Genomic DNA, 57,671 nt, shown 5'->3' with positions numbered 1-57,671 from the left:
ATTTACAGGGCATTAAAATATCTCTTTTATAAAATACATTTAGTATAGACTATATATCTTTGAAACAAGAACTGTCATATCATCTTTTACTCTATTGCCACTTAATTTTTTTGCTTCTGAGAGCAACCCTTCAGCTAAATCCTTGGGATTGTTGCAATTGTTTTTACCTAAATAATCAACTACCCAATCCACCCTCCCTACATTTTCATCATTGTAATCTAATACCCCATCACTAAGCATAACCATAATATCTCCATTTTTTAATTCCATTTGCTGTATATCTATATCTGCTTTATCTAAAACACCGATAGGAAGAGATTTTGATTTTATAATTTCTAAACTTTCACCTGATTTTAGAAAAGTTGCAACTGCCCCCACTTTTAAGAAATCAATTTCCCCAGTGTATAAGTCTATGCTGCTTAAATCTATAGTTGAAAATTTTTCTTCTTCGGAAAATCTCAATGTCATTATTGAATTCACAGTGTTTATAGCCGTAATTTTACTAAAACCTGCTGATGTAAACTTTTCTATTAATTCAACCGCAGCCTCGCTCTCTCTACCCGCTTGGGGTCCCGATCCCATGCCATCACTAATAACTGACATATAACTTCCATCAGGAAGCTTACCAAAGCTATAGCTATCTCCATTGGACTTTTCACCATCTTTACACTGCCTAGCCACATTAGATACCACATGAAACTTAGGTGTTTCTTCAATAGTTACCTTACATATATTGGTCTTCGGATTTATATTACACCCTTCATCACTAACACACATGCACTTGCCTGTGACCCCATTTATAATCGGCAATAAATCCTTTACACACATTTGCCTTCCACTGCAAGCGTTAAGTGACAATTTAATACTCAATCGTCCGAGCTTATCATTCAAACACATAAGATCATTGTGCTTAACTCTATTTTTATCTAAGGCTCTACATATAAGTTTTTCCATAGAAGTATCTATTTGAATTTCAGAATTAAAATCTTCAACAATTTCTCCTACAGAACCCGCCATATTACTAATCTGATTTGCTAAAAGCTCTCTGCCTTCACTAAGCCTCGTTCTCCACATTTCATTTATAATGTGCTTATTAACAATATCTTCTGTATTTTTAAGTATGGCGGTTCTCTTTATACATTTTCTTTCAATTTCTTCCGGTACGCTATTATTCTTCCTCTCAAAATTTTGAATTAATTCTTCAAATGCTGCATATGTATAATGTAATTCCCTTTTCCAACACATAGACTTCATATTACAATTACTACACACCCTGTCCGCAAGATTTTCAACCAACGCGCTGCTTTTACCTTTCATCGCCAATTTTTCATTATCCACTAAGTTATTTAATATATCTGACATATTAGAAAGTACATCTGAAAAATTATTTAGCCTTCCTACAAATGTATCTTTAATTTTATTTATATACCCCTGTTCTACATTTTGCTTTTTTTTATCGGAATTAAATTCTGTGGATAATTCGCTATAAACTTTTTGTGGTATTAGCAAAAATATTACAGCAGCTACAAAAGCTTCAAATATCATAAAATCAGATCCCGTAATACAATATATTTTTATTATTGAAAAAGCCACTAAATAAGATGTTGCACTTAATATCTTTCCAGTTTCTTTAAAAACACCCGTTATTAAGCCACAAACACCATACATTCCTATAAACACAATCATATTTTCAGAAGACATTCCTACAATAATACCCATGGCAATTCCTGATGCAGCACCAGCTCCACTTCCGTTAATGTAAGCTATTATTATAACAAATGCCAGGCCTAAAATATTCGTAATTGATATGGCAAATATACTTAGTCCCCAAGTACCTGCTATAATTAAAGAGCTTATAATTGACATACTTATTATTTCTTCATTCGAAAATATATGTTTTGTTTTAATCTCCTTAAAGCATAAAAGACTATAGTCCAGAATAAAATATAATGGGAAGATACATAAAACTAGAAAAAATGAATTTAAAAAAGCCATTAACCCACTTACCCGGGTTATGAAGAAATTATAGGTAAACAACTCAAATATAATAATAGCAAACATGCTAGCTAAAACTTTAGTTTTTGATTTTATTTTGTTGAAAACATGACTCAAAAAAGCAATTGTAACTATTACTAGTAAATATGATGGTATATTCTTTGCACTACCATTTAAAGTAATATAACCTAAAAATGTACCACTGGCTGTAATTATTGAAATTCTATGATTATTTACAAATATTGTAGCTATTAAGAAAGCTATACCAAATGGGGCAGTATTATTAAGAAGCAAGACCCTACTTATTAATAAGCTTATAACAAAATAAACAATTCCTGTAATAATTAAATTAGTATTTAATGCATTTTTCTTTTTTACTTCATCTTTTATCTTTCTAAGTCTTTCATATGGAAATATATCAATCCCGTATTGCATATTAAAAATCACCCACCCTTTAATCATTAGGACTCCATTATAGCAACGTCTCTTGGAAATAAATGTCATAAGATGGGGCGCTCATATATTTTTTATGAGACAATAATTTGTATATTTTTTACATTAGATTTTTACAATTCCCTATAATATAAAAAAACCTACCATATTAATATAGTAGGTTTTAAAATATTAAATGAAGCATGTCACTTCATGGCATTGTATATTCGAGAAATTTATACTTATATGTTTTTGCACATTATAGTTTAAGTTTTATAGTTTTCCAGCAAATAAAAAATAACTCACAATATAAATTGTGAGTTATGGTAGCGGAAATAGGACTTGAACCTACGACCCTTCGGGTATGAACCGAATGCTCTAGCCAGCTGAGCTATTCCGCCATAGTTGGTTGCGGGAGTAGGACTTGAACCTACGACCTTCGGGTTATGAGCCCGACGAGCTACCAACTGCTCCATCCCGCGATATTTGGTGCTGAAGACCGGAATCGAACCGGTACGGTGTTTAACCACCGCAGGATTTTAAGTCCTGTGCGTCTGCCAGTTCCGCCACTCCAGCTTACTTACTTGTAGTATACTTGTTATGAAGTTTTATTTTACTTACGTTCTAAATAATCTAAAACTTATTGGTTGCGGGAGTAGGACTTGAACCTACGACCTTTGGGTTATGAGCCCAACGAGCTACCAACTGCTCCATCCCGCGATATTTGGTGCTGAAGACCGGAATCGAACCGGTACGGTGTTTAACCACCGCAGGATTTTAAGTCCTGTGCGTCTGCCAGTTCCGCCACTCCAGCTTACTTACTTGCAGTATACTTGCTTTTAACTTACCTATTATGAAATCTTATTTAACTTACGTATTAAGTAATTTAAAACTTATTGGTTGCGGGAGTAGGACTTGAACCTACGACCTTTGGGTTATGAGCCCAACGAGCTACCAACTGCTCCATCCCGCGATATTGTATTTAAGAATAAATTTGAATTAATACGGCACTTGTTTGCTTTTAGCTAATTATATTTAGAATCTTATTTAACTGAAATAATGAGTGATTTAAACTCATTGGTTGCGGGAGTAGGACTTGAACCTACGACCTTCGGGTTATGAGCCCGACGAGCTACCAACTGCTCCATCCCGCGATATTAATGCTAAAGCCTAAACTTTAATTGATACAATATTTAACTATCATATTATTTTAAGCTCTATGTGTCTATTTATTTTTTCATACCAGCTTACTATTACTGTTAAATAAGTTTCTTAAAATCATTTTAATGTTATACTAATTTGCTACATATGTCAATAGTTTTTTATAAAAAACATATTATGTTTTTAAACTCATCATATGCCAAAGTGGTAGCGGAAATAGGACTTGAACCTACGACCCTTCGGGTATGAACCGAATGCTCTAGCCAGCTGAGCTATTCCGCCATAGTTGGTTGCGGGAGTAGGACTTGAACCTACGACCTTCGGGTTATGAGCCCGACGAGCTACCAACTGCTCCATCCCGCGATATTTGGTGCTGAAGACCGGAATCGAACCGGTACGGTGTTTAACCACCGCAGGATTTTAAGTCCTGTGCGTCTGCCAGTTCCGCCACTCCAGCTTACTTACTTGCAGTATACTTACTTGCAGTATACTTACTTGTAGCTTAGAAAATGCTACCTCTTGGCAACATGTTTTATTATATATGATGTATAAACCGTTGTCAATAACTTTTTTTTGTTAAAATAGGAACTAAATACTTAGTTCCTACAGATTTACTAATAGCTTGAAGTTTTTTTACTATAACCTCTTCCTTTTCCTTCTTGATGTTTTTTAACATCTTGAAATCTTTCTTCACTATCTTTTAGAAATTTAGTCATTATATCTTCAAATCCACTTGCATTTGCTTTGCTTTTTTCCTTTTCCCAATCTATTTCCATAGGTTTAATAGATTTTTTAGGCGCTCCAGCTTGTTTTATTGATAAACTGATTTTCCCATTATCATCTACAGAGATTACTTTAACTTTTACTATATCATTTTCTTTTAGATGATCATTAACATTTTTAACGAATGTATCTGAAACCTCAGATATATGCACTAATCCTGTCTTACCCTCCACTTCTACAAACGCACCAAAATTGGTGATATTTACTACTTTACCTTCTACAATACTTCCAGCCATTAAGGTCATATTAAAAATACTCCTCCTTAAAAATTATGTTTTTATTTTATATATTAATTTAATAATAAGCGTAACAATAATTATAGCATTTAGTTTTTATTATCCATAACAGGAGTTTCACCTTCTTTAACAAGACCTAATATTTCTCTTGCTAATTTTTCTATATATTTGTCAGTTTTAGATAACTCTACTTCATCCTGTAATACTTTTTTTTGTTCTTTTTTCTTTTGTAATTCAACATTATACTTTTGCAGCTCTTTCTTTTGTCTGCTCATAATTGATTGTTGCTGAATTAAAAGATAACATACATACATCATAGCAAAAACTAATACGGCACTTTTAATACTAAATTTTTTTTTCATATCCCATACCCTTTTCCTTTCAATGGAATGAGTATTGTTTACGCTTCATAAACCTATTCTAATTTGTATTCCACATTTCTTCAAGCTATTTCTTTATAATTTATCTTTTTTTTTTATTTTGAGCTTATAAACTAACAAATTTGCTGGGTATAAAATAGCATTCCATACAACCCTAAATACTTTCCCATTGAATATTATTAATTTATATTGTACCCTTATAAATACTCCACTTAATAGTTTCAAATATAAGTATACTCCTAATATTAAACATACATACACATAAAAGTTTATGTACCCTTTATTAGTATACATCAAAAATATAAAAACCACTATAGAAGTTAATGTCCAAAATAACAAATCCTGTATTATAGTCAGCACCTTGTTAGGATTTTCAAATCCCCTTATCAATCTATATATATCAAAAAATACTCCAGTTATTATTCCTGCTAGCAAACTGAAAATTATAAGATTAACTTGGCCTATCAAAGAAATTATCATAATTCTTCTACCTAAACAATCTTGATATTATGCTATCTTTTTTTTCTTTACTTTTGTCGCTAGTATACACAAAAGAATCCACTTGCCCAGTTATTATAACATCCCCATTTTGAACATCTAACTTGTTCATCTTTAATTCTCGTCCTTTTACTATCATTGTTCCAACATCTGTATTCAATAATATTTGGCTTTCATTAAAATTTATAACCTCTACAACTCCGTTAACAGTTAATTTTTTTCTGTTTTCAAGCATTAAACTGCTTTTCTTATCTTCTATTTTTATTTCTTTCTTCACTTCCATAATATCCCCCTTATTAGTTTTGCTCTAAAAAATTGGGAATTAAGAAGCTAATCTTATTCTCAATTCTTAATTAATGACATACAATTGTATTCCTATAAAATATATATGCTTATTAAACTTAATTAAGAATTGTATTTAGCAACATTTATTCTTTGTCTTCTCTTCCTGAAATTATTTCATACATTTCTTTTGCACTCTCTTTTGTCACATGCTCTGCAATATTTATAATTTTAGCTTTTAAAATTTGATTTGCAAATTTAATTTCTATAATATCACTCTCGCCTACTACAGTTCCTGCTTTTGCCACTTTATCATTTATAGAAACTCTGCCACTCTCGCAAGCTTCTTTTGCAATGGTTCTTCTCTTTATAATTCTTGACACTTTTAAATATTTATCTAATCTCATTTATACTTCCCCTTTTTAATGTTCTTTACCCATTCAATAATTCAACCAAAGTTTTTAAAATAAAAAACCTAGATATACATCCAGGTTTTTCACATCATAATAATATTATTTGTTAACTATATCTTTAAATTCTTTACCAGCTTTAAATACTGGAACCGTTGATGCTGCAATTTGAATTTCTTCCTTTGTTCTTGGGTTTCTACCCATTCTAGCTGCTCTTGCTCTTGTTTCAAAAGTTCCGAATCCAACCAATTGGACTTTTTCACCTTTTTCTAATGTTTCTTCAATACTTTCTATAATACCTTTTAGAGCTGCTTCTGCATCTTTTTTTGTTAAATTAGATTTTTCTGATATGCTTGTTATTAATTCTGATTTATTCACTTTTGTTGCCTCCTTGTTATTGAGTACATTACTTAGTAGTGATTATACTATTAAATAGCATATTCTTCACTGATTTTGAAATTCCTTCTTTTAGTCTAATTTTTATTTACAAATAAATTTATCGTCTTTTAGATTCGTTCCATAATTCGTCCATCGCAGTAAGTGTCATGTTCTTTAAATCTAAATCCTTATTCCTTGCACTTTCTTCTATGTACGCAAAGCGATTGATAAATTTATCTATAGTATAATTTACTGCAAATTCAGGGTCTATGTCAAGTAGTCTAGCAACATTTACAGTAGAAAACACCAAATCTCCCACTTCTTCTACTATTTTTACCCTATTATTACCTTTATATACATCTCTCACTTCCTGTAATTCTTCTAGAATCTTTCCCATAGCAAGTTCAACGCAGTCAAAGTCAAAACCTACTTTTGCTGCTTTTTGTTGAACCTTCTCTGCTCTCATTAACCCTGGCAGGTTTTTCGGAACATGCTTTAGCGTATCCGTATAACTCTTAAACCCTTTTTCTTCACTCTTAATATTTTCCCAACTTTCTAAAACTTCGTTACTATTTTTACCTTCTGAAACTTTAAAAATATGAGGATGCCTGTTTATCATCTTATTTGTGATGCCGCAAATAACATCATTTATATTAAAATATCCCTCTTCTTTTCCTATTTGTGCATGAAGTACAACCTGTAGTAATACATCACCTAGTTCCTCAATAATATTATCTTCATCATTGTCTTCTATGGCTTCTATAACCTCATAACATTCCTCAATAAGATATTTTTTCAAAGATTCATGCGTTTGCTGTCTATCCCATGCACATCCATTTTCAGCTCTCAATGTGTCCATAACTTGAATTAAATCGTGAAAATCTTTTGTAGCCTCTAATTCTTTTGGTATATAAATTGAGGTTAGATAGTCTATATCCTTTTGTCTATCTAATTCATATAAGTTAATTTTCCTTATACTTTCTAACCCTTTTATACCTGCAGCTCTAACAAAACAAATCTCCATATCATCTTTGTAATACTCAAGCAAAGCAAGTTTTACGTCCGAAGCTATAGAAACGTTATAAACTTGAGTTATTAAAAGTCCTACCCTTTTATCTAAAACTTGATTTTTTATATCAAAGGCATCTATTATTTTTAGTCCTTCAATAGGATCTAGTTTTAAGCTTTGAATCACTGCATCTATAAAGCTAACCGCGGGAAGAATTTCTATATCTATTTTGTTTTTTTCACAAAGCTTTATTAAAAGTTTAACAGAAGTTTCTGCCACAAGCGGGTGACCTGGAACTCCATATACGATGTCCCCATATATTTCGTGTTTCTTAATAAGATCTTCTGCAATAGCCCTATACACATCATCAAAACTATTATATTTTTCATATCTATCATCATAGGTTTCAAATTTTATACATATCGATTTTAGGTAATCCACAGTAGGGTGCTTTTCTGTTCTTAAATAAATCTTTTTACCACCTTTAAGAATTTCAAGTGTTCCTACAGTTAGTGATTCTACTGACCCAGGACCCAATCCCACTATTTTAATCATTAGCTTCCACTCCTTTATTTTTGCTTTAAAACTTTCTTTTTAATTTCCTCATATTCAAATATTCTAAGCAAAAAAATAAATATTAAATAAACAATAACGCCTATTAATATGGATATTAAACAAGATAATCCACTGCTCCTTGTATAATTATAGACATTAGCGTTACTAAATACAACTGCAACTATCATTATAATAGCAGCAATAGCTGGTTTTACAAAAGAGTCTACACTGTTGATTTTTATATTTAAATTTCTCTTTAGATCGTGCATATTTAATAAACAACTTGTAACATATCCTAAAATGGTTCCTATAACTGCCCCATAGATATTTACAAATGGAAGCGAGACTAATACGTACGTTATAATAACCTTTACGATGCACCCTAATGCCAAATTGTATACAGGCTTCATATAATTGCCTACGCCTTGAAGTATCGCAGTGCTGGTTTGCGTTAAAATTACAAAAGGTATGCATATTGATATATATTGTAGTATTTCATATCCGGCCGCATCTTTCATAAAAACCAAATTCATTATAGGATAAGCCATAAAAAACATCCCTAAAGAAGACGGCAGCGAGATAACATTAGACAATTTCACAGCCATATCTACTCTTTTAATAAGTTCCCCACTTCTTCCTAAATAAAACGCTTCAGCAATTATAGGCACTAGAGATGTGCACAGAGCCATTGAAAGAGCCAAAGGTACATTCATCAATGTAAATACCTTCCCAGTCAGCTGACCATACATTACGGCGGATTGTGTTTGCGAAAATCCAGCTTTTAGAAGTTGCTGCGGTACTAACATAGAATCTATCAGTGCCATAACCGTACCCACTGCAGCACCCAAAGATATTGGTAATGCAGCCTTACTTAAATCAGCTAAAATATGCTTGTGCTTTGTTTTTTTCCTTACTGACTGCCCTTTTTTCATTTTAGTATAAGTTAAAAATAAGTATATACTTCCCATAATTGCACCAACAAGGGTTCCAAGGGCCGCTCCTGCAGCCGCATATTCAATCCCCTTTGGAAACAATAAATATGCAAATAAAACTCCAGCGACAACTCTTCCAAACTGTTCTACTATTTGCGAAACAGCAGTAGGTCTAACATTTTGTAGCCCTTGAAAGAAGCCTTTAAAAGTACACATAACGGAAACAAAAATTGGAGCTATAGCAATTACCAAAAAAGAGTAATATGATTTAGGATCCCATTTAAGCATTGATATAATAGGCCTTGCAAACATTAACATAAGTGTAGTAGCTGCTCCGCCTAATATAATCATTAAAACAAGTGTTTGTCTTAAGACTTGGTGCGCTCCCTCCTGATCATTTTTAGCGGTCATCTCCGCAATAATCTTAGACATAGCAATGGGCACACCTGAAGCTACTGCTACAAACATCATATACAATGGATAAGACATCTGGTAGTATCCCATCCCCTCATCTTTTATAAGTGCTTGTATTGGAATTCTAAAAAACAACCCTAAAAATCTAGCAAATATTCCTGCCATCCCAAGTATAATAGTCCCCTTTATCAATGAATGTTTCTTCATAATAACCTCCTTATATTCCCGTGGTGTATGTAAGAATTACATTCTCTAATTATGAATATTTGATTTAAGGGCTTATTATTACTAATACTTCAAAAAACAAAAGTATATATTACCGCAAATATGTTTCACTTCGCTGAGTAATATATACTTTTAGGTTTATTGTTCCATTTGTTTTCCTAGAAAAGAGGCTGCAGTTTCAGCTAGCTTTAATTCTAAATTTCCAAATTTAGCTTCTAGCTCTGTAGATATTATTATTACTGCTCCAATTGCGTCCCCTTCTGCTATTATAGGCGCAATTACTTGAGCATGGTATTTATTTTCCATTTCATCATCATACAGTGATATAACTTTTTCTGAACCTTCACCTAATACAGCAGCCTTTCTATTTTCCATTACTTTTTCTAATTCATTACTAATTTTTTTATCTACATACTCTTTTTTAGGACAACCACTTACAGATATTATGTTGTCTTTATCGCATATAATTATTATGTTTCCTATATTTTGTTGTAATGAATCAGCATATTCTCTAGAAAATTCACTTAATTCACCTATAGGTGAATATTTCTTTAAAATAACTCCACCTTCTCTATCAGTAAATATTTCTAGTGGGTCTCCTTCTCGTATTCTCAGTGTTCTTCTTATTTCTTTAGGTATAACAACCCTTCCCAAATCATCTATACGTCTTACTATTCCGGTTGCTTTCATTTAAATAATTCCCTCCTTATATAAAGTTTTATATAATATACTAGCTTTATTATTATCTTTCTAAACTTGAATTTTTATGCACATTTGCAAATGTTTAAATAAAAATAAAGAATACCTCCATATTAAAGGTATTCTTTATACATTAAATCGTCTCCTGCGGAGCTGCAATTTTAACGACTCCAGAAGTAGATTTATACTCCCACTTATAGAAGTGGGGGACTTTCCTTCTGAAATGTCATTAAAATGCTATAGATTTTTCGGATATTGCTTTATATTCGCTTCTTTTTTCCATTTTGTCATAGCCTCTGTCCATGCACTTTCTTTTCCCTGTGTTATAAGCGTTTTTTCTACTTCTGCCTTAACAGCTGTAAATTTCTTTACAGGGTATTCTTTTTTTTCTATAGTCTTTATTATATGCCATCCATATTGAGTTTTAACAGGTGCTGAGATTTTACCTTTTGGCAAAGCAATAGCTGCTGCCATAAAGGTTTTATCCATTTGAGCATCATTATACTCTACATCTCCTAAATCTCCACCATTGTCCTTAGTTCCATCTGTACCTTTTTCTTTTGCGACTTTCGCAAAATCTTCACCAGCGTCTAAACGTTTCTTAATGGCTATAGCTTCCGGTTCTGTTGCTACTAAAATATGAGCTGCATGAATTGTATTCGGTTTTTCTGTAAACTGGTTTGGATTAGCATCGTAATATGCTTTTTCCTGTGCCTCAGTAACTTTAACATTTTTTGTAACTTCAGTGAATAGTGCATCTTGAATAATACTTGGCTTTATTCTTGCTTTTAGAGATTCTTCTGTAAGGCTTGTTTGTGCTAAAGCCTCTTTATATTTCGCATCTGTTCCCAAACTTTTCTTAATTTCTGCTAATTGCTTATTTGTTTCTTCATTTAATTTAGCTTCGGTAGGCATTAATTTTAACTCTTCCGCCTTATAATCCACAATTTTTTCAGTAATCATACCTTCTACTACTTGCTGTTTTTGCTTTGTTAATTCTGCCATAGCCTCAGCATTAGTTTTATAATTTGCTCCATACTGCGTTTCAAATTGTTTAATAACACCTACTAATTGTTCGTCAACCTGTCCTTTAGTTATTTTAGCATCGAAAGCCTTCGCAACTACACTTTTAGCAATGCCCTTAGGTGTTTTTTCAATCATATTACAACCATTTAATGATGTAGCTAATATAGTTATTAAAGCCGCGCCAATTATTTTTTTTACGTTTTTCATTATATTTCCCCCATTCTATATGTAATATCGCCGTGTAAAGCTCTGTTACGATACCCATTAATTTTAACACAATTTTACTTTATTTCAACTATACTTTTTATATGATTCACAATCTCTATGAGATTTGCAATCACCTCTTCTTTGTTTAAATTTTTAATCTTGTATGCAAAGGCAGGCTTATTCCCTAATTTAAATACAATACTTCTATTATATTTACTAATCAAGGCTTTAACTAATTTTTGATTTATTCTTTCGCTACTATCAAATTGTAATATTATCTCCTCCTTTACCTCTTTGATTTCTATTATCCCCACCTTGCTTGATATACACCTAAGATAAGCGATATTCATAAGACTTACAACACTTGATGGTATGTCTGAAAACCTATCTTCTATTTCCTCTTGTATATCTACCATATCCTCGTTACAATCAATAGCCGCAATTTTCTTGTAAATTTCAATTTTCTGCGACTCATCTTCAATATAAGTACTAGGAATATACGCATCTATTTTAATTTCAACAGAAGTTTCAATAGGCTCCATTTCTATATCGCCTCTTATTTTTTTCACTGTGTCTTCGAGCATCCTACAGTATAAATCATAGCCTACCGCAGCCATATGACCATGTTGGGCACCGCCCATCATATTTCCAGCACCCCGAATTTCCAGATCTCTCATTGCGATTTTAAAACCTGACCCTAGCTCCGTAAAATCCTTAATTGCTTTAAGTCTTTTTTCAGCAACCTCTGTTAACACCTTATCTTTTTTATAAGCAAGATATGCATAAGCTATTCTATTTGATCGACCAACCCTACCTCTTAATTGGTAAAGCTGAGAAAGTCCCATCTTATCTGCGTCGTAAATTATAATTGTATTTGTATTTTGAATATCTATTCCCGTCTCAATAATAGTTGTACACATCAATATATCATACTTGTTCTCCATAAAATCTATCATAATAGATTCTAATTCTCTTTCTGTCATTTGCCCATGCGCAATACACACTCTAGCTTCAGGAACTAGCTTTCCTATAAATGCTGCCATTTCTTTGATAGTTTCTACTCTATTGTACACAAAGAAAACTTGCCCCTTTCTATTTAGTTCTCGCAGCATCGCATCCCTTATTAATTGATCGTTAAATTCTACCACATAGGTTTGTATTGGATACCGCTCCTCTGGTGGCGTTTCAATTACACTTATGTCGCGCACTCCAGTAAGCGACATATGCAATGTTCTTGGAATTGGAGTAGCTGTTAGCGTAATCACGTCTATATTTTTTCTTAGACTTTTTATTTTTTCCTTATGAGTAACCCCAAATCGTTGTTCCTCATCTATAATCAATACCCCTAGGTCTTTAAATTTTACATCTTGCTGAATTATTCTGTGCGTTCCTATTAATATATCTACGTTTCCTTCTTTTGTCGCCTTAATGACAACTTTTTGCTCAGCAGGTGTCCTAAATCTACTTACCATTTCAACCTTTACTGGAAAGTCTGAAAATCTTTTGGTAAGATTTTTATAATGTTGCTCAGCGAGTATTGTAGTTGGTACTAAGAACGCTACTTGCTTTCCATCCATAACCGCTTTAAATGCCGCTCTAACGGCTACTTCTGTTTTTCCATACCCAACGTCACCACATATCAATCTATCCATTGGTTTATCCGACTCCATATCTTTTTTGATTTCTTCAATTGCTATTATTTGATCTGGAGTTTCTTCAAATGGGAATTCTTCTTCAAACTGTTTTTGCCATACAGTATCCTTGCTATATCTGTGGCCCTTAAGTGTAGCCCTTGCTGCATAAAGTTTTACCAAATCCTCTGCAATATCTGCAATAGAGTTTTTAACTTTATTCTTAGCCTTAACCCATTCTAGCCCACCTAATTTGCTAATCTTTGGAGCTTTGCCTTCACTTCCAATATATTTTTGTACTAAATCTAATTGTTCTACCGGAACATAGAGGTTATCACAACCATTATAACTCAGTTGCAAGTAATCTCTTTTATGTCCATGAACTTCCAATTGCTTAATTCCTTTGTATACGCCTATTCCATGATTTACGTGAACAACGTAGTCTCCCAATTTAAGTTCTGTAAAGCTTTTAAGTTTACTTACTCCCTTTTTACTAGAACGACTAGTAGCTTTTCTTTTTGATCCACCAAAAACCTCTTTATCGGAAATAACACATAATTTCAGCTGCGGATACTCAAAGCCCTTTAATTGATTACCAAAGGTTACAACCACTTCTCCAAACTCAATTTGAGAAATGCTGTCTTTATAGACACTTTCAATGCCTCTATCCCTAAGTATATCTATTAATTTCTCCCCTCTAGTTCTTGTACCAGAAAGAATTACGATCTTGTATCCTTTACTTTTTTTGTCCTTTATATCCTCAATAAGCATGTCTAATTGGCCATGGTAATCATAATTGGTAATTTGAGAAAAAGATACTATGTCCCTTGGCTTAAGCACTGTTGTGCTTTTAGCAATAGCGTTTATTGTAATAACTTCTACGTTCTCTAACTCTTCATATATATATTGCTTATCAATTAAAATTTCTGCTTGTTTAGGCAGTATACTTCCTCGTCTTAAAAAATTCTCGTAATTTTCTTCAAATTCGAAATACACGCTATCTAGTTTACCTAGGCACCTTTGTGAATCATCAACCACTATAAATGATCCCTTCATATAATCTAAAAAAGAAGATACATTATCATAAAAGTAAGGCATATAGCTATCAACATCTTTAAAACTCCACGTTTCTTTAAGTGATTCCAAATTAATATCAACTAATGAAGTTATTTTTTTTATAATTTCTTTATCTTTTTTCTTGTTAAAGCTACCTACCACATTGATTAGGTCTTCCTTTATTTTGTTATATCCTTTTTCCCTAATTTCCTGGGTTAATATCATTTCCTTTGCTGGAAATATATCTATTTCGGATACCTTATCAATACTCCTCTGAGTTTCAATATTGAATGTCCTTATAGAATCTATTTCGTCGTCATAGAGTTCTATCCTAAAAGGTAACGCAGAAATAGGGGGATATAAATCTATAATTCCTCCCCTTATTGAAAATTGACCTTTTGTGTCTACTCTTTCTACCCTTTCATACCCACATTCAATTAATTCTTCCGAAAACGCATTTAAATTTAAATTGCCCCCTACAGCTAATTTGAAAATATATTTTCGGAGCAAATCTATAGGCATATAAGTCGCTGCCAAAGCCTCAATACAAGTAATTATTATTTTTTTACCGCTTTCAGTAATTTTTTTCATTACTTTAAGTCTTTCCCATCTCAAGTCGCCAGATACAGCATCCGCATTATAAAATCCCATTTCTCTAGTTGGAAAATAGTACACATCATTTACATAAAAAGATAAGTCTTCGTAAATATTTTTAGCCTCTACATCACTATGCGTTAAAATCAATATAGATTTATCTAATTGCTCGTACACACCATTCACTAAATAGTTCTTAGCTGATTCCGAAAGTCCATATACGCCAATTGGATATATTTTCTCTTCTATATTGCTTAGTATACTTTTAAATTGATTACTCTCTTTCAAAGGCTTCATAAGCCCACTCAGTCTCATGTTAACACCTCTCACTCACTCCATAAATATAGATAATCTTCCAATAATATTTTTATTTAAGCATTAAATCCATTAAACTGATTCATAGCCTCCGTATATCCTTTTGCTATTATCGTTTGAACAGCTTTTATACTAGCCTCAAAAGTCTTTTCTACAAGCACCCGGTCTTCTTTAGAAAATCGCCCTAAAACATGAGGTATTAGCGCCTTTTCCGGTTGTCCTACCCCTATTTTTATTCTTAGAAATATGTCGGACGACATGTTAGCTATAATACTTTTTATCCCGTTATGTCCACCAGCACTACCCTTACTTCGTATTCTTAATTTACCTGCATCCAAACTAATATCATCATACATTATGATGATATTTTCATTTGGAATCTTATAAAAAGAAGCTGCTTCGCGCACACTTTCTCCACTTAAATTCATATATGTACTAGGTTTTAAAAGAATAACTTTTTCCCCTGATATGATAATTTCTCCACATACTCCTTTAAATTTTATCCTATTAATTGAAGTATTATACTTCTCTGCCATTAAATTTATTACATCAAATCCTACATTATGTCTTGTATACCTATATTCATTTCCTGGGTTTCCTAGTCCAACTACCAAATACATTATTACCCCCAAATATTATTATGTTTAAACCTTATGTCTACCACATAATTATTTTTTCATATGCCTTATTTATAATATTATACTAAAAAAGTATTTTAATCCACAACTTTACATAAAAATTACCATATAATTTATTCTTTTGTTATGATTTATCTTTAAAAATAACTAGTAGTCTGCTATGCCTAACCTATATAACTGCTAAGATTATATTATTAACCTTAATTAAGCTATTTTAGTGGTCTAATAACTTTACCATGAGTCATCAAATCATTAATAACTTCTTTAGCTTCATTTATATTAATAGCAAACCCCATTCCGTAAGTTTCACTGGATGAATCAATTTTCAAACTATTTATACCAATAACTTCTCCATAGATATTGCATAACGCTCCACCACTATTCCCTGGATTTATATCTGCATCAGTTTGTATTACTTTATAGATAGTTTGTTCACCTGTTTTTTTATCAACAATATTAATTCTTTTATCCAATGCGCTTATAATACCCGCAGTAACCGTTCCTAAAAACTGTTTTCCTAGTGGATTACCAATCGCAATAGCTATATCACCAATTTTAACCTTTGATGAATCGCCAAATTTTGCAATAGGCAAGTTACTAGCTTCAACTTTTATAACCGCCAAATCAGATATAACATCCGTGCCTACAACTGTTGCTTTCAAAATATTATCATTGCTCAGTTTCACTTTTATTTTTGTCGCACCTTTAATTACATGATAATTAGTAATAATATATCCATCACTTTTAAATATAATCCCTGAACCATTGCCTTCTGGTGTATCCCACAATTCTTCTGCTTTACTACTAATGCCAACTACTGATGGTGCTACCTTTTGTGCAACTTGTGAAATAGGATTATCATCTGCCTCTTGAATATTATCGTTTTCTCTTACACCTGAATTTAAATTGCTACTAGTCACTTTTGGTACTTTCCCCTTATTAATTATATACTGGGCTGTAATCCCCCCAGATAGGGCTGCTATCAGCATAAAACTAATTACTTTTAAAAATGTCTTGAAATAATTTTTCTTGTTGTTTTTTCTAAATTTAATTTCGCTAAAGATGTCCTTGCCAAAATCTGCATTCTTCCACAAAGCATCTCTTACTTCATTACAAGATTCATAGTTATCCTTATTATCCATAGCATCATCCCCTCCCTACTGGTCATATCTATATTATATAAATTTTATTTCATTATAAATTATTCACTTTCGTTAATGTAAAAGTAAAATAAACACCATTGTCCTTATTTTCAACCCATATATCACCCTGTAATTGAGTTATTATATTTCTAACTATAGATAATCCAAGTCCAGTACTATCTTTTGCTGTTCTTGATTTATCCGCTTTATAAAATCTATCCCAAATATGCAATAAATCTTCCTCAGCTATTTGCGGACCAGCATTGAACACAGATATTAATGCATTTCTTCCTTTAGATTTTGAACTAATCTTTATTTTCCCACCATCACTTACATATTTTATTGCATTGTCCAATAGATTTGTAATCACTTGTACTAATCTATCTTTGTCTCCTGCTACAAATAAATTATCTTCATCAAAGCATACATCTACAGAGACCTTTTTCTCTTTAATTTTTGTTTCATTTTTTATAACTGTAAGTCTAATGATTTCATTAATATCCACTTCCATAATCTTCAAACTAAACTCCCCAGCTTCAATTGCAGACATATCTAATAAGTCATTTACAAGCCTTGTTAGTCTTTGAATTTCCTCATAGGCAATAGATAAGTAGTATTTTTCCTTTTCCTCTGGAATTACCCCATCTAGTATCCCACCAATAAACCCCTTAATTGATGTTATAGGAGATCTAATCTCGTGCGATACATTGGATATGAATTCGCGTCTATTTTTCTCGTTTTTTTCTACAGAATCAGCCATAAAATTAAATGATTGAGCGAGTTCTCCTATTTCATCATTAGATTTTAAATAAACCCTCTTATAAACATCCCCATTAGATATCTTCTTAGCTACTGAATTAATCTCTGCTAAAGGCTTTATAATTATTTTTTGAGAAAAATAATATATAACTATACAAGAGAATATTATTGCAAAAATTGCAGATATCCAAATTATTTCATAAACACGTTTTAAAGATTGGCTTAATTCTTCAATTGAGTTGCATAATATTATAGCTCCCTTAAAAGTGCCCGCCTCAGTTCTTATTGGCGTACCGTAAACTCTTACCGTGTTATCAAATATTCCAGCATAAGGGCCTGTAATCTCAAACGTATGCCCAAGCCTAAGCTGATCTAGTTGCTCAGCAAAAACCTGTTTTCCCATAAACTCCTTATGCTCTTTATTAGATACCAAATAAACACAACCGTAGCTATCTGTAAGCCAAATATCGGATTTTATATACTCAGCAATGATTGTCATTACGTCATTTAATTTTTCCGAAGTAGCATCCCCAGCCATATATTTCATAGCAAGCCCTTGTATCATATATGACTTATCCAAAAATTGTTCTTTTCTTTGCTCGAAAAAATAATTTTGGAACCAATAAGACAAAAAAGAGGCAATAATTATTAAACTCATTGAAATTATAATAGTATAGGTGGCTAACATCTTAAAAAACAGCCCTCTTTTAAACATCTATTTCACCTCAAATTTGTATCCCACTCCCCAAACAGTCTCAATTTGCCAATTTGGACCTCCTTGAAGCTTTTCTCTTACCCTTTTAACATGCACATCCACTGTTCTAGAGTCTCCTGGATAATCGTATCCCCAAACCTCACATAAGAGTTGTTGCCTTGTGAAAACTCTATTCTTATTAAGAGCTAAATAATGTACTAGTTCAAATTCTTTAGGTGGCATTTTTACCTCTGAGCCTTTATATGTAACATTATAAGAATTAATATCAATTTCTAGATCCTCAAAATTTAAAACCTCTTTACCACCTTTATCTAAGTTATAACGCCTAAGCACAGCTTTCACTCTTGCAATTATTTCTTTTGGCTCAAAAGGCTTAACTACATAGTCATCCGCTCCAAGTTCTAGCCCCAATACCTTATCAAATGTTTCCCCTTTGGCAGTAAGCATAATAACCGGTGTTTCGTTCTCTTTTCTTATCCATTTCAAAACATCGATTCCATCAATATACGGTAACATTATGTCTAAAAGCACCAAATCTGGTTTATAACTTAGAAATGCTTCCTGTGCAGCCCTGCCATCATATGCTACTTTTGTTGCATATCCTGAATTCTCAAGATACATTTTAATTACCTCAGCAATATTTTTATCATCATCAACTATTAGTATTTTCCCTATAGTTCCTTCCATATCAGTACCTCCAAATTATTTCCTCTATTTTTTCCCTCTATTTTTTTCTATCATTCATCTTTGAAAAATAACTAGTCAACATGCTAATTTATCTTATTAATAATTTATCATACTTTAATGATAAGTTATTAGTTTTTATTAAATGTTACAAATTATTCACCACTTCCGATAATAATTTAAACATTCTACATAAGTACTGAGTCTATATAGTATACTTACTATCCCATTATTATGTAAATCCAGATTATAAAAAAATAGCGATGCCCAATTATAAAAATAATAGAGCATCACTATTTTAAAATATGTATTATAAACTGGAATCTTCCTCGAATAATTTACTTACCGAAACATCCTCATATATTCGCTTTATAGCCTCCGCCAAAATTGGCGCTACAGATAATGTAGTGAATTTTTCGCATTGTTTACCTTCTGGCATATCAATTGTATTTAATATTATCAATTCTTTTATTACCGAATCATTTATTCTTTGAATAGCAGGCCCTGATAATACGCCATGACTGCAACAAGCATAAACATCTTTTGCTCCGAGTTTAACTAAAGCATTCGCTCCATTAGTTATTGTTCCCGCAGTGTCTATCATGTCATCCATCATGATACAAGTTTTCCCCTTAATATCACCTATAACATTCATAATTTCTGCAACATTAGCTTTTGGTCTTCTCTTATCAATTATCGCTATTGATGCATGTAGCTTATCTGCAAATTTTCTTGACCTAGCAACGCTTCCAAGATCTGGTGCAACTACAACTACATCGTCCCTATCTTTAAATCCGTTCTTGATGTAGTATTTTGCAAGTATAGGTGTCCCAGTCATATTATCAACAGGAATATTAAAATATCCTTGTATTTGAGCTGCGTGTAAATCCATAGTCAGTACTCTATCTGCTCCTGCGGTTGTTATAATATCTGCCACAAGTTTTGCTGTAATTGGATCTCTAGCTTTTGCTTTTCTATCCTGCCTTGCATACCCATAATATGGTATAACCGCAGTTATTCTTCCTGCTGAAGCTCTCTTAAATGCATCAATCATAATAAGTAATTCCATTAAATTATCGTTTACTGGTGCATTAGTCGATTGAACAACAAATACATCTGCGCCCCTGACAGTTTCATGTATATTAACAGATATTTCTCCATCACTAAAAGTTCCTACTTCTGAAGCTCCAATTGGTAATCCTAGTATGTCAGCTATATCTGCGGCTAATTTAGGATTTGAGTTGCCCGTAAAAATTTTAATATTCTTTCCGTGGTTTATCATATGTAGTTCTGATTCCTAAAATCATAACAAATCATATTTTAATACAATTCATATAAATTTTCATTCTATACACTAAATAGAACGTCAGCATCACGAGACTCAACTACTAGGGTTAATACTCTCACATTAAAATCTTACATACCATTCAATGCGCGTTTAGTAGTTTTTATATACACATTCTGCTGAAAAAATCAGTTTTACACCTCCCTTTATAATTTACTTATTGATTGTATGCTTGTTATTTTATTTGCTGTGTCCTGATTTCACTACCCAATTTTCAATATTTTTTTGCCTTGCTCTAGCTATTGCCAAAGCATTTTTAGGCACCTCATTTGTAATTGTAGAACCAGCCGCAATGTACGCGTTATCATTAACCTTTACAGGTGCTACTAGGTTAGTGTTGCATCCTATAAACGTATTATTGCCTATTATAGTTTTGTATTTTGCTTTTCCATCATAATTTACAACTACAGTTCCGCAGCCAAAATTACATCCACTTCCTACCTCTGCATCACCAATATAAGTAAGATGAGATACCTTTGTATTATCTCCAATAGTTGATTTTTTAATTTCAACAAAATCTCCTATTCTAGCATGTTTACCTATATTGCTTTCTGGTCTAATGTACGCAAAAGGTCCAACAGTAGTTTGATCGCCTATCTGGCTTTCAATTACAACAGAACTTTGAACTGAAACTCCGTTTCCTATAATGCTATCCGCAATTCTATTATTAGGGTAAAGAACACACTCTTCTTTAAGAATAGTCTTACCCTGCAAAATATTCCCTGGATATATAGTAGTATCTTTTCCTATTATAACTTCTGAATCTATGTATGTATTATTAGGGTCAATTATTGTAACTCCATTTTCCATATGTTTTCTATTTATTCTTTTTCTCATAATGGCCTCTGCATCTGCAAGCTCTACCTTTGAATTAACTGCAGTAATTTCTTCAACTGGCACATCAAAAGCTCCAACCTTAAACCCTTGCTCCTTTAATATACTAATAACATCTGTTAAATAGTATTCCTCTTGAGCATTATTATTATTTAATCTATCTAAACTATTAAGTAATTCTTTTATGCTAAAGCAATACATTCCAGAATTTACTTCTTTAACTAATACTTCTTCTTTTGTACAATCTTTAAACTCAACAATTTTTTTAACCTCACCATTTTCATCCCTAATTATTCTACCATACTTTGCAGGCTCAGCCATACTTGAAGTTAATATAGTCGCTTTAAAATCACCTTTTTCATGATAATCTAATAGTCTCCTAACTGTACATTCAGTAATTAGTGGACCATCTCCAACAAATATTGCTACCGTACCTTCATTCCCACTTAGGAACTCTTTAGCACACATTACTGCATGTCCTGTGCCTAACTGATCTTCTTGGACGGAGTAATTAATTTTTCTATCTTCTGATACTTTTTTAACCTGCGCGGCTCCTTTTCCAATTACCACATCAACCATTTCAATATCTGCCTTTCTCATAATGTCAATAACATGGTTTATCATTTCTTTACCACAAACCTTATGTACAACCTTAGGCATATTAGAATTCATTCTTTTTCCTTGACCTGCAGCTAATATTATAGCGCATTTATACAAATTAAACACCTCTTTATATATTAATTCGACATATTCACACATTTTATTTTATCTTTTCTTCAATTAAAACACTTCTTATATTATATTTTATATAACATTTAATTGCAACCAACCTTGGCCGTTTTTAATATTTTCTTTATAAAATAAAAAGGGGTAACCCCCTTTTTTATACTTCTAAATTTTCTTCTACCTCTTCTACTGGTTTTTCATTTTTTACTTTTTCATACTCATCCAATATAGCTGATTGAATCTTCTCTCTTGTTTGAGTATTTATTGGGTGTGCTATGTCCTTGAATTCCCCATCTGGAGTTTTCCTACTTGGCATAGCAATAAAAAGTCCACTTTGCCCTTCTATCACTTTAATATCATGAACAACAAATTCATTGTCAAAAGTTATTGATATAATCGCCTTCATTTTCCCCTCTGTAGCTATTTTCCTAATTCTAACGTCTGTGATTTCCATACACTCCACCTCCAAGTTGCGTTATAGTTATACTATTTCTCTATAACTTGGGTTTTTCCTTCTTAAATTGTAAATAAAAATTAAATCTTTTGAATATTACACTTTTTCAAAGTTTTTTGATGGAGTTAACTCAGAGTTACCTTCCTCGTTTATTCCTTTAAACTGAATAATCGATATGTATTCTGCTATTAATTTATGACCGCTTTGAATATTATCAACAAGAACTCCAATACCTAAAAGTTTACTTTCGAATTCTTTAAGCAAATTAATTATACCTGTTGCAGTTCCTCCAGCTTTCATAAAGTCATCTATAAAAATACATTTGCTCTGTTTTTTTATAGACTTTCTTGAAAGAGACATAGTTTGAATTCTGTTACTAGATCCAGATACATAGTTGATACTAACAGTACTGCCCTCAGTAACCTTCGGATCATGCCTTACAATAACTAATTGAACGCCAAGCATTTTTGCCACTTCATACGCAAGTGGTATCCCTTTAGTCTCGACTGTTACAACATAGTCTATGTCTAACTCACTAAAAGCAGATGCAAGGATTACTCCTGCTTTGTGCACTATTTCTGGATTATACATAATATCAGTCATATATATAAAATTTCCTGGTATCACCCTGTCCTTCTGTGTTAAAATTTCACATAATTTTTCTGCAAATGTTATACCTTCTTGCCTTGAGACCCCGCAAATATATTTCACTCCACCAGCTGCGCCTGCCACCGATTCCACTCTTCCCATAGATAACTCACTTAAAGTTTCACGGACAATAACAATATCTTCGCTAATTGTGGATTTAGCTGCATTAAATAATTCCGTAAACATCTTTAGATTAATTGTCTTATTAGGATTTTCTGTTAATATTTTAGTAATACCTGTAACTCTTTGATTTCTACTATATTTATTCATAATATCTCACCCATATCTTTATTTTACGAATTTTACTTTGTAAAATTCTTACTATCATTCGTATTTTAATTGTAAATCTTTTTTATCTTTATTACAATGCCTAATAGCTAATTTCAAGAGATTTAGTTACTTTACGTGCAAAAACTTGTTGACAGCTTTTAAGCTTTATAATTTGATGCAAGGCATTTTCAAAAAATATTATTCTATAATGTGTTTAGTTTTTTTGTATTTTTGTATATAATTAAGACGTACATATATACATTTATTTGTTATAATCAATACTAATGCGATTTGCATATACTAAATAGTCATAATCATTTTTAAGGAGTTGATATAATGTCTTTTGATTTTATAAGAGATAAAAACAAAAAAGTTCATTTCATAGGAATCGGTGGTATAAGTATGAGTGGTCTTGCTGAAATACTCATAAAAAACAACTATACAGTCTCTGGGTCTGATATGAATTCATCACATATCACAAGCAAACTTAAAGAAAAAGGTGTTCAAATTTATATAGGCCATAATGGTGATAACATAAATACTGCAGACTTAGTAGTTTACACTGCTGCTATTTCTCCTGAAAATCCAGAATACATTAAGGCTAAAGAGTTAAACATTCCTTTAATAGATAGGGCTGAATTTTTAGGTCAAATTATGAAAGGTCACAAATATAATGTTGCAGTAGCGGGTACACATGGTAAGACTACTACCACTTCAATGCTTGCCCACATCATTTTAAAAGAGGATGTAGACCCTACAATACTCGTGGGTGGAGAATTAGATGCTATCGGAGGTAATGTTTTAGCTGGAAATAGCGACTATTTTATTACAGAAGCCTGTGAGTATAAAGCATCATTCTTAAAGTTTTTTCCCTATATAGGAACAATATTAAACATAGATGCGGATCACCTAGATTACTATAAAGACATAAATCACATTAAAGATACCTTCATAAAATTCATTAATATTATACCAAAAGAAGGTTATTTAGTTGCGAATGTGGAAGATGAAAATGTTAAAACTATTCTCCATAATCATAATTACAACTGTAGCATACTTACTTACGGAATAAATAACGGAATGCTTAAGGCAAAAGATATTAGTTATAATGAATTAGGTTGTGCCACCTTTGATGTATACAAAGAGGGTCACAGATTATTTCAAATAAATCTTAATGTGCCTGGGCAGCATAATGTTCTAAATGCTCTTGCAAGTATAGGCACCGCACTAATCCTTAATTTTTCTGAAAACTCAATTACGCGCGGCCTTTCTAGTTTCAAGGGTACACATAGGAGATTTGAGTTAAAGGGGATTAAAAATGGCGTAACTGTTATTGACGATTATGCCCACCATCCTACAGAAATTAAAGCAACTTTAAGTGCTACAAAAAATTATCCTCATAATAAAATTTATTGTGTTTTCCAACCCCATACTTATTCAAGAACATTAAGCTTATTTGAAGATTTTTCAGATTCTTTTTATGATATGGATAATTTAATACTAGCAGATATTTATGCTGCCAGGGAAAAAGATACTGGAGTAATAAGTTCAAGTATGCTTGGAGATAGAATAAGAGAGAAAGGTGTAAATTGCATAAATCTTCATAGCTTTGATGAAATTGTTGATCATCTTAACAATAATTTAAAAGAAGGAGATATTCTTCTTACAATGGGTGCAGGAGACATCGTTAAAATAGGAGAAATGTACCTAAAATAATTGTTTATATTTATCTAAAGTATTTTTATGAAATTATAAAATAATCCATAATACTTAAGGCTTAAGTCTACGTCTTTCAGATGTAGGCTTATTTTTTATTTATGTGTTTGTCTACAACCACTATATTAGGAGTGTAATCCTGAAAATTTATTTAAAATTAACCTTAGAAAGGAATGTGTTCTTTATGAAAAAAGTTATTTACCAAGTAAATGCCTTCTCAGATCTGCCCTTCGGTGGTAATCCAGCCGGTGTAGTACCTAACGCTATTGGATTAAATTATACCGATATGTTAAATATCGCCCGAGAAATGAATTTATCGGAAACTGCCTTTGTTTTTCCTATGAAAGATGAGGAAGCAGATTATGAGGTAAGATTTTTTACACCTACCCAAGAAGTAGACTTATGTGGTCATGCTACAATTGGTTCTTTTTTTTCTTTAGCTTCAAAAGGTATTATTACTGGAACTGATAATGTTAAAATTGTAAAACAAAAAACAAAGGCCGGTATTTTACCAGTTGAACTTTATTTTAAAGATAATAAAATCGATAGTGTAATGATGACTCAAGCTAAACCCAAATTTGTTTTTGATGTTGCAAATACATATGAACTTGCACAAATCATGGGTATCAATGCACGTGACATAGGAATATCCGGGTATAGCCTCATTCCTCAAGCTGTATCTACCGGCCTTACAGACATTATGCTTCCGGTCAAAAGTTTGTCTGCATTAAAATCCCTAAATCCAAACTATACCAGATTAACTGAATATAGTAATAATCTAAATATTATTGGGGTACATGCCTTTACGCTTGAAACTGAAGAAGACTCCTCCACTCTATCTTGTAGAAACTTTGGTCCCGCTGCTGGCATAAATGAAGAATCTGCCACAGGAACTTCTAATGGGGCACTTGGTGCCTATCTAGTAAAAAATGATGTGCTTAAATTTGAAGATAATATAACTATAATCTGTGAACAAGGCTACTATATGAATAGACCTAGTAAAATAATCGTAAGATTAGAAGGAAGCAAAGAAAACTTAACAGTAAAGGTTGGGGGTAAATCGGTCATTGTTATGGAGGGGCTTATTTAATCTGCATAAATTAAAAAAATTAAAGCTCATATCCTTATACTAAAATAAGGATATGAGCTTTTTTACTTTCTATTATATCTCATGAAAAGCTGTTCTACTGCCTTAACGCTTTCAGGTTCAATATGTTGAAGAAGGATATTATATGGCTTTTTACCTACTTTTATTGCAATATATTTTTTTGTTATTGCAACCTTACTTATATCATTAAACATAATAGTCTTCCCCTTTGACGCAAAGTTACTATTAAGTTCAAATCTATCCTTTTCAAATTTTAAATAATTTAAATTTTCTAGTTTTCTAAGTTTTATAATAAAAGATATTGAAAATCCTATAGATACAAATGTCACCATTAGAAATATTCCCGCAATTCCAGTTCTTCCACGAACAAATGATCCTATGACTCCTATTAATAATGCAAAGCTCATTAAAATGCTGAATGCACCTTGCTTCATAGCCATTTTTTTTGTTACTCTACTAAATTTAATTTCTTTCAATTGCTTCCCTCCTAAGATACTATTTGTATATTTTCAGCTCCACGAAAAATTCTTTATCTGTTACTTCAATATATACTTCACTATAATCTATTTCAAAATTTGCCATAGTGGAATGGATTCCACTATCACTTAAAAAATGCACTGTACATATATTATTATCTTCTATATTACAAAATCTAATAAATATACTTTTAACAGATGGAAATTGTATTCTAGACTTTATGTACTTAGGCAGATTTTCAAAATATAAATTTACGCACCGATACTCCACTTCGATTATTAAATCAACGTTATATTCATCCTTTTGTATTTCCTTTACTGCGAAATCGCCTATTATTTTCAAATTGCTTTTTTCATAAATCATATGGCACCTCCAATAAAAGATATTAGTATTAGGCTATTTCATAAGTATCTTTATCAATTATATATTCTCTACCGGTCACAATATTACCTTTATCTAATAATCCTAAAACCATCTATATATTTCAAAAAACTATTTCTGTAATTTTCAACATAATATCCCTCATTGTATTTTTCATTTTTTTACATTTTAAAGCAACTAAATTTTGTACTACCAAAATTATCTACTAATGTAAACACTCATATTTAAATTTCAATATTTATAATTATATTGCGTATAAACATTAGTCTTTGGTAACACTAGATATGAAAAAATGTTTTGGAGGTATATATAATGAAAAATTTTCTAGTTTCAGCTATAGTAGATGTCGTAATAATCTTTGCTTCATATTTTCTATTTAGAAGTATTATAAGTGGGCCAACTCGTCACCGATTGTATGAGAAATTCATGAGTTCTTTCGCAAAATTCGTAATTATTATTTTTGTATCTACCGCACTAGTAACATCTCTCATAGCTCTAGTTTTATACAAAACACGATATATAGTATATATTAACATACTAGCTCCTGCCTTATTATCAATCCTTGTAGGTTTTGTTATGTCTACTGTACCTACTAGAGGCGCCGGTGATAAAGAAAAGAATGGCAAAAATAAATAAATAAATAAATATAAAGCAGCTTTTAGGATAATATTGTTTTTATATCATCCTAAAAGCCGCTCTCTTCTTTTACACATTCCCTAAATAATTAATTTAACAAAAGAATATGCTAATTTAAATCCATATAATATTATGACTATACCACATACTAAGTTTATTATTTTAATAACTTTAATGTTAAACTTCCCTTTAAATAGCGAAATAATAGTTGCTAATGAGGTAAACCAAATGAAGGACGCTAAGCATACTCCTATAATAAAGTAGCTTGACATGTTTACTGGAAGTGAAGCTCTCATCCCACCCAATAATAAGGAACCATCAACTAGAGCCTGGGGATTTAGCCAGGTTACTGCAAAACATGTCCATACTATTTTTATAAATGATTTATTCACATCCACAGTTTCTCCCGATTCAACTTCTGGTACTTGTCTCACGAGACCTACTCCAATGTAGATTACTGCTACACTACCTAGTAAAAGAATAAGTATCTTTAAAAGTTTAAACCTTTCCATAAGCGCCCCTACACCTAAAAAGCATGAAAGCGCAAGTGATATATCAAAAAATATAGTAATAAATGCAACTTGATATGCCCTTAGTCTACTTTTGCGTATAGCCGTATTTATTACAAATATGTTTTGTGTACCAATGGGTGCTACGTATGCGAAACCTAATAGTAAGCCTTGTATTATATATTTATACATTCCGGTCCCCCTAACTCATATATATCCTTATCACTTAAAAATTACCTCTTTATCTGCACCTCTATTTATGTGAGATTATTAATTTTTATAGATTACAATTTGAACTTAATTGTAATCTATAAAAATTTTAAATGCAATAATGTTTTCAGAAAATTGTGGCAAGATCCAGTTATATAAAACAAAAATAAACTGTTGACATTTATGCATTTGTTTTATATAATAACTAGTGTTGTCAGCAAGTAGAATTTATAACTTACATATTTCATGTTTTATATTTTCAAAAATATTTACCAATTTTGTTGACATTTATGCATTTGTTTTGTATAATTAAGTTGTCTTCGGGGTGTAGCGCAGCTGGGAGCGCGCGTGGTTTGGGACCATGAGGTCGCAGGTTCAATCCCTGTCACCCCGACCAAAAAGAGTTGTCTAATGACAACTCTTTTTTTATTATAAATTTTTATTCGTTAGTATGTATAAAACTCGTCATTTTTGACAAAATAGATAATAGCCTACTATTTTATTATTTTTTGTAGATAATATGCTAAAGTCATTACATATCTAATAACAACTTAGGAGTGATTATTTTGAATAAAATGTATAATGAAATTTTTAAATCCCTAGCCAAATCCTATTATGAAGATAATTTTGAAAACAAAGTACAGGAATTACTGTCTAAGGATAATATTAATAAAACTGAGTTAAGCTCCGTAATTTCCTCACTTTGCGGAGTTGAAGTAGACTTTTCTCATAATTACATAGATGATTTAAATAAAGCTATCCTTTCTTATGAATCAAATTATAAAATTGTAAATAAAATCAAAGGCTGCACTATGGATTGTACAGATAAGCCTGGAAAGACAAAATGTCAAGCTTCCTGCCCTTTTGATGCCATATTAATAGATAATAAAAGTAATACTACTTATATTGACAATGATAAATGCACAGACTGTGGTTTTTGCGTAGAAGCATGTCCGAATGGTGCCTTAATGGACAAGGTAGAGTTTATTCCTCTTTTAAATTTATTAAGAGGAGATTCGAAAGTAATAGCAGCTGTAGCCCCTGCCATTACTGGTCAATTTGGAGAAAATGTTAATATAAATAATCTTAGAACCGCTTTTAAAAAAATGGGGTTTACAGATATGGTTGAAGTTGCTTTTTTTGCGGATATGCTTACATTGAAAGAATCCGTAGAATTTGATGAGCACATTAAAACAAAAGAAGATTTAATGATCACCTCCTGCTGTTGTCCTATGTGGGTAGGGATGGTAAAAAAGATTTACCACGATTTAGTGAAGTATGTATCTCCCTCTGTATCTCCTATGATTGCCTGCGGTAGAATTTTGAAGAAATTAAACCCTAACTGCAAAGTAGTCTTTATAGGTCCCTGCATTGCAAAAAAGGGTGAAGCTAAGGAAAAAGACCTTTTAGGTGATATTGATTTTGTTCTTACATTCTCAGAACTTAAGGATATTTTTGATATATTAAACATCGACCCAGAAAAACTTCCACAAGCTGTATCCAGTGAGTATGCTTCCAGAGGCGGCAGGCTTTACGCTAGGACAGGAGGAGTATCTATAGCAATTGGAGACGTTATAGAAAAATTATTTCCTGAAAAATATCATTTATTAAATGCTATTCAAGGAAACGGTGTAAAAGAATGTAAAAAACTACTTACTAAAGCTCAAAATGTAGAGGTTAATGCAAATTTTATAGAAGGTATGGGTTGTGTTGGTGGTTGTGTTGGAGGGCCTAAAGCTTTGATTGACGCAAGCTGCGGAAAACGTAGAGTGGATAAGTTTGCAGAAAGTTCAAAAATTAAAACTTCCTTAGATAGTGATTGTATGAACGAAATTCTAAGTAGAATTGGAATTAATACTGTTGATGATTTTAAAGATAAAAACAAAACCAAAATATTCAACAGAGAATTTTAGATAATATTTTGCAATATAAATGCAAATTAAAATATGGTATAATACTCAGTAATTAATATATTTTTTTGCATTCAAAGGGGGGTTTTATGAAAGGATTACTTGAATATATAAGCGATAAAGATATTAGCCTGCTTAGAATTATAAATAATTCTTGGAAGTGTAGGTTTTTAGATATTATAATGCCAATTATGACTTACTTAGGTTCTTTTTCTTTTATGTTTATATTCTGTACCCTTGCTTTTCTATTTAATAGTACTATTGTTCACACCATAGCTATTAAAGCTATGATTTCTATAACAATCAGCACTGGCATTGGTAAGATTCTCAAAGTAAGCGTTACTAGATTAAGACCTTTTATAACAGTTCCAAACTTGAACATAAAAAAAATAGGCATAGATAAATACTCCTTTCCGTCAGGTCATACTACTGGTGCATTTTCATTAGCTATAATAATAGCTTTATATTTCCCTATATTTGGGTTTATAACTATACCCATAGCTTGTTGTGTAGGAATTTCTAGAATTTACATAGGCGTTCATTATCCTACCGATGTTATTATGGGTATTTTTATCGGAAGTACTTGTTCTTTTCTTACTTACAGATTTTTTTAATTTTAAATCCTAGTATTTAATTACATTTCGACCTGTTATACTTATATAAGAGGTGATTAAATGCTAAAAAATATTAAAGCTGCAATTTTCGATTTAGACGGAACCCTAATAGACTCTATGTGGGTTTGGGATAGAATAGATAAAAATTATTTTAGAAGCAGAAATATAGATTTACCTAAAAATCTAAAAACCCAAATAGAGCACCTTAGCTTCAATGAGACTGCGGCATATTTTAAAAATAATTTCGGTATATTAGATACTATAGACGAAATTAAAAATGAATGGAACGATTATGCCCATGAGGAGTATCTTAATAATGTAAAACTAAAGCCCGGTGTAGTTGAGTTTTTATCTTTACTTAAAACCCTGAATATAAAAATCGGTCTCGCTACAAGTAATAGTAAATTTTTGTTAGAAGCTGCACTACATTCTAATAATATATACCATTATTTTGACTGCATAACTCTAACTGATGAAGTATCTCGCGGGAAAGACTTTCCCGATGTATATTTACTTGCCGCTGAAAAATTAGGCGTAATCCCAGAGGAATGCATTGTATTTGAAGATATACTTCCTGCAGTTAAAGGTGCAAAATCCGCCGGAATGAGAGTAGTCGGTGTCTATGATGATTTCTCCAAAGAACAAAGGGACGATATTGTTAATCATGCAGATATGTATATAATAGGATATAACGAGTTAACTACAGCGATTTAAGACTCATGTGTATACATGAGTTTTTTTGTGAATGTTTTTGTTTTCTATCGAATAGAATATACTAAGAATAAATATAACTATTTAACATATGCACAAACTTGCCGATTAAACTCTATCATATTAATATATCATTATCTAAAAGAAGTAATTTACAAGGAGAGATACTATTGCTCATTTTTCTTTTTTCTATTCTTTTGATATGCTTTGGTATTTATTGTTATATTATGGACCAAAAATTATCAACTCAAAAAACCCAGCTAAAGATTATCTCTAGGCAAAATAGAGAACTCAAATCAAAAATTGAAACTTCACGTTGTGCTGAGGGTCCTATTGTAATAAAATACAAACTACCTCTTTTTAAAAGCGGAACTATAAAAGAGAGTTGTAGTTTGTATTTAAGTCCTATTGAAATTTCACCTGTTCTATCTAATATAGTTAAAAGTACGACCGTAGAGATTCAAGATTCCGCTGATATTTTTGATATTTCATGGTATGAAGTATCTATAAACTCTCAGACCACCATTAATAATAAAGGATGGATAAAAAAAGATAACATAATTACCCTGGACGACACTGTTAGTCACCAAGAGGAGATTCCTACTTAAAAAACAAAAGGCATATATCCATAAAATATATGCCTTTTAAAATTAATCTTTATTTCCATCAGTAATTAGTTTTTTCATTTTCAGAATGCTAATTATGTTATAATTTATAAATCAAACTAACAATCTTGTTAGAACTAAAGGGGTTTAATATGAGAATAATATCTAAAAGCAACCTATGTACAAATAGACCATATATAAATTTAAAAAAACTTTCAATAAAAAGTTCATTGAGAGTTGGTGAAATTACTGAAGCTGGGTTTAAAAGTACTTATATAATAAATCAACATACACAAAGCTTATCTACTAATGAGAATTACATTCTACAATTTAGTAAAGGAATTCAGAAAATGACACTTGATACAGAGCTACTCCATGAACTCTTATTAGTTGAAGTTAATTATTCATCTAAAAGTAGTAATAAATCTGCTAAATTCAAGGTCTACCTTGTCTTAGATAATATAAAATATTCCTTACCATTTAGTTCATTTCAAGATATTTATGATAACTGTATGGATATCCTAGCTAGAGAACTTGATGGAAAAGAAGAATTAACTTACATAAAAGAAAGCTTTAACAATTTAGAAAATGATGAAATCTCAGTAGATATAGAGTTGAATTTAGAAAGATTACAAGAATTTAAAAATAAGGTAAACTACAAACGAAATATTTATTACTTTGTTATAAATAACATTGCTTCAACTACTTCAAAGTATGATATTAACACTAAACCTAAAGAGATACTAATAAGTGATACTTTAAAAGTTCTAAGATACAACCCTTCTACAAGGCTTTATATCATACTAGAACCTATTGATGAAACAACTAAAATAAAATTAAACGAAAGTGATATTATTTGTAACCTCGGTGAAATTGATTTTCCTACTGTTAGCATATGCACGGGTTATGGGCTTGGAAAATTATTAGATGTTAAAAATAATGTTATTCCAAATACTAATACATTATCATTATTTGCAAATATTCTAGACCTAGGATTAGAAGTTTTAAAAAAGTGATATATATAAAAAGAGCTAGAAATTATTCTAGCTCTTTTTGTTGTAAATTATACGATTTTAGTTGTCCATTCTTCACAGTTCCATACATCTGTTACTACGTCTTGATAGAATTCTGGTTCATGACAAACTATAAGTATACTTCCTGTATATTCTTTTAGAGCCCTCTTGAGCTCTTCTTTAGCATCTACATCTAAATGATTGGTAGGCTCATCTAAGATCAATATATTAGTTTCCCTGTTTAGGAGTTTCGCAAGTCTTACCTTTGCTTGCTCTCCACCACTAAGCACAGTAATTCTACTTTCAATATGCTTTGTAGTAAGTCCACACTTAGCAAGCGCAGATCTTACCTGACCCTGAGTGAAGCTAGGGAATTCTTGCCAAAATTCTTCAATACAATTATTTCGATTGACTCCCTTTATTTCTTGCTCATAGTATCCTATATATTGATAATCTCCTACGTTTGTATGCCCTGAAACAGCTTTTATATCACCCATAAGACTCTTCAACAATGTTGTTTTTCCAACACCATTAGCCCCAACTAAAGCAATCTTTTGTCCTCTTTCCATATATAAATTTAATGGTTTGGATAATGGACTATCATATCCAGTAACTAAATCCACAGTTTTAAATAATATCTTCCCTGAAGCTCTTGCAGATTTAAAATCAAATTGCGGCTTTGGTTTATCTTTTGTAATTTCCATTTTATCAATTTTATCTAATTTCTTTTGTCTTGATTTTGCCATACCACTTGTAGATGCCCTTGATTTATTTTTAGCAACAAAAATCTCTAGTTTGGTAATTTCTTTTTGTTGTCTTTCATAATCAGCTTCCATTTGCTTCTTTTTAGCATCATGAACTCTCAAAAATTCGTTATATGAACCTATATATCTAGTTAGTTTTTTATTTTCCACATGATATATTATATTAATTACGCCGTCTAGAAATTCAATATCATGAGATATTAAGATAAATGCATTTTCATAATTTTGAAGATATCTCTTAAGCCACTCTACATGCTGCTCATCCAAAAAGTTAGTAGGCTCATCCAGTAGTAGAACATCTGGAGCTTCTAATAAAAGTTTTGCAAGAAGAATTTTCGTCCTTTGTCCTCCGCTTAAATCTGCAACATCATTTTCAAGGCCAACATCTTTAAGTCCAATTCCTACAGCTACCTCATCTATCTTAGAATCAATACCATAAAATCCATTATTATCGAGCTGATCTTGTATTGTTCCCATTCTATCTAGTAACTTTTCTAGTTCCTCAGGTGATGCCTCGCCCATTTTTTCTGTTACACTAAGCATTTCATCTTCTAAGTCAAAAAGATATTTAAAAGCATCCCTTAAAACTTCTCTAATAGTTCTTCCCTTTTCCAAAACCGTATGCTGATCCATGTATCCCACTCTTACGCTACTTGACCATTCAACATCGCCCTCATCTGGCATAAGCGAACCTGTAATAATATTCATAAATGTTGATTTACCCTCTCCGTTAGCACCTATAAGTGCTATGTGCTCCCCTTTAAGTAATCTAAAAGATACATCTTCAAATATTACTCTATCACCAAATCCATGGCTCATATTTTTTACTACCAATCTACTCATTTGTATTTCTCCTTACTATAGTATGATTTTATATATTTATAATTTTAAAACTATTTCTAGTTATATATCTATTTGTTCTTAATAATTAGATGTTGTATATAGATTCCCATGCAAAGAAAATACGTCCAATTTTATCTAAATATGCTTAATTCGAGTGTGCATTGAAAAATGACACATATACTAGTGTAATTTATAATTGTCTTTATGTCAAAACAATTTTATGGATCTTATATTACAAATTAATTCAGTGTGGTATACTACTATAGATAAATAGCTTAATATTTTATTAAAGATTGTTTTAACTATAAAAAATATAAGAGACATAATAATTATAAATTGTTATGTCTCCTTAAATAACACAGGAGGAATTTAAAATGGCTTGCAAATTTTACTTATATAAAGGTAAAGGCAGAAATTCAGAAAATGGACACCTTTGGATATATGCAAATGAAATCGAAAACTTTGATGGTGAATATGAAAATGGAGATATAATTGAGGTGTACAATTTTAGACAGGAGTTTATAGGGAAAGGTTTCATAAATGACGTTTCTAAAATTGCCATAAGAATAATGACAAGAGATATTCACGAAGAAATAGATGAAGAGTTTTTCAGAAAAAAACTTGCCGCTGCATGGAAATATAGACAAACCGTTATAGATACTTCTAGCTGTAGATTCTTGTTTGGAGAAGCAGATTTTGTACCTGGAATGATTATAGATAAGTATGAAGACTATTATGTTATTCAATCTTTAGCACTAGGAATCGACAAATATAAAGATATAGTTGTTAAGTTACTAATGCAGGAATACAGTGCAAAGGGTGTCTATGAAAGAAGTGACGCTAGAGTTCGCGAGCTTGAAGGAATGGAGAAAACAACAGGATTCTTAACCGAACCCTTCGATACCGATATAGAAATTATTGAAAATGGAGTTAAGTATTATGTAGATATTGCAAATGGTCAAAAAACCGGATTTTTCCTAGATCAAAAGGAAAACAGAGCAGCTATCCACAGATTATGCAAAGATGCTGATGTTTTGGATTGTTTTACCCACACAGGTTCCTTTGCGCTTAATGCAGGTATAGCTGGGGCTAAAAGTGTACTTGGAGTAGATATTTCTGAATATGCAGTAGATTGTTGCAGAAAAAATGCAGAGCTTAACGGACTTTCAGGTACTGTTAAATTTGAATGCCATAATGCCTTTGATGTATTAAGAGAATGGTCAAGAGAAAAAAGACAATATGACGTAGTAATACTTGATCCCCCAGCCTTTTCAAAGTCACGTTCTACTATAGACGGCGCAACACGCGGATATAAGGAAATTAACCTACGTGGTATTAAATTGGTTAAACCGGGCGGATATTTTGTAACTTGCTCTTGCTCTCATTTTATGTACCCTGATATATTTAGAGATACAATAGCCGATGCAGCATTAGATGCTAAAAGAACACTTAGACAAGTTGAGTTTAGAACTCAAGCATCAGACCATCCAATACTATGGAATTCTGATGAATCCTACTACTTGAAATTCTACATATTCCAAGTAGTTTAAAAAAATAAGAGTTTGCCCTATGAACTTTCTCCTGCGTGGCTTGCAATATGAGCTTGAAACATGAAATTTCATTAAGAAATTCTAATCTTTTCTGCTCTTCTTATTGCAAAGCACCCTGGTGCAAGGCACCCTGGTGCAAGGTCACTATGGAGAAATCCATACTAATATTTAATATTCATATCAAAAATAAAACTTGAAACTTTAGGATTAAATATGTTTTTTAACTCTTTGGAATTTATATTATAACTAAATATAGCCGTTGGATAGCAGAGTATTTCACTTATCATTACTTCTTTGCTATTTTTAGGCACTCCAGTAAAATATACAAGGCTGTCATCTTTGGACATTTCTACTAAAGCAGGATATGCAATTTTACTTACAATTGAATTGTTATCATTCGCTAAAGTGCTATCTGTTAATATAGTAGTTAAATGCCCTGTATCTAAAGACAACTCATATATACCAACCCCAGGATTTTCATTTATATCAGAACCACCGATAAGAACCTTTTTATAATTAGAATTATATGAAAGCGAATCTATTAGTGAAGCTTTTATCGTAGCAATTTTGCTTAATTTATTTCCATTTGAATTTACTTTAAAAATAGTATGAATCAATGGTTTTAGTTGTCCTTCATTTTTTTTCCAACTATTTAATCTTAAGCTATTCGAACAGGTTGATATAAGCAAATTATTATGTTTAATGCTAAAAGTATCTACTTCTCTATCTGAATCAGTATTGTCAATTATGTCATATGATTTTGTTTCAATTTTTATTTTAGCAACCTTAACTATTCCATGAGGAGCATTTAAAAAAAATATTGAATTATCATCCGAAACTCTGGGATGAGCTTTTCCAGACTTATTATCTGTAACTTGGAAATTTTTATTATCCTTTAAATTATGCAAATAAATTTGCCAAGGATCATAATCATTTAAAGCATCTACATAGACTATTTTAGAACTATCCTTATATAAATCACCAGTAATACATACCTGTCTATCAGTTATAAGATATTTCTCAATTTTACTTTTAACATCCAACGATAATATACTACCTTTATTATCCATGGAAAAAGCAGATATAATTAGTTTATCTTGTGATGATTCACATGGCTCATTTTTTTTAGCAGTAATTTTATTGATTAGAATATATCCAACTAACATAACTACCAATAAACTAAAAATCACAATTTTATAACTATTTTTCACCAACCAATTGCCCCCTAAATTCTTGATAACATTTTCTTAAACTATAATCCCATCCTTATATTCTGGAACAATATCTATAATATCTTTTTTGCAACAGTATTCTAAATCTGCTTCTAATCCTAACTGTGTGATCCTTTTATAATGACTTGCATATTTTATAAAACCATGAATATCTTCATTATTCTTATAAATATAATGTGAAGTTACAGCAATATCCGAAAGTTCTACTTCTATTTCTTTTAACACACAATCAATTATGTACCCACTGCATAAAAAATCATCTATAGAAAATTCACCGTAAGTTCCAGCATTGACTATTACTACATCATTATTTAAAGATACTATTCTATTTGCAGTAGCCTTAGCATTAATCATTGCCCCTATTAAGATGTTGCTTGCACCCACGCAGCCTTTTATAGCTTTAGTACCATTAGTTGTAGTCATAACAAGAGTTTTGCCTTCTATAGTGTCTCTAGTGTATTCTAATGGAGAATTTGAATAGTGAAATCCTTCTATTTTCAATGCGTTCCTCTCTCCACCAAGCATAAACTCTTCTTTGCTATTTCTCACAATCTCAGCTGCCGCGTCAACTGTTAAAACAGGAATTACGCCTTTGCATCCGTTGTTCATCGCAGTAGTTATTACACTAGTTGCCCTAAGCATATCTATTACTACCACTGTTTTATTTGCTATTTTCTCTTTTTTTATATCATCCGCAGAAATTATTATATCTATTTTCATATGTTTTTCCTCCTCTAATAATTCTTTTTGTCTTATGTGTCGCTAATATAATTATAGTACATATTACTATTTTATATAACAGTTTAGGATTAAGTAACCGTATAAAGTTCATTTATGTGCGTTATAAATAAAAACGTCATAACTCTTTATTATTTGTGACATCTAATACGAACCCTACGTACTAAAGATTATACGCATAGTCTCCACAACGATAATCATTTTTATTTCTTTTGTCTTTGCTTGAATTTTGACAACCAAAACCATATTTCATACCCTATGAATGTTCCGACTGTATTCATTAGTACATCATCTAATTCCACAAAACGGCCAGTAAAAGTTTGGAGAAATTCGATCATTACTGAGAATGTGAGACCTATTAAAACTCCATAAATCCATTTATCCCTAAATTTTTTGAAAACAATCGCTGAAAAGAACCCAAAAGGGATAAATAGTATTATATTTAACAAAATTGCCGGAGATAATCCTTCTTCAAATAAGACAAAACTGAACTGTACATTTCCATCAGATATTGAGGTTGTTCCGAAATTACCACCGATAATACCAGTGATGTTCAAAATCACAAGAACTGTAAGAATCCATGCGAACTCGCATAACATGCCAAGTGGTTTAAATTCAAGCTTTCTTTTAACTAAGGATTTTATACCATTAAATACACAGAAAACAATTAATGCTATACGTATGGAATAATGAAATGCAAATATCCCATTTTGTAAATAAGTATGTAACATATTTATTTCTCCCTTCTTGATTACAGATTATATGAATAATCTTTTGTTCACCTTACATATTTTCCACTTTCGTATTTCTGTTCTGAAGGACTTGAACGGTGCAACAGTATTGATGTGAACCCATTTCCACATTGACCGATTATATGGAGTTGATGAGGACCACTTTCTTTCGCTTTGCTGAAATAATTCGACATCTGTATAACTGTTAATCATTTCAATAATTTGCTGTTCTGCCTTTATAAACATAGTGCATAACTCTTTGAGAGTATATCCCTTGTATTGTTTATAAAAACTTTCATATAACCCACCCAAATCATTCCATTTATAGTTCGGAGTTGGCGTGATAACAATATGTTAATCTCTATAAATATATCACTATTATTTCCCATTAAATTATATGCCTTGATAATCATAAGTAATATCTCAATAACTTAGATATTACTTACAATAAAATCACCTTTAATTATTACTTTACCTGTACCTCCAACTCTCACCATAATATCATCATTCTCTCTATAGGCATATATATCAATTGCGCACGGAACTTTTACTATATATCCCTGTTCAGCTTTTATTGATATACTTCTTCTATCAGTATAATGATTCTTTAACAAATACGCACCCACTGCTGCATTTCCAATGCCGCATGCCGCATCTTCAATCCCCTCTCTTGGACATATATTTCTTGTATGAATATTAAATGAGTCATCTTTAGTTTCAAAACAAAACACTTGCACCTCTCTTACACCAATAAAATTACATAGATCTTTTAATTGACTTATGTTCCTTTTAACATTCATTAATCCATCTAAAGATTTTATTGGTACAACTAAGTGGCCTAATCCAGTATTTATACATTGTAGTGGTAAATTATCCATTATGTCATCATCATTAATTCCTAAAACTTTAGCTATTTTATACTTTTCCTCAATAATTAGCCCAAATTCAACAGTTTCTTGTTTCAATTTAACAACCATGTCATTATACTGCTCTTCAATATTAACTTCTTTTATTCCATCTTTTGTCTTGATTAAATATTTTTCTTTTATTATTGGACTTAATTTTCCTGCTTTTTCAAGTGCAATAAATGCAGCTACCGTAGGGTGACCTGCAATTTTGACTTCATTATCTGGAGTAAAATATCTAATATCAAAATCTATTCCATCTTCATCACTTTCGGTAATATACACCGTTTCGACTAAATTAAGTTGACGAGCAATATTTTGCATAACATAATCTTCTAACTCACCTTGATGAATAAATACAGCTGCGGCATTCCCACCTCGTCCATTATATGTAAAGCTATTTATGACGCAAAATTTTTTTATTACATCCATTTATGTTTTACCCCCCTACTCTTAATCAACTTAATGTTTTAGAATACCTAGATTTAATCGTTATCCCTCACTCATCTTACCCTTATACTCTTTAGTAAATAGAAATGGTAGGAATACAATAGCACAAAATATTAAACCTAATACTAAATATTTTGCTGTTATTACTGTGTCATAGGCACTACTCTCATTAATAATCATACTATTATTAATTAAATGAATAATTATAACTGACCAAATGTTTCTAGTTTTCATATAGACAAACCCAAGGAAAATACCAAGAAGAATACAATAGAAAATATGAGATATTACACAGTAAATAGGGGTTGATGGGCTATATAACATAAAGCAAAGTGGTAAATGCCATATTCCCCATATAAATCCTAATATAATAACGCCAAGTTTTTTACCAAATAAAACTTGAAGTTTTGGCTGTAAGTATTCTCTCCATCCCAGTTCTTCTCCAAAAAATATTATAAAAGATGAAACAACACCAATTGGTACAATAATAGTAAGTAAAGCAATACGCATCATAGTCTTTTTTAGTATTTCAGATAAATTACCATCAACAAGTCCACCAAACATAACTATAATTAATTTAAGTACAATATACAATAAACCTAATAGTATAACAGTCTTAAAGTTCTTTTTAAAAACCATACTAATTTTTTCAAAACGATTATCTTTGTTAATCATTATTATAGTAAAAGCAAATATACTAGCTATAATTACTAGTGTATTTATAACAATTGATACATGTCCCGGAAAAGCAAAAACTCCAACAACTAAAATAATGATACATAAAACACTAAAAATAATATAGAACGTAAAGAAATCCATCAATCCCTTAGAAATACTATTTTTTTCATAATAAATTCTTATCCCAATAGCCGCTAACGCAGGATAAAGCATCTGTACTATAGCAAATGCTTGGACACCACTCGCATCAATATGTTTATAAACAAAAAACATTATTAGACCCATACCAAATGTAATTGAAAAAGTAGCTAATAAGAATGCTAATATTTCATTTTTAATTTTAGTCAAATTTGTGTCCATAAAATCTCCCCCTTCAATAAACTATTTTTAAATAATTAGCTTTTATTCCCACCAAACTGCTACAAACATTATACCACTATTTACCATAGCAAAAAAAGAAAACTTCAGTGGAGTATAAATCTCCTTCTGAAGTCTTTATATGATAATTTAATCTTTCTTTTAAAACTTATAATTACAGCGCTTTTGCTCTTTTTGAGATAAGCTCTTTTTTCTTAGAAAATGCTAACGAAAGTATATATTACGCAGAATGCGTTTGAACAAGCCTTAGTAATTCACAATTTATTTTATTTTTAGCATATGCAAATAAAATAAATTTTAGAAGTACTTAGCGATGTGAACGCATTCCAGTAATATATACTTTTCGTTATAGCATACTCTAAGAAAAAAATTCCCCATGCCCTATTCCTTATTTTCTTTCCATATTAAAAAGGCTATAAGAAATACAGATGCATCTTTAAAGTTCCTAATATCAAAATTTGTTTCTTTCTTAATCTTATCCAATCTATAGATCAGGGTATTCCTATGAACATATATTTTCCTAGCAGCATCACTAATATTAAGACCACAATTTACAAATTGCTCAATAGTTGATATCATTTCACCATCGAAAGCATCGAATTTGTCTTTTAACATATATAAAAGTTCCTGCTTAATTTTTATGTCTATGTTATAGACGATTTTCTCAAACAACATTTTATTATAACTAAATATATGATCTTTTATATCAAATTTTTTCCCTAGCTGCATACATTGAACAGCATCATTATAAGCTTTTTTAAACTCGTTTATATCATAAGCTCTATCTCCATAACTTAGATAACATTTACAATACAAATCAGATGATATGGATTCCTTTATACTTTCTGTATGTTCTTGTATTTCAGCAAAGTCACCAATTACAATAATACTATCATTATATATTAAACTTACAACTGGTTCTTTATCATATATTTGTTTTATTATGTTGAGAGATTCATAATTGCTTCCATCTGAACTTATTAATATGATATAACACCCATCTTTGAGAAAAGGTAAATTGTAATTAATATTATCAATAGAAATTTCTCTATTTTCTAAAATATCAATAACTGCTTGTTCTTTAGTTAAAAAATGCTGGGTATATTTATTTTCAATAACATATTTAAGTAAGAATGTACAATTTTCATACTTCTTCTCTAAACTTATTATGCCTTTAACTCGTCCAAGCATAATAGTAAAGTTAGTTATATTTGAATTTTCAATATTTAAGTCACTAATATATAAAGCAATCCCATCTTCGGTAACTATATCAAATGGTATGTTTGAAGAGTGACTTAAATCCTTCAGGAATTCAGTAAAATTGTACATAGTACGTTTCCCCCTATATTATCGTGTTCTCCGTTTCTTTATCAAATATATGAATTTTATTAGTATCTAAAGCAATCTTAATTTTTTCTCCAACTATAGCTTTGGACGATCCATTTACTCTAGCTACAATACTTGTATTTCCTTTTGACAAATAAATATTAGTCTCCGCACCCATAAGCTCCGTAACGTCAACTTTGGCTTCTATAACTGAATTTTTATTTTTTTCAATAAAGTCAATACCGTCATCAATATCTTCTGGTCTAATTCCCATTATAACAATTTTGCCTATATAGTCTTTTTCTTTTACAGCTTCTGCCTTATCCTTCGGTAATATTATAGTTTCATTATCGAAAGAAAGCACAACTTCACCATCTTTTTCTAAAACCTTAGCTTCCATAAAGTTCATTTGAGGACTTCCTATAAACCCAGCAACAAACATATTAACTGGATGTTCATATATGTTATGAGGAGTATCTACTTGTTGCACTAATCCATCTTTCATTACAACTATTCTTGTCCCCATAGTCATAGCTTCTGTTTGATCATGCGTTACGTATACAAAAGTTGTTTGAAGTTTATGATGGAGTTTTGCTATTTCTGTTCTCATTTGAACTCTAAGTTTAGCATCTAAATTCGATAGTGGCTCGTCCATTAAGAATACCTTTGGACTTCTTACTATAGCTCGTCCAAGCGCTACTCTTTGCCTTTGTCCACCTGACAATGCCTTTGGTTTTCTATCAAGCAAATGTTCTATATCAAGGGTTTTAGCTACATCAGTAACCTTTTGTTTTATTTGATCCTTTGGCATTTTTCTTAATTTTAATCCAAATGCCATGTTATCATATACAGTCATATGAGGGTACAATGCATAGTTTTGGAAAACCATTGCTATATCTCTATCTTTGGGTGCCACATCATTTACTAATTTATCTCCAATATATATTTCCCCTTGTGATATTTCTTCAAGACCTGCTATCATTCTCAAAGTTGTTGATTTACCACAACCAGATGGTCCTACAAAAACTATAAATTCTTTATCTTCTATTTCAAGATTAAAATCTTTAACCGCTGTTACATTCCCTGTATAAACCTTGTATATGTGTCTTAATGATAAATTTGACATAATATATACCCCCCCTATATGTTTCTATATATATATATTAAACCTTTAAAAGCTATTTATCTATTTGCAAAACACACAAAAATTGTAAAGTTAATTTGTAGAAAGACACAACTGACCCTTTATTAAATTATCACCTGCGGTGCTGCAACATCTTCACAGAAGATACATTGACGACTTCAGAAGGAGATTTATACTCCCACTGAAGTTTCTCTTTGTTATTGTATGTAACTCCCACTCATAAAAGTGGGAGACTTTCCTTCTGAAATGTCGTCAAAACCTAATCCTTAAAATTTTTCCCTTGATATAAATCTAATTCCTTTAATCTGTTATCTATTCCATTTAAAACTTCCCATTTTTTCAAACTCCACATAGGGCCTATTAGTAACTCCCTTGGTGCGTCGCCTGTTAATCTATGAATAACCATATTAGGTGGAAGCATAGTAATTGACGTACAAATTATATCTATATACTCATCTTGCTGCAAAAACTTCAGCTTTTCTTGTTTGTAAAGGCTAACCATAGGGGTATCTTCCATAAGATGAAGTAGATGCATTTTTATACCCTTTACATTTTTATGTGCCACGTAGTCTATGGTTTTTAGCATGTCCTCCCTACTCTCTCCAGGAAGTCCAAAAATGGTATGCACCACCACATCAATGTTTCTCTTATTAAGCTCACTTAGAGCCTCCTCAAATCTCACTAATTTATATCCCCGATTAATAATTTTTGCGCTTTCATCACTACTAGTTTGAAGCCCTAGTTCTACCCATGTGTATACTCTATTAGAATATTCCTCTATAAGATCTAATACCGCATCGTCTAAACAATCAGGCCTTGTAGCTATAGCAAGAGCCACCACTCCTTCTTGTGATACTGCCTCCTCATATTTTTCTCTTAATACATCGATATTTGCATAAGTATTTGTATAAGCCTGAAAATAAGCAATGTATTTCCCTGTTTTCCATTTTTTATTCATCATAACCTTTATATCTTCAAATTGCTTTGTAATAGAAAAATCCCTATTCCCAGCAAAATCTCCTGAGCCCCTTTCGCTACAAAACAAACACCCTCCACTACTAATAGTCCCATCTCTATTTGGACAAGAAAATCCAGCGTCCAAAGCAATTTTAAAAACCTTATTACCGAACTTGTCCCTTAAAAAATAATTTAAACTGTGATATCTTTTGTCACTCCATATTTTCTGCACTAATATCATCCTTTCTTTATTTAAAGACCATTTAAATAAACTAACTAGTCGCAAGACTAGTTAGTTATTTGAAGATTCAAGCCCTATATCAATTATACCTTATAGTCTGTGAACAGTGCATTATTTATAATTTATCTACGGTAAAAGTCTTTAAATCAAGTTTCCATTTACCAATTATATCTGCTTCCGAACTGTTAACATTTGGTTTAGGCATTACTTCATAAGTCATAGTATCCTCACCAAAAGAAGAAAATACAATTTGAACTTTTTCTACAGGATAGTCTTTTTCAAAATTAACAGGAATCATATCTCCATTATCTACATTATAAACCCTAATATATTTGCCCGTTTTTTCCTTATTATACTGTACAAGCAAAAATTTTTCATCTAAGGAGAAGGTCATAAATTCTACTTTACAATCAAGCAATAAATCTATTGAAATTAATTCCTTTCCAATTGGTTTTTCCTTGGCTACTTCACCCGATCCTCCACCTTGCGGGGACTCCTCAGTTGGATTTGTAGCACTTCCCTGAACTGCTAGAGATTGATCAATGTTAACAATACCAATAAATGAGTTTTTGTTATAAGTACTAACTGCAAGTTTATCTCCTTCATAACTAAAATTTATAGAGCTGAATTCTTTTGTAGGCACCACTACTTTATATAATCGTGCTCCATCATCTTTCGAATATACATATTTAGGAAACCCCGCTTTATCAATAATTAAATTGGTTTTTACATTTTTTTTATCTCTAAATCTAATACCCATGTCCTCCACAAAAGCTTCATTTTGTGGTGTATTGGTTATTTCGCTTATTTTATATTCAGCCCCATCTTTAATAATTCTGATAGAATATTCATCAAGGCATGACTGAGAGCTATCCATCGATGTTCTTGTAACTCTAACCTTAAAAACCCCACTTCTACCAACTTCATTACTTTCTGTAACTTTATAACCTTTTATCTTCATATCACTAATTGGCATATTAGAAACTTTTTCAGATAATTCCTTACTATATAGTTTTTTACCATTTTCATAATCTTCCTTCATTATAAAATTCATATAACTCTCAACTACATTAGTTGCAGTTTTAATTTCAAAAGCATTAACTTTTGGCTTTTCTTTATTCTCTTTTTTTGAACATGATGTAAAAGACAAAATACAACACGCTATTAATAAACAACTTAAAATTTTTTTCAATTTTTCACTCCCTTTAATCCAATTTTAATTTAATTATGGAAATTATAATTACTTTTATACTTAGGATTTATAAAATCAAATTCATTATGCTAATTATAGTTTCCCTCTAAATAAATTTTTAATTTATAAAATCATCATTTATTATTAAAATCATCATTTATTATTAAACAATGCACATATATTTAGAAAGACAAGCATCTTATTTAAGTATGACTATTAATTTAATAATTTTGTGGGGGAGATTTTTTGAAAAAAACAATTGGTCAAATGTTTCAAATTTCAGCTGTATTTATCGGAACAATAGTCGGTGCAGGCCTTGCTTCCGGTCAGGAAATAACTCAATTTTTCAGTACTTATGGGTATATGAGCTTCTGGGGAATCCTCATATGTGGTTTAATCTATATTTTAATAAGTTCTATTATAATTTCTATTAGCCTAAAACATAAATTAAGCTCCTATACTGAGCTTATAACCCTTATAAGCCCCGGTTTTTTTGGTGTAATTACCGATGTTTTTACAAGTTTTTTCTTAATTAGTGGAGCCGCCATAATATTAGCTGGAAGTGGTGCGCTTCTTCATCAATATTTTGGTGTTTCAAAATGGGTAGGAATTTTACTTATGTCTGTAATCTCTTTATATACCTTACTTAAAGATACCAAAGGATTAATAACAATAAATTCCTTTATAGTACCTGCTCTTACTACAATCATTGTAACTATATTTGTATTGTATTTAGTATTCTACAAAGATATAGTAAGCGCTTCCTATATAAAACAAATCCCCTCTTATAAAACCCAAATTGTCCCTGTCCAATGGTTTTTTTCAGCCGTGCTCTATGCCAGTTATAACATGCTATCCTGTAGTGGTGTTCTAGTCCCAATAAGTCAAGAAATAAAGCATAAACGTATTCTTATTCCCGGAGTTATAATAGGCGCTATAGTTTTAACCATATTATGCTATTTTGTTAATGTGATGCTTTTATTAAACATTCCTCAAATTTTTAAATATGAAATTCCACTTCTATATATTACAAACCGTTTTGGCACATTAATGCAGATTCTTCTGCTTTGTGTAATTTTTTGTGAAATGTTTTCAACTGAAGTTTCTAATATATATAGCGTAGGCAAGACCCTTGAGAAAAAGTTTAATATTTCTTATAAAAAAGCGGTCATATTAATACTTATTATATCTTTGCCTATTTCTCAAATTGGCTTTAAAAATTTAATTAAAGTCCTTTATCCTGGCTTCGGTGCAATAAGTTTTATTTTTTTGATTCAATGTATTCTATTTTATAGAAAAACTTCTAAAAATCAGAATTGACATTATATATATTGCGCTGTACAGTTCTTATATATTCTAAAGATTTAAATTATAAAACAAGGAGATAAAGATGATTAATAAAGGCACTAGAGAATTAGATAGTTCATATTTTTTAAAATTGTTAAAAAAATGCAATTTATGTCCTAGGAAATGTTTTGTTAATAGATTAGGTGGAGAATTAGGCTTTTGTAGAGCTTCTAAGGATGTAAAAATAGCTAAAGCTTCCCTGCATCACTGGGAAGAGCCCTGTATTTCTGGCGTAAATGGCTCTGGAACTGTATTCTTTTCCAATTGTAATCTGAAATGTGTATTTTGTCAGAATAATAAGATAAGCCATGAAGATGCTGGGAAAACGGTATCTATCTATCGCCTTAGTGAAATTTTTTTGGAGCAGCAGGAAAGAGGGGCCCTTAATATAAATTTAGTTACCCCTACTCACTATGTACCCCAAATAATAGAAGCCTTGAAACTTGCTAAAAATAAAGGCCTTAATATTCCTATTCTCTATAATTCAAGTGGCTATGAAAATATAGATACCATTAAAATGCTTCGAGGGTTTATTGATGTTTATTTACCAGACTTAAAATATTGTAGCAATAAATATGCTATTAAATATTCAAAAGCGCCTAATTATTTTATTGTAGCTTCTGCCGCTATTACTGAAATGGTTTCGCAAGTAGGAGAAGTCAAATTTGATGCTGATGGTATAATTCAAAAGGGAGTAATCATTAGGCACCTTATGCTACCAGGCTTATTATTTGATTCTAAGAAAATAATAGATTTTATATATAACACCTTTAATGATTCAGTATATATCAGCTTAATGAATCAATATACCCCTATGCAAGTCGCAATTAATTATCCTGAAATAAACAAGAAAGTAAACCCTAATCATTATGATGCTCTAATTGAGTACTGCTTAAACCTAGGCATCACCAAGTGCTTTATTCAAGAAAGCGAAAGCTCATCTTCGACTTTCGTACCTGACTTTGATTTAAGCGGAGTATAATGCTAAAAGGTCCCCATGATTTTAATCATGGGGACCTTTTAGCATATAATCATTCCATATAGGTTGCGCTTTGATCTTTATGAATCATCTCCTGCGGAGCTGGATTAATGACTTCAGAAGGAGATTTATACTCCCACTGAAGTTCTTTCTTTATTACAGTATAGGACTCCCCCCTATAGAAGTGGGAGACTTTCCTTCTGAAATGTCATTAAAATCAAACTTTATATTCTTAAAAGAAAAATACAATACACAAGCGAATATTATGCCTGCAAGCACATCTACAAAATAATGTTGCTTTATAAACATAGTAGATAGAATTATAAAAACAGCTGCAGTAACACAGATCATTTTAATAGATTTACAAACCTTTTCCGATTCATAAATATATAAAGCTACTAACACTGAATTTAAAACATGAATGCTTGGGAAACAGTTATAAGGATTATCAGCCATGTATAAGCTTAAAACCAAATTACTGAAGAAATCCGTTCCTGTTATCATGGGCCTTGGAACACAGGTTGGATAAAAATAATATATTATATAACATGTAATCATACCTATATTTAAAGTTATAAGTAGCTTTAGATACCTTCCTTTATCTACTATACATAGGATAGTCGCAAAAATTGCTATAAATATATACCAAGATATATAAGGTAATATAAAAAATTTATTAAAGGGGATGAGCTTATCTACAAAAGTAAATAGGTCGTTAGTATCTCCTCTATATTGATTTAACATTGGATATGTCATACTTATTAATGGTATACTTAGTCCCAGTAGGCCTCTTTTAATAATATCCTTCCATTCTTGTAGCGCTACCTTCTTTTGTAGTTGTTCCATTTTATCTCCTCCTTCCCTCCTTAATAAAAGCTATATTTTATACCTTAAACTCTACTCTATCTAACCTTGCAATTATCTTTATATCATTATGTTTAACTGTATCAGTTCTTAATGAAACTCTATTGCTTATTAACAATATTTTATTACTATCTAATTTTTTTATTTGTCTTAACACTCTTTCTCCATTGTAATCCACTAGCGAAATAGCATTATTTTCTATTTCATGTGTCAAATGAGCAAAAGCAATGTCCCCACTACAAATTCTAAACCCAAGCATATCGTCATTCTCTATTTCTAAAAACAATACTTTATCTTGAGCATATCCTTCTACTTTATTTGATATTATTGGCATTTGTTTTACACCTATTGCTTTAGCTAAATCATATTTATAAATAGAAACATCTTTTAACACTGAGCTAAACGCATCATTCCATACCTCGTTTACTTTTCCCACGCTAGGTCTTTCGAGCTTTGGTTTTCTTTCTTCTACATACTCAGCGGCTTGAAATGATACAGATGTATCTTCAATTTCTTCCCCTAAGATTTTAGAGATTTTTTCTAAAAATTTCTCATTTATAATCTTTTTTCCCATTTCAACTTCATTAATAAAATTTTCAGAAACTCCGATTTTTTTACCTAATTGTTTTTGACTTATCGCTTTTGATTCTCTTACCTCTTTAATTCTATCTCCTACTCTGCTCATAATTCTCCACCTTTCCAGTTGAATAATTTTCCGTAAAATATAAATCTCCTGCTATCTTGCAGAAGATTTATATTTTGTGCCACATGCCTTATTCCATTTTTCTATAGGCTTCTCTTTCTTCAATTAGATGTTGCATAAGATAATTAACCGTCCAGTTTATAGATGTTGGTGTTACAGCGGCTAGTATTGTATTACTGCTTTTAATTTGCCTTATACTATCAATTAAATCATACAGTTCCTTATCTTTATAACTATTAAATAGAAGTAATTTTTCGTGGGGTAGCTCGATTTTATTTTTTTCACTTTCTATATTCTCTAATACTTCTTTAATTGTTACATTGCCCATATTTTTCTCAATTACTTTGCAAGGTAACATATTTTGTTTTGATAGTAAACTATTAAGTTTTTCTTCTTCATCCTCGTTTAGTCCATATGCAAGGATAAGTTTTTCATTAATAAGCTCCACAATATATACCCCCTACAATTTAATATTTTTATTACATTTTTTCTGGCTGATCGTACTCAATTCCTAAAGTATCAACGCTCATGCTTTTTATTCTTTGCACCTTACGTGGCATATCTCTAAAATCTCTTTCTACCTTAGCTATTTCTAAAGCATGCTCCATACCCTCAGTTACTTTTCCAAAAGCTGCATAACTTCCATCTAAATGATAAGAATTAGCTACCATAACAAAAAACTGGCTTCCTGCTGAATCTGAATCATTAGATCTAGCCATTGATAGAACACCAACTGAATGCTTTAAATCATTTTTAAATTTATTAGAAGAAAACTCACCTTTTATTGAATAATCTGGTCCACCAACACCTGTTCCCTCAGGGCAGCCACCTTGAATCATAAATCCTGGAATTACCCTATGAAAAGTAAGTCCGTTATAAAACCCCTTGTTTATAAGACTTATAAAATTATTTACCGTGTTAGGTGCAACTTCTGGGAACAATTCAGCCTTTATTACTTTTCCATTTTCCATATTAATTGTTACTATTGGATTCATATATTTATCTCTCCTTCTATTATGTATTCATTATAAATTATATCACATTTTATGTTATTTACTAATTTTTATATATAAGCCGTATATTTAGTAATCTAAAAAAATAACTAGTAACTTCCCTAGTTATTTTTTTAGATGATGCGCCTTGCAAAAAGTTAAATAACTTGATGACCGACACTTATTTGCAAAATCATTTTTTCTTGAGGGTTCTCTAATTTTATATGAATGTTACCTCCAGGAAGTATTATTAGAAAATGTTCATCTAGCATGTCTACCTCTCGATTTTTTTCAATATTTACTGTATCTATTTCTAAGTTTCCGTAAGCCTCCGCTATATTGTATTCATATCCAATGTTTAAACTACCAAAGTTAGTTATATTTTCTAACTGTTTATCCTCATTTGCAATGATTAAATGTGCGATATTTTTATTTTCTTCGGATTTACATACTAGATGATTTATAATACATAAACAATCACTTTGAACTGGATTATTGATAATTATACAATTAATTTTTTTTGCTTCTTCAATTTCCATATTAAATATATCCTGACCTATATGGTGTTCATTATTATTTTTTAATTGAAATACTCTGATTTTATCACCTTATTTCTGTTGTTCTTTGTATAGTTTAGTCTATTCTTATAGTCATGATATTGCTATACTTAATTAAAATAAAATATGTAACATCTTCATGTTTTTTAGTCACAAATACACATTATATTAAATAATATATTATTAAGTCTATGCATTAAATTCAGACTGCCCCATAAAAAGGAGGAATATTATGCCTTCCGCACCCAATTTGGACAAAATTAAAGATTCAATAAGCAATAGTTTAGATATTATATCAAACAAGTCTGAATATTTTATTGAAATATCAAAACTTAAATATAAAATCCATTCTGAAGAGAACAGTATGGAAGATCTCTACAAAGATATAGGAAAGGAACTGTACGCAATTTTTAAAACTAATAATCACATTGATGACTCCCTTTTAGATTATTGTAAGACATTAAAAAAAATAGAAGCCCGAATAAAAAATCTAGAAAAAAAGCTCAATAAAATTGATAATAAAAAATAAATAAAAAAGTATATATTACTATTAATGCATTCATTTCGCTATGAACTACTAATTTCAATGCATTATACGTAATATATACTTTGTTTTGCGCATGAAAATATTTGTTATTTATTTTAACGTACCCTGTTATGTAATTACATCCATGCCTTCATCATGTAGTTTATTTAAATGTCTTATCTCTACAAAAATAAACACGGCTGTTATAATTGAAGCTAATGCATCTGAACTAGGTCCCGATAACCATACACCATCTAATCCAAAGAACCTTGGCAGAATAAATAGTAATGGTATGAGGAGTATTACTTGTCTGCTTAATCCTAAAAATATGGATATTTTAGCTTTACCTATAGCTTGGAAGTAGTTCGAACTAACTATTTGAAATCCTATTATAGGGAGCATAAACAGGTATATTCTAATGCCATGGCTACCTATTACTATTAGTTCTGGATCTTTATTAAACAAACTTATAATTTGTTTTGGAAATACCTGTATAATTATAAATCCAGTTGTAGTAATAGTTGTAGCTGCGATTATTGCTAATCTTAGGGCATGTTTTACTCGTCCATAGTTTTTTGATCCATAATTGTATCCGATAATTGGTTGACACCCTTGGTTAATTCCAAAAGTAGGCATTAACACCATCATCACCACACTCATAATAACTCCCATGGCTCCGAGTGCCATGTCCCCACCATATTTAACTAAACTTCTATTAGAAATAATAGACACTATGCTTGCAGCAAGTTGCATTGAAAATGGCGACATACCTATAGCAAAAATGCTTTTTACAACCTTAACATCTAATTTTAAATTTTTATAGCGTATTTTTAGCACACTATTCCCACCAAAGAAATAGGATAATACCCATATCATACTTACAGCCTGAGAAAGAATAGTTGCAATAGCTGCACCTCTAGTTCCCATATGAAAAACAAAAATGAAAATTGGATCTAAAATTGTATTTAATACTCCCCCAATCAACATTGTAACCATAGCTGCTCGCGGATTACCCTCAGACCTTATTATATTATTCAGTCCAAATCCTACACTTTGAAATATTCCGCCTATAAGTATTATTGTTATGTATTCCTTAGCATATGGCAATATATCTTTACTCGCTCCAATTTTAAGTAACAGGGGTTCTAAAAATATAAGCCCTAAAATAGTTACTACAATTGAAAGTATAATAAGAAGAGTAAAGGCATTTCCTAAGATATGTTCTGCCTCTTCTTTTTTTTGTTGTCCAAGTTTAATAGATATAAGTGCGGCACTTCCAATTCCCACAAGCATTGCAAACGCCATAATCATAATAGCAATAGGAAATGTAACTGTAACTCCTGATAGTGCAAGTTTTCCTATTCCTCTTCCTATAAATATTCTATCTACAACATTATATAAACCATTAACTAGCATCCCTATAATGGCAGGAATTGAAAACTTCATAAGTAATTTACCTATATTTTCCTCTCCTAATTGTTTTGAGCTATCCAAAAAATCTCCTCCTCGTATGTATAATTATATAATCTTATCACAAAAGCTATCATTAATACAAAAAAGTATATAATATTACAAGTTAGTTTAACGATATTTTAGAATAAAAGTCCTCCTCTTCTATAAGATGGAGTTACGGACTATAACAAATAAAAAACTTCAGAAGGAGTATAAATCTCCTTCTGAAGTCGTCGATGCATTATCTCCGTACCCCTTTAATTTAATTTAATTATAAATTTGCAACCTTTATCTATATCGCGCCCTAAATATATACTTCCTCCATGCTTTTCAATTATTGCCTTTGATATTGCAAGTCCAAGTCCTGTACCACCATTTTTAGAGTTTCTTGTAGAGTCTACCCTAACAAAAGGCTCAAAAATATCTCCTTCAAATTCCTTAGATATTCCTACTCCATCATCTTCAATAATAATTACAGCCGTGCCATCATCTATTAACAGCTTGATACTAATAGTAATCCCTGGACCATTGTATTTAATACTATTTAGTATAATGTTACTTATAGCTCTATCTAAATTTTTTCTATCAAACGGTATTTCAACTTCATCTTCGGTAATATCAAATTCATATTGAACACCTTTTTGCTCCATCATTGGTACATACCCGGCAATAAGTTCTCTTAAAAACTCGCCTACATCATGATTTCCTATATCTAATTTATATTCCGTACTTTCAACACGAGAAAATTCAAAAAGATCTTGAATTAAGTCATTTGCTCGTCTACTATTATTATTAATAACTTTTAATAACTTATTTTTATCTTCTGATGAGATATCCTCATTTTCTAATAAGAATTCTGAATACCCCAATATACTTGTTAATGGATTTTTTAAATCATGAGATATATCAAGAATCATCCTCTTCCTGTTATGTTCCGCTTTTTTCTTTAGTAGCTTTTCTTGCTGTATTTTTTCAGCCATTAGATTAAAAGCATCTTTTAGTTGACCTATTTCATTCAAAGAATTAATTTCAACTCTCGCTGAATATTCTCCATTTTTTATAGTATTAACCCCTTGTAATAGTTTTTTTAATGGTTTAACAAAAATCCTTGATGTGAGTTTAGAATAAAGTACCATTGTAGATATTAAAAATATAAATATTATAAAGGGGAATATATTTAAAAAAATATGTCTTGTGTTTTTAGGTTTAGCGGCTTCTTCTATTTGATCTTTATGTTCAAGCCCCCAGGTATATGCGTCAAAAATACTGTCAGGCATAGCAGTTATTAAAATAAAGTCTTTATTTTCTCCATATTTACTAGAATAAAAATAACCATCTTTTAAATTATTAGTAATCATATCATTATAATAATCTAGTGAGTACTTAAATCCTGCTTTATGGTTACTTCCATTTTCCATCACAATAACTAGGTTTTTATCAAGCACTTCAACATATCCCTTATGTTTTATAAAATTCGTTACATTAATATCCTTATAATTTTGTTTTATCATATACTGTGCTGTAGCCTTATCCGTTGATGGATCAACATAATCAATAGAAATGTAAAAAAATAAAGCACCCATGGCTAGCATAAATATTGCAATTATAATAACCAAAAATAAAATGTAATTTTTAAACAATTGAGTTTCCATCTTCTTACTTTTAAAATATGTTGCTATCTTTTTTAATTTATTTCTATTAATCATGGTTCTTCTCCATTTTATATCCTATACCTCTTATTGTTTTTAAATATTTAGGATTTTTAGGGTCGTCTTCAATTTTTTCTCTAATATGGCTTATATGCACCATAATAGTATTAGAATCTCCATAATATGTATTACCCCAAACTATTTCATATAACTGTTTTTTGGTGTATACCTTTCCTGGATTCTCTAAAATAAACCCAAGTAGCCTATATTCCTTTGGATTTAAAACTATCTCTATATTGTTTTTATAAATAATACAACTTTCCTTGTCTAGCATCAACTCTCCAATTATTATTCCAGTTTTATAAGTTTTATTAGAATATTTATAATACCGTCGTAGCTGAGCCTTAACTCGTGCAATTATTTCAATGGGACTAAAAGGTTTTAATACATAATCATCAGCCCCTAGTCCAAGACCAAGGATTTTATCCGACTCTTCTTCTCTTGCAGTAATAAAAATCACCGGTATTTCGCTAGTTTCCCTAATCTTTTTTAAAACCTTAAATCCATCAATTTTCGGAATCATAACATCAAGTAGTGCAATATCTATATCTTTATTTTCAAATATATTTAAAGCTTGCATACCATCTTCTGCTGTGAATATTTGATATCCTTCTTTTGATAAATGAATCTCTAGCAATTCTCTAATATCCTGTTCATCTTCTACAATTAGAATATTCATCATATATCTCCCCCCAGCTTATATACATTGTACCTCTAAACTGCACTTTAACTCAAATAAAAAAAGAAAAAAGTATATATTACTGGTGCTTGCTCAAATGCATTTTCCATAATATATACCTTTCTCAGCCTGCTAAAATAATGTAAATCATATAATTTCTAAAGAAAAAAGAATAGAGGGTATTCCCCCTCTATTCTTTACTTTATTAAATCATCTCCTGCGGAGCTGCAATATTAACGACTTCAGAAGGAGATTTATACTCCCACTGAAGTTTTCTATTTGTTAGGGTATGTAACTCCCACTTATATATGTGGGAGACTTTCCTTCTGAAATGTCGTTAAAATCTTGTCGTACCGTCTTTCGTAACAATACCTTTGATTAATGACTTAGCTATTATTTTTTCTTGTACTATTTCATACGCATCTAATACCATTTTTACAGATAATTTTTGTTTTTCAACACTACTTGCATAAACAGTTGCAATAGCCTCACCCTTGTTTACAAAATCTCCGATTTTCTTATGAAGAACAATTCCCACTGATAAATCTATTTTGCTTTCTTTAGTTTCACGCCCAGCCCCTAAAACTAAAGCAGCCTTTCCTATGTCGTCAGCTTTTATTCCTTTCACATAGCCTTCATGGATTGATATAATGGGCTCTATAATAGCTGGCACTGGGAATATAGATGGATCGTCTACGTAAGCTGGATTTCCACCTTGTGATACTACAAGTTCTCTTAATTTCTGGATACCTTTTCCTGATTTTATAATATCCACAAGCACTTTTCTCGCCTGCTGCGCGTCCGTTGCTTTTCCTCCTAATACAAGCATATGTGCTCCTAAGGTTAAACAAAGTTCTGTAAGATCTTCTGGACCTTCACCTTTTAATGTATCTATAGCTTCTTTTACTTCTAAAGCATTACCAACTGCGTAACCTAATGGTTGGTCCATATCAGTTATTACACCAATAGTATTCCTACCTACATTAGTTCCTATATCAACCATCTCTCTTGCAAGTTCAAAGGCATCATCCTCATTTTTCATAAATGCACCACTACCTGTTTTTACATCGAGTACTATGGCATCTGCTCCAGAAGCTATTTTTTTACTCATTATACTTCCTGCAATTAAAGACATATTATCAACAGTCCCGGTAACATCACGAAGTGCATATATTTTCTTGTCTGCTGGTGCTAAATCAGCAGTTTGACCACCTATAGCAATTTTGGCTTTGTTTACATTTTGCATAAACTTTTCAATTGACATGGCAACTGAGAAGCCTTCAAAAGATTCTAGCTTGTCAATAGTTCCACCAGTATGTCCGAGTCCTCTTCCTGACATCTTAGCAACTGGCACGCCTGCTGCTGCAACAATAGGCCCAAGAATTAAAGTAGTTGTATCACCTACACCACC

General features: G+C 31.2%; 55 protein-coding genes and 11 tRNA genes (1 of these 66 cut by a window edge). 13 read left to right on the top strand and 53 right to left on the bottom strand.

Going from position 1 to position 57,671, the window contains the following annotated elements; all coding sequences use genetic code 11:
* Window positions 1–39 precede the first annotated feature (39 nt).
* The 30 genes from spoIIE to purR all read right to left on the bottom strand — a co-directional run bounded on the left by spoIIE (window position 40) and on the right by purR (window position 23,433).
* Window positions 40–2,430 (bottom strand): stage II sporulation protein E, encoded by a 2,391-nt coding sequence (gene spoIIE, locus KTC92_RS13830; RefSeq protein ID WP_220286289.1) that lies wholly within the window; start codon window positions 2,428–2,430, stop codon window positions 40–42.
* Between the two features lie 321 nt (window positions 2,431–2,751).
* A tRNA-Met gene (locus KTC92_RS13825) sits at window positions 2,752–2,828 on the bottom strand.
* Between the two features lie 5 nt (window positions 2,829–2,833).
* Window positions 2,834–2,909: transfer RNA gene (locus KTC92_RS13820), tRNA-Met, on the bottom strand.
* A gap of 5 nt (window positions 2,910–2,914) precedes the next feature.
* Window positions 2,915–3,003: transfer RNA gene (locus tag KTC92_RS13815), tRNA-Leu, on the bottom strand.
* A gap of 68 nt (window positions 3,004–3,071) precedes the next feature.
* Window positions 3,072–3,147, bottom strand: a tRNA-Met gene (locus tag KTC92_RS13810).
* Window positions 3,148–3,152: 5 nt separating this feature from the next.
* Window positions 3,153–3,241, bottom strand: a tRNA-Leu gene (locus KTC92_RS13805).
* An 83-nt stretch (window positions 3,242–3,324) separates the two neighbouring features.
* Window positions 3,325–3,400: transfer RNA gene (locus tag KTC92_RS13800), tRNA-Met, on the bottom strand.
* Window positions 3,401–3,505: 105 nt separating this feature from the next.
* A tRNA-Met gene (locus KTC92_RS13795) sits at window positions 3,506–3,581 on the bottom strand.
* A 212-nt stretch (window positions 3,582–3,793) separates the two neighbouring features.
* A tRNA-Met gene (locus tag KTC92_RS13790) sits at window positions 3,794–3,870 on the bottom strand.
* 5 nt (window positions 3,871–3,875) lie between these two features.
* Window positions 3,876–3,951 (bottom strand) — tRNA-Met (locus KTC92_RS13785).
* Window positions 3,952–3,956: 5 nt separating this feature from the next.
* Window positions 3,957–4,045: transfer RNA gene (locus KTC92_RS13780), tRNA-Leu, on the bottom strand.
* A 157-nt stretch (window positions 4,046–4,202) separates the two neighbouring features.
* Window positions 4,203–4,616, bottom strand: a complete 414-nt coding sequence (locus tag KTC92_RS13775; protein ID WP_165412325.1) for a S1 domain-containing RNA-binding protein — start codon at window positions 4,614–4,616, stop codon at window positions 4,203–4,205.
* An 80-nt stretch (window positions 4,617–4,696) separates the two neighbouring features.
* Window positions 4,697–4,969 (bottom strand): septum formation initiator family protein, encoded by a 273-nt coding sequence (locus KTC92_RS13770; RefSeq protein WP_165412326.1) that lies wholly within the window; start codon window positions 4,967–4,969, stop codon window positions 4,697–4,699.
* Window positions 4,970–5,062: 93 nt separating this feature from the next.
* Entirely contained in the window at window positions 5,063–5,467 is a 405-nt protein-coding gene (gene yabQ / locus KTC92_RS13765) for a spore cortex biosynthesis protein YabQ (protein WP_216304592.1), read from the bottom strand.
* 7 nt (window positions 5,468–5,474) lie between these two features.
* The gene (yabP, locus tag KTC92_RS13760; protein WP_216304591.1) at window positions 5,475–5,768 is read right to left on the bottom strand and encodes a sporulation protein YabP; all 294 of its coding nucleotides are present in this window, start codon (window positions 5,766–5,768) and stop codon (window positions 5,475–5,477) included.
* Window positions 5,769–5,913: 145 nt separating this feature from the next.
* On the bottom strand, window positions 5,914–6,174 hold the full coding sequence (locus tag KTC92_RS13755; RefSeq protein ID WP_216304590.1) for an RNA-binding S4 domain-containing protein: 261 nt from the start codon (window positions 6,172–6,174) through the stop codon (window positions 5,914–5,916).
* Window positions 6,175–6,279: 105 nt separating this feature from the next.
* Window positions 6,280–6,555, bottom strand: a complete 276-nt coding sequence (locus KTC92_RS13750) for an HU family DNA-binding protein (protein ID WP_216304589.1) — start codon at window positions 6,553–6,555, stop codon at window positions 6,280–6,282.
* Between the two features lie 118 nt (window positions 6,556–6,673).
* On the bottom strand, window positions 6,674–8,119 hold the full coding sequence (mazG, locus tag KTC92_RS13745) for a nucleoside triphosphate pyrophosphohydrolase (protein ID WP_220286283.1): 1,446 nt from the start codon (window positions 8,117–8,119) through the stop codon (window positions 6,674–6,676).
* A 14-nt stretch (window positions 8,120–8,133) separates the two neighbouring features.
* On the bottom strand, window positions 8,134–9,672 hold the full coding sequence (locus KTC92_RS13740) for a polysaccharide biosynthesis protein (protein WP_216304587.1): 1,539 nt from the start codon (window positions 9,670–9,672) through the stop codon (window positions 8,134–8,136).
* 156 nt (window positions 9,673–9,828) lie between these two features.
* Window positions 9,829–10,380 (bottom strand): stage V sporulation protein T, encoded by a 552-nt coding sequence (gene spoVT / locus KTC92_RS13735; RefSeq protein ID WP_165412333.1) that lies wholly within the window; start codon window positions 10,378–10,380, stop codon window positions 9,829–9,831.
* A 246-nt stretch (window positions 10,381–10,626) separates the two neighbouring features.
* The gene (locus KTC92_RS13730; protein WP_220286282.1) at window positions 10,627–11,622 is read right to left on the bottom strand and encodes a peptidylprolyl isomerase; all 996 of its coding nucleotides are present in this window, start codon (window positions 11,620–11,622) and stop codon (window positions 10,627–10,629) included.
* Window positions 11,623–11,696: 74 nt separating this feature from the next.
* A complete protein-coding gene (gene mfd, locus KTC92_RS13725) occupies window positions 11,697–15,218 on the bottom strand; it encodes a transcription-repair coupling factor (RefSeq protein ID WP_220286281.1) in 3,522 nt (1,173 codons plus the stop codon).
* Window positions 15,219–15,274: 56 nt separating this feature from the next.
* Window positions 15,275–15,838 (bottom strand): aminoacyl-tRNA hydrolase, encoded by a 564-nt coding sequence (gene pth / locus KTC92_RS13720; RefSeq protein WP_165412336.1) that lies wholly within the window; start codon window positions 15,836–15,838, stop codon window positions 15,275–15,277.
* A gap of 227 nt (window positions 15,839–16,065) precedes the next feature.
* Complete coding sequence (locus KTC92_RS13715) at window positions 16,066–16,998, bottom strand: S1C family serine protease (protein WP_165412337.1); 933 nt, start codon at window positions 16,996–16,998, stop codon at window positions 16,066–16,068.
* Between the two features lie 52 nt (window positions 16,999–17,050).
* Window positions 17,051–18,472, bottom strand: a complete 1,422-nt coding sequence (locus KTC92_RS13710) for a HAMP domain-containing sensor histidine kinase (protein ID WP_165412338.1) — start codon at window positions 18,470–18,472, stop codon at window positions 17,051–17,053.
* Window positions 18,473–19,159: a response regulator transcription factor gene (locus tag KTC92_RS13705; protein ID WP_165412339.1), complete on the bottom strand. Its 687-nt coding sequence runs from the start codon at window positions 19,157–19,159 to the stop codon at window positions 18,473–18,475.
* 307 nt (window positions 19,160–19,466) lie between these two features.
* Entirely contained in the window at window positions 19,467–20,438 is a 972-nt protein-coding gene (locus tag KTC92_RS13700; protein ID WP_165412340.1) for a ribose-phosphate pyrophosphokinase, read from the bottom strand.
* 243 nt (window positions 20,439–20,681) lie between these two features.
* Window positions 20,682–22,052: a bifunctional UDP-N-acetylglucosamine diphosphorylase/glucosamine-1-phosphate N-acetyltransferase GlmU gene (gene glmU, locus KTC92_RS13695; protein ID WP_216303792.1), complete on the bottom strand. Its 1,371-nt coding sequence runs from the start codon at window positions 22,050–22,052 to the stop codon at window positions 20,682–20,684.
* Between the two features lie 166 nt (window positions 22,053–22,218).
* Window positions 22,219–22,515, bottom strand: a complete 297-nt coding sequence (gene spoVG / locus KTC92_RS13690) for a septation regulator SpoVG (protein ID WP_165412342.1) — start codon at window positions 22,513–22,515, stop codon at window positions 22,219–22,221.
* Window positions 22,516–22,611: 96 nt separating this feature from the next.
* The gene (gene purR, locus KTC92_RS13685; protein ID WP_216303791.1) at window positions 22,612–23,433 is read right to left on the bottom strand and encodes a pur operon repressor; all 822 of its coding nucleotides are present in this window, start codon (window positions 23,431–23,433) and stop codon (window positions 22,612–22,614) included.
* Between the two features lie 336 nt (window positions 23,434–23,769).
* Here purR and murC point away from each other — a divergent pair, with 336 nt between their 5' ends.
* On the top strand, window positions 23,770–25,149 hold the full coding sequence (gene murC / locus KTC92_RS13680) for a UDP-N-acetylmuramate--L-alanine ligase (protein WP_220286280.1): 1,380 nt from the start codon (window positions 23,770–23,772) through the stop codon (window positions 25,147–25,149).
* Window positions 25,150–25,333: 184 nt separating this feature from the next.
* Window positions 25,334–26,239: a PhzF family phenazine biosynthesis protein gene (locus tag KTC92_RS13675; RefSeq protein WP_216303789.1), complete on the top strand. Its 906-nt coding sequence runs from the start codon at window positions 25,334–25,336 to the stop codon at window positions 26,237–26,239.
* A 62-nt stretch (window positions 26,240–26,301) separates the two neighbouring features.
* Here the strand turns inward: KTC92_RS13675 and KTC92_RS13670 are convergent, their stop codons facing one another.
* Both KTC92_RS13670 and KTC92_RS13665 read right to left on the bottom strand, forming a co-directional pair.
* Entirely contained in the window at window positions 26,302–26,733 is a 432-nt protein-coding gene (locus KTC92_RS13670; protein ID WP_220286279.1) for a hypothetical protein, read from the bottom strand.
* 19 nt (window positions 26,734–26,752) lie between these two features.
* Window positions 26,753–27,097: a hypothetical protein gene (locus tag KTC92_RS13665; RefSeq protein ID WP_220286278.1), complete on the bottom strand. Its 345-nt coding sequence runs from the start codon at window positions 27,095–27,097 to the stop codon at window positions 26,753–26,755.
* Window positions 27,098–27,427: 330 nt separating this feature from the next.
* Here KTC92_RS13665 and KTC92_RS13660 point away from each other — a divergent pair, with 330 nt between their 5' ends.
* Entirely contained in the window at window positions 27,428–27,751 is a 324-nt protein-coding gene (locus tag KTC92_RS13660; RefSeq protein ID WP_216303786.1) for a hypothetical protein, read from the top strand.
* Window positions 27,752–27,831: 80 nt separating this feature from the next.
* Here the strand turns inward: KTC92_RS13660 and KTC92_RS13655 are convergent, their stop codons facing one another.
* Window positions 27,832–28,452, bottom strand: a complete 621-nt coding sequence (locus tag KTC92_RS13655; protein ID WP_165412349.1) for a LysE/ArgO family amino acid transporter — start codon at window positions 28,450–28,452, stop codon at window positions 27,832–27,834.
* A 339-nt stretch (window positions 28,453–28,791) separates the two neighbouring features.
* Between KTC92_RS13655 and KTC92_RS13650 the strand changes: the two genes are divergently transcribed.
* The 6 genes from KTC92_RS13650 (at window position 28,792) to KTC92_RS13625 (ending at window position 33,326) form a co-directional block, all read left to right on the top strand.
* Window positions 28,792–28,867 (top strand) — tRNA-Pro (locus KTC92_RS13650).
* Window positions 28,868–29,036: 169 nt separating this feature from the next.
* Window positions 29,037–30,383 (top strand): [Fe-Fe] hydrogenase large subunit C-terminal domain-containing protein, encoded by a 1,347-nt coding sequence (locus KTC92_RS13645; protein WP_216303784.1) that lies wholly within the window; start codon window positions 29,037–29,039, stop codon window positions 30,381–30,383.
* An 86-nt stretch (window positions 30,384–30,469) separates the two neighbouring features.
* The gene (locus tag KTC92_RS13640) at window positions 30,470–30,994 is read left to right on the top strand and encodes a phosphatase PAP2 family protein (RefSeq protein WP_165412351.1); all 525 of its coding nucleotides are present in this window, start codon (window positions 30,470–30,472) and stop codon (window positions 30,992–30,994) included.
* Between the two features lie 60 nt (window positions 30,995–31,054).
* The gene (locus tag KTC92_RS13635) at window positions 31,055–31,708 is read left to right on the top strand and encodes an HAD family phosphatase (RefSeq protein ID WP_220286277.1); all 654 of its coding nucleotides are present in this window, start codon (window positions 31,055–31,057) and stop codon (window positions 31,706–31,708) included.
* Window positions 31,709–31,875: 167 nt separating this feature from the next.
* On the top strand, window positions 31,876–32,313 hold the full coding sequence (locus KTC92_RS13630; protein WP_220286276.1) for a hypothetical protein: 438 nt from the start codon (window positions 31,876–31,878) through the stop codon (window positions 32,311–32,313).
* A gap of 149 nt (window positions 32,314–32,462) precedes the next feature.
* Window positions 32,463–33,326, top strand: coding sequence for a hypothetical protein (locus KTC92_RS13625; RefSeq protein WP_220286275.1), 864 nt, complete (start codon window positions 32,463–32,465; stop codon window positions 33,324–33,326).
* A 47-nt stretch (window positions 33,327–33,373) separates the two neighbouring features.
* Here the strand turns inward: KTC92_RS13625 and KTC92_RS13620 are convergent, their stop codons facing one another.
* Window positions 33,374–34,930, bottom strand: coding sequence for an ABC-F family ATP-binding cassette domain-containing protein (locus KTC92_RS13620; RefSeq protein WP_165412355.1), 1,557 nt, complete (start codon window positions 34,928–34,930; stop codon window positions 33,374–33,376).
* Between the two features lie 374 nt (window positions 34,931–35,304).
* Between KTC92_RS13620 and KTC92_RS13615 the strand changes: the two genes are divergently transcribed.
* Window positions 35,305–36,480, top strand: coding sequence for a class I SAM-dependent rRNA methyltransferase (locus KTC92_RS13615; protein WP_216303780.1), 1,176 nt, complete (start codon window positions 35,305–35,307; stop codon window positions 36,478–36,480).
* A 161-nt stretch (window positions 36,481–36,641) separates the two neighbouring features.
* On the opposite strand, the gene KTC92_RS13610 is transcribed toward KTC92_RS13615, so the two are convergent.
* The 10 genes from KTC92_RS13610 to KTC92_RS13565 all read right to left on the bottom strand — a co-directional run bounded on the left by KTC92_RS13610 (window position 36,642) and on the right by KTC92_RS13565 (window position 46,452).
* Window positions 36,642–37,694 carry an S-layer protein gene (locus KTC92_RS13610; RefSeq protein WP_258280607.1) on the bottom strand — a complete coding sequence of 351 codons (1,053 nt, stop codon included), beginning with the start codon at window positions 37,692–37,694 and terminating at the stop codon, window positions 36,642–36,644.
* A 33-nt stretch (window positions 37,695–37,727) separates the two neighbouring features.
* Window positions 37,728–38,432: a 2-phosphosulfolactate phosphatase family protein gene (locus tag KTC92_RS13605; RefSeq protein ID WP_220286273.1), complete on the bottom strand. Its 705-nt coding sequence runs from the start codon at window positions 38,430–38,432 to the stop codon at window positions 37,728–37,730.
* Window positions 38,433–38,653: 221 nt separating this feature from the next.
* Window positions 38,654–39,181, bottom strand: a complete 528-nt coding sequence (locus KTC92_RS13600) for a VanZ family protein (RefSeq protein WP_220286272.1) — start codon at window positions 39,179–39,181, stop codon at window positions 38,654–38,656.
* Between the two features lie 27 nt (window positions 39,182–39,208).
* Complete coding sequence (locus KTC92_RS13595; protein ID WP_366510024.1) at window positions 39,209–39,526, bottom strand: ClbS/DfsB family four-helix bundle protein; 318 nt, start codon at window positions 39,524–39,526, stop codon at window positions 39,209–39,211.
* Between the two features lie 86 nt (window positions 39,527–39,612).
* Window positions 39,613–40,518: a PhzF family phenazine biosynthesis protein gene (locus KTC92_RS13590; protein WP_220286271.1), complete on the bottom strand. Its 906-nt coding sequence runs from the start codon at window positions 40,516–40,518 to the stop codon at window positions 39,613–39,615.
* Between the two features lie 60 nt (window positions 40,519–40,578).
* The gene (locus KTC92_RS13585; protein WP_216303775.1) at window positions 40,579–41,574 is read right to left on the bottom strand and encodes a CPBP family intramembrane glutamic endopeptidase; all 996 of its coding nucleotides are present in this window, start codon (window positions 41,572–41,574) and stop codon (window positions 40,579–40,581) included.
* 399 nt (window positions 41,575–41,973) lie between these two features.
* Window positions 41,974–42,921 carry a CdaR family transcriptional regulator gene (locus KTC92_RS13580; RefSeq protein ID WP_220286270.1) on the bottom strand — a complete coding sequence of 316 codons (948 nt, stop codon included), beginning with the start codon at window positions 42,919–42,921 and terminating at the stop codon, window positions 41,974–41,976.
* 13 nt (window positions 42,922–42,934) lie between these two features.
* Window positions 42,935–44,044, bottom strand: coding sequence for an ABC transporter ATP-binding protein (locus tag KTC92_RS13575; RefSeq protein ID WP_216303773.1), 1,110 nt, complete (start codon window positions 44,042–44,044; stop codon window positions 42,935–42,937).
* Window positions 44,045–44,321: 277 nt separating this feature from the next.
* A complete protein-coding gene (locus tag KTC92_RS13570; protein ID WP_258875988.1) occupies window positions 44,322–45,260 on the bottom strand; it encodes a TIGR01212 family radical SAM protein in 939 nt (312 codons plus the stop codon).
* Window positions 45,261–45,375: 115 nt separating this feature from the next.
* Entirely contained in the window at window positions 45,376–46,452 is a 1,077-nt protein-coding gene (locus tag KTC92_RS13565) for a hypothetical protein (protein WP_216303771.1), read from the bottom strand.
* A gap of 267 nt (window positions 46,453–46,719) precedes the next feature.
* On the opposite strand from KTC92_RS13565, the gene KTC92_RS13560 reads away from it, so the two are divergent.
* Together KTC92_RS13560 and KTC92_RS13555 are read left to right on the top strand one after the other, a co-directional pair.
* Window positions 46,720–47,772 (top strand): transporter, encoded by a 1,053-nt coding sequence (locus KTC92_RS13560; protein ID WP_220286288.1) that lies wholly within the window; start codon window positions 46,720–46,722, stop codon window positions 47,770–47,772.
* 70 nt (window positions 47,773–47,842) lie between these two features.
* On the top strand, window positions 47,843–48,781 hold the full coding sequence (locus tag KTC92_RS13555) for a radical SAM protein (RefSeq protein ID WP_220286268.1): 939 nt from the start codon (window positions 47,843–47,845) through the stop codon (window positions 48,779–48,781).
* Between the two features lie 153 nt (window positions 48,782–48,934).
* Here KTC92_RS13555 and KTC92_RS13550 read toward each other — a convergent pair whose 3' ends face one another.
* The 5 genes from KTC92_RS13550 to KTC92_RS13530 form a co-directional block, all read right to left on the bottom strand.
* The gene (locus KTC92_RS13550; protein WP_216303770.1) at window positions 48,935–49,624 is read right to left on the bottom strand and encodes a phosphatase PAP2 family protein; all 690 of its coding nucleotides are present in this window, start codon (window positions 49,622–49,624) and stop codon (window positions 48,935–48,937) included.
* A gap of 37 nt (window positions 49,625–49,661) precedes the next feature.
* A complete protein-coding gene (locus KTC92_RS13545) occupies window positions 49,662–50,327 on the bottom strand; it encodes a S24 family peptidase (protein ID WP_216303769.1) in 666 nt (221 codons plus the stop codon).
* A gap of 88 nt (window positions 50,328–50,415) precedes the next feature.
* Window positions 50,416–50,793: a DUF3783 domain-containing protein gene (locus tag KTC92_RS13540; protein ID WP_216303768.1), complete on the bottom strand. Its 378-nt coding sequence runs from the start codon at window positions 50,791–50,793 to the stop codon at window positions 50,416–50,418.
* A 31-nt stretch (window positions 50,794–50,824) separates the two neighbouring features.
* Complete coding sequence (locus KTC92_RS13535) at window positions 50,825–51,340, bottom strand: peptidylprolyl isomerase (RefSeq protein ID WP_216303767.1); 516 nt, start codon at window positions 51,338–51,340, stop codon at window positions 50,825–50,827.
* Window positions 51,341–51,495: 155 nt separating this feature from the next.
* A complete protein-coding gene (locus tag KTC92_RS13530; RefSeq protein ID WP_220286267.1) occupies window positions 51,496–51,876 on the bottom strand; it encodes a hypothetical protein in 381 nt (126 codons plus the stop codon).
* A gap of 250 nt (window positions 51,877–52,126) precedes the next feature.
* Here KTC92_RS13530 and KTC92_RS13525 point away from each other — a divergent pair, with 250 nt between their 5' ends.
* A complete protein-coding gene (locus KTC92_RS13525; protein WP_165412371.1) occupies window positions 52,127–52,423 on the top strand; it encodes a zinc ribbon domain-containing protein in 297 nt (98 codons plus the stop codon).
* A 126-nt stretch (window positions 52,424–52,549) separates the two neighbouring features.
* Here KTC92_RS13525 and KTC92_RS13520 read toward each other — a convergent pair whose 3' ends face one another.
* The 4 genes from KTC92_RS13520 to KTC92_RS13505 all read right to left on the bottom strand — a co-directional run.
* Complete coding sequence (locus KTC92_RS13520) at window positions 52,550–53,914, bottom strand: MATE family efflux transporter (RefSeq protein WP_220286266.1); 1,365 nt, start codon at window positions 53,912–53,914, stop codon at window positions 52,550–52,552.
* Between the two features lie 215 nt (window positions 53,915–54,129).
* A complete protein-coding gene (locus tag KTC92_RS13515) occupies window positions 54,130–55,578 on the bottom strand; it encodes a HAMP domain-containing sensor histidine kinase (RefSeq protein ID WP_220286265.1) in 1,449 nt (482 codons plus the stop codon).
* Complete coding sequence (locus tag KTC92_RS13510) at window positions 55,571–56,260, bottom strand: response regulator transcription factor (RefSeq protein ID WP_216303795.1); 690 nt, start codon at window positions 56,258–56,260, stop codon at window positions 55,571–55,573. The genes KTC92_RS13515 and KTC92_RS13510 overlap by 8 nt, the downstream gene beginning before the upstream one ends.
* A gap of 337 nt (window positions 56,261–56,597) precedes the next feature.
* Window positions 56,598–57,671: the 3' portion of a pyrimidine-nucleoside phosphorylase gene (locus KTC92_RS13505; protein ID WP_216302050.1), read on the bottom strand. It continues 252 nt past the right edge of the window; the window shows 1,074 of its 1,326 coding nt (coding positions 253–1,326); its start codon lies off the right edge, out of view; it ends in the stop codon at window positions 56,598–56,600.

The sequence above is a fragment of the Clostridium sp. CM027 genome (genome assembly GCF_024730565.1).
GTDB classification, from domain to species: domain Bacteria; phylum Bacillota; class Clostridia; order Clostridiales; family Clostridiaceae; genus Clostridium_AD; species Clostridium_AD estertheticum_B.
This window is presented reverse-complemented; position numbering and strand designations above follow the sequence as displayed.

Excerpts from the sequence above, each read along its gene's own strand:
- KTC92_RS13530 (WP_220286267.1), bottom strand. The coding sequence starts at position 51,876 with ATGGAAATTGAAGAAGCAAAAAAAATTAATTGTATAATTATCAATAAT.
- KTC92_RS13575 (WP_216303773.1), bottom strand. The coding sequence starts at position 44,044 with ATGTCAAATTTATCATTAAGACACATATACAAGGTTTATACAGGGAAT.
- KTC92_RS13770 (WP_165412326.1), bottom strand. The coding sequence starts at position 4,969 with ATGAAAAAAAAATTTAGTATTAAAAGTGCCGTATTAGTTTTTGCTATG.
- KTC92_RS13600 (WP_220286272.1), bottom strand. The coding sequence starts at position 39,181 with ATGTTACATACTTATTTACAAAATGGGATATTTGCATTTCATTATTCC.
- KTC92_RS13535 (WP_216303767.1), bottom strand. The coding sequence starts at position 51,340 with ATGAATCCAATAGTAACAATTAATATGGAAAATGGAAAAGTAATAAAG.
- mfd (WP_220286281.1), bottom strand. The coding sequence starts at position 15,218 with ATGAGACTGAGTGGGCTTATGAAGCCTTTGAAAGAGAGTAATCAATTT.
- KTC92_RS13700 (WP_165412340.1), bottom strand. The coding sequence starts at position 20,438 with ATGATAAACCACGGAAAGAATATTAAAATTTTTACGGGCAACTCAAAT.
- KTC92_RS13590 (WP_220286271.1), bottom strand. The coding sequence starts at position 40,518 with ATGGATGTAATAAAAAAATTTTGCGTCATAAATAGCTTTACATATAAT.
- KTC92_RS13620 (WP_165412355.1), bottom strand. The coding sequence starts at position 34,930 with ATGAGTAGATTGGTAGTAAAAAATATGAGCCATGGATTTGGTGATAGA.
- KTC92_RS13640 (WP_165412351.1), top strand. The coding sequence starts at position 30,470 with ATGAAAGGATTACTTGAATATATAAGCGATAAAGATATTAGCCTGCTT.
- KTC92_RS13570 (WP_258875988.1), bottom strand. The coding sequence starts at position 45,260 with ATGATATTAGTGCAGAAAATATGGAGTGACAAAAGATATCACAGTTTA.
- KTC92_RS13605 (WP_220286273.1), bottom strand. The coding sequence starts at position 38,432 with ATGAAAATAGATATAATAATTTCTGCGGATGATATAAAAAAAGAGAAA.
- KTC92_RS13675 (WP_216303789.1), top strand. The coding sequence starts at position 25,334 with ATGAAAAAAGTTATTTACCAAGTAAATGCCTTCTCAGATCTGCCCTTC.
- KTC92_RS13775 (WP_165412325.1), bottom strand. The coding sequence starts at position 4,616 with ATGACCTTAATGGCTGGAAGTATTGTAGAAGGTAAAGTAGTAAATATC.
- mazG (WP_220286283.1), bottom strand. The coding sequence starts at position 8,119 with ATGATTAAAATAGTGGGATTGGGTCCTGGGTCAGTAGAATCACTAACT.
- KTC92_RS13730 (WP_220286282.1), bottom strand. The coding sequence starts at position 11,622 with ATGAAAAACGTAAAAAAAATAATTGGCGCGGCTTTAATAACTATATTA.
- yabP (WP_216304591.1), bottom strand. The coding sequence starts at position 5,768 with ATGGAAGTGAAGAAAGAAATAAAAATAGAAGATAAGAAAAGCAGTTTA.
- murC (WP_220286280.1), top strand. The coding sequence starts at position 23,770 with ATGTCTTTTGATTTTATAAGAGATAAAAACAAAAAAGTTCATTTCATA.
- KTC92_RS13715 (WP_165412337.1), bottom strand. The coding sequence starts at position 16,998 with ATGGATAATAAGGATAACTATGAATCTTGTAATGAAGTAAGAGATGCT.
- yabQ (WP_216304592.1), bottom strand. The coding sequence starts at position 5,467 with ATGATAATTTCTTTGATAGGCCAAGTTAATCTTATAATTTTCAGTTTG.
- KTC92_RS13560 (WP_220286288.1), top strand. The coding sequence starts at position 46,720 with ATGTTTCAAATTTCAGCTGTATTTATCGGAACAATAGTCGGTGCAGGC.
- KTC92_RS13580 (WP_220286270.1), bottom strand. The coding sequence starts at position 42,921 with ATGTACAATTTTACTGAATTCCTGAAGGATTTAAGTCACTCTTCAAAC.
- KTC92_RS13525 (WP_165412371.1), top strand. The coding sequence starts at position 52,127 with ATGCCTTCCGCACCCAATTTGGACAAAATTAAAGATTCAATAAGCAAT.
- KTC92_RS13615 (WP_216303780.1), top strand. The coding sequence starts at position 35,305 with ATGGCTTGCAAATTTTACTTATATAAAGGTAAAGGCAGAAATTCAGAA.
- KTC92_RS13705 (WP_165412339.1), bottom strand. The coding sequence starts at position 19,159 with ATGGAAGGAACTATAGGGAAAATACTAATAGTTGATGATGATAAAAAT.
- KTC92_RS13740 (WP_216304587.1), bottom strand. The coding sequence starts at position 9,672 with ATGAAGAAACATTCATTGATAAAGGGGACTATTATACTTGGGATGGCA.
- KTC92_RS13510 (WP_216303795.1), bottom strand. The coding sequence starts at position 56,260 with ATGAATATTCTAATTGTAGAAGATGAACAGGATATTAGAGAATTGCTA.
- KTC92_RS13585 (WP_216303775.1), bottom strand. The coding sequence starts at position 41,574 with ATGGACACAAATTTGACTAAAATTAAAAATGAAATATTAGCATTCTTA.
- KTC92_RS13550 (WP_216303770.1), bottom strand. The coding sequence starts at position 49,624 with ATGGAACAACTACAAAAGAAGGTAGCGCTACAAGAATGGAAGGATATT.
- purR (WP_216303791.1), bottom strand. The coding sequence starts at position 23,433 with ATGAATAAATATAGTAGAAATCAAAGAGTTACAGGTATTACTAAAATA.
- KTC92_RS13625 (WP_220286275.1), top strand. The coding sequence starts at position 32,463 with ATGAGAATAATATCTAAAAGCAACCTATGTACAAATAGACCATATATA.
- spoVG (WP_165412342.1), bottom strand. The coding sequence starts at position 22,515 with ATGGAAATCACAGACGTTAGAATTAGGAAAATAGCTACAGAGGGGAAA.
- KTC92_RS13635 (WP_220286277.1), top strand. The coding sequence starts at position 31,055 with ATGCTAAAAAATATTAAAGCTGCAATTTTCGATTTAGACGGAACCCTA.
- KTC92_RS13755 (WP_216304590.1), bottom strand. The coding sequence starts at position 6,174 with ATGAGATTAGATAAATATTTAAAAGTGTCAAGAATTATAAAGAGAAGA.
- KTC92_RS13515 (WP_220286265.1), bottom strand. The coding sequence starts at position 55,578 with ATGATTAATAGAAATAAATTAAAAAAGATAGCAACATATTTTAAAAGT.
- KTC92_RS13660 (WP_216303786.1), top strand. The coding sequence starts at position 27,428 with ATGAAAAATTTTCTAGTTTCAGCTATAGTAGATGTCGTAATAATCTTT.
- KTC92_RS13665 (WP_220286278.1), bottom strand. The coding sequence starts at position 27,097 with ATGATTTATGAAAAAAGCAATTTGAAAATAATAGGCGATTTCGCAGTA.
- spoIIE (WP_220286289.1), bottom strand. The coding sequence starts at position 2,430 with ATGCAATACGGGATTGATATATTTCCATATGAAAGACTTAGAAAGATA.
- KTC92_RS13655 (WP_165412349.1), bottom strand. The coding sequence starts at position 28,452 with ATGTATAAATATATAATACAAGGCTTACTATTAGGTTTCGCATACGTA.
- spoVT (WP_165412333.1), bottom strand. The coding sequence starts at position 10,380 with ATGAAAGCAACCGGAATAGTAAGACGTATAGATGATTTGGGAAGGGTT.
- KTC92_RS13545 (WP_216303769.1), bottom strand. The coding sequence starts at position 50,327 with ATGAGCAGAGTAGGAGATAGAATTAAAGAGGTAAGAGAATCAAAAGCG.
- pth (WP_165412336.1), bottom strand. The coding sequence starts at position 15,838 with ATGTATTTGGTAGTTGGACTAGGAAACCCAGGAAATGAATATAGGTAT.
- KTC92_RS13710 (WP_165412338.1), bottom strand. The coding sequence starts at position 18,472 with ATGTTTAAAAGAGGGCTGTTTTTTAAGATGTTAGCCACCTATACTATT.
- KTC92_RS13555 (WP_220286268.1), top strand. The coding sequence starts at position 47,843 with ATGATTAATAAAGGCACTAGAGAATTAGATAGTTCATATTTTTTAAAA.